This is a genomic window from Vibrio sp. B183, assembly GCF_000740665.1.
Classification (GTDB): domain Bacteria; phylum Pseudomonadota; class Gammaproteobacteria; order Enterobacterales; family Vibrionaceae; genus Vibrio; species Vibrio coralliilyticus.
The window spans coordinates 1-57,671 of record NZ_JPQB01000007.1 but is presented as its reverse complement, the minus strand read 5'-3'; the positions used below and the strand labels follow the sequence as shown (position 1 = coordinate 57,671).

Annotated in this window: 42 protein-coding genes (1 of these 42 running past the window's edge); 18 read left to right on the top strand and 24 right to left on the bottom strand. The window is 45.3% G+C overall.

What is annotated here, in order from left to right; genetic code table 11:
- Both IX95_RS09055 and gyrA read right to left on the bottom strand, forming a co-directional pair.
- On the bottom strand, nt 1–1,431 hold the 5' portion of the coding sequence (locus IX95_RS09055; protein WP_038158957.1) for a methyl-accepting chemotaxis protein. 453 nt of this gene lie to the left of the window's left edge; 1,431 of the gene's 1,884 nt are visible here — the first part of the coding sequence; it begins with the start codon at nt 1,429–1,431; the stop codon falls past the left edge of the window.
- Nucleotides 1,432–1,739: 308 nt separating this feature from the next.
- Nucleotides 1,740–4,382: a DNA topoisomerase (ATP-hydrolyzing) subunit A gene (gene gyrA / locus IX95_RS09050; protein ID WP_019275132.1), complete on the bottom strand. Its 2,643-nt coding sequence runs from the start codon at nt 4,380–4,382 to the stop codon at nt 1,740–1,742.
- A gap of 287 nt (nt 4,383–4,669) precedes the next feature.
- On the opposite strand from gyrA, the gene ubiG reads away from it, so the two are divergent.
- The 4 genes from ubiG (at nt 4,670) to yfaE (ending at nt 9,621) form a co-directional block, all read left to right on the top strand.
- Nucleotides 4,670–5,377, top strand: a complete 708-nt coding sequence (ubiG, locus tag IX95_RS09045; protein WP_038158954.1) for a bifunctional 2-polyprenyl-6-hydroxyphenol methylase/3-demethylubiquinol 3-O-methyltransferase UbiG — start codon at nt 4,670–4,672, stop codon at nt 5,375–5,377.
- Nucleotides 5,378–5,844: 467 nt separating this feature from the next.
- Nucleotides 5,845–8,127 (top strand): class 1a ribonucleoside-diphosphate reductase subunit alpha, encoded by a 2,283-nt coding sequence (gene nrdA, locus IX95_RS09040; protein WP_038158950.1) that lies wholly within the window; start codon nt 5,845–5,847, stop codon nt 8,125–8,127.
- 82 nt (nt 8,128–8,209) lie between these two features.
- Nucleotides 8,210–9,343, top strand: a complete 1,134-nt coding sequence (nrdB, locus tag IX95_RS09035) for a class Ia ribonucleoside-diphosphate reductase subunit beta (RefSeq protein ID WP_006962487.1) — start codon at nt 8,210–8,212, stop codon at nt 9,341–9,343.
- Nucleotides 9,343–9,621, top strand: coding sequence for a class I ribonucleotide reductase maintenance protein YfaE (gene yfaE, locus IX95_RS09030; RefSeq protein ID WP_006962489.1), 279 nt, complete (start codon nt 9,343–9,345; stop codon nt 9,619–9,621). Before nrdB ends, yfaE begins: the two co-directional genes overlap by 1 nt.
- 52 nt (nt 9,622–9,673) lie before the next feature.
- Here yfaE and IX95_RS09025 read toward each other — a convergent pair whose 3' ends face one another.
- A complete protein-coding gene (locus IX95_RS09025) occupies nt 9,674–9,925 on the bottom strand; it encodes a hypothetical protein (RefSeq protein WP_006962492.1) in 252 nt (83 codons plus the stop codon).
- 232 nt (nt 9,926–10,157) lie between these two features.
- Nucleotides 10,158–11,399 (bottom strand): CinA family nicotinamide mononucleotide deamidase-related protein, encoded by a 1,242-nt coding sequence (locus IX95_RS09020; protein WP_006962494.1) that lies wholly within the window; start codon nt 11,397–11,399, stop codon nt 10,158–10,160.
- A gap of 193 nt (nt 11,400–11,592) precedes the next feature.
- Here IX95_RS09020 and IX95_RS09015 point away from each other — a divergent pair, with 193 nt between their 5' ends.
- On the top strand, nt 11,593–12,489 hold the full coding sequence (locus tag IX95_RS09015) for a DUF3943 domain-containing protein (RefSeq protein ID WP_038158947.1): 897 nt from the start codon (nt 11,593–11,595) through the stop codon (nt 12,487–12,489).
- 183 nt (nt 12,490–12,672) lie between these two features.
- Nucleotides 12,673–13,185: a glycine cleavage system protein R gene (locus tag IX95_RS09010; protein ID WP_038158944.1), complete on the top strand. Its 513-nt coding sequence runs from the start codon at nt 12,673–12,675 to the stop codon at nt 13,183–13,185.
- A 38-nt stretch (nt 13,186–13,223) separates the two neighbouring features.
- On the opposite strand, the gene nspC is transcribed toward IX95_RS09010, so the two are convergent.
- The 4 genes from nspC to IX95_RS08990 all read right to left on the bottom strand — a co-directional run bounded on the left by nspC (nt 13,224) and on the right by IX95_RS08990 (nt 24,807).
- Entirely contained in the window at nt 13,224–14,357 is a 1,134-nt protein-coding gene (nspC, locus tag IX95_RS09005) for a carboxynorspermidine decarboxylase (RefSeq protein WP_038158943.1), read from the bottom strand.
- Nucleotides 14,358–14,454: 97 nt separating this feature from the next.
- Complete coding sequence (locus tag IX95_RS09000) at nt 14,455–15,699, bottom strand: carboxynorspermidine synthase (RefSeq protein WP_006962502.1); 1,245 nt, start codon at nt 15,697–15,699, stop codon at nt 14,455–14,457.
- An 18-nt stretch (nt 15,700–15,717) separates the two neighbouring features.
- Nucleotides 15,718–18,615 (bottom strand): pyridoxal phosphate-dependent class III aminotransferase, encoded by a 2,898-nt coding sequence (locus tag IX95_RS08995; protein ID WP_038158941.1) that lies wholly within the window; start codon nt 18,613–18,615, stop codon nt 15,718–15,720.
- A gap of 513 nt (nt 18,616–19,128) precedes the next feature.
- The gene (locus IX95_RS08990; protein WP_081885421.1) at nt 19,129–24,807 is read right to left on the bottom strand and encodes a cadherin domain-containing protein; all 5,679 of its coding nucleotides are present in this window, start codon (nt 24,805–24,807) and stop codon (nt 19,129–19,131) included.
- Between the two features lie 349 nt (nt 24,808–25,156).
- Between IX95_RS08990 and IX95_RS08985 the strand changes: the two genes are divergently transcribed.
- Both IX95_RS08985 and IX95_RS08980 read left to right on the top strand, forming a co-directional pair.
- On the top strand, nt 25,157–26,428 hold the full coding sequence (locus IX95_RS08985) for a TolC family outer membrane protein (RefSeq protein ID WP_420895640.1): 1,272 nt from the start codon (nt 25,157–25,159) through the stop codon (nt 26,426–26,428).
- Between the two features lie 2 nt (nt 26,429–26,430).
- Nucleotides 26,431–27,048 carry an OmpA family protein gene (locus IX95_RS08980; RefSeq protein WP_038158937.1) on the top strand — a complete coding sequence of 206 codons (618 nt, stop codon included), beginning with the start codon at nt 26,431–26,433 and terminating at the stop codon, nt 27,046–27,048.
- Nucleotides 27,049–27,106: 58 nt separating this feature from the next.
- On the opposite strand, the gene nhaA is transcribed toward IX95_RS08980, so the two are convergent.
- The 5 genes from nhaA to IX95_RS08955 all read right to left on the bottom strand — a co-directional run bounded on the left by nhaA (nt 27,107) and on the right by IX95_RS08955 (nt 34,274).
- Nucleotides 27,107–28,288 (bottom strand): Na+/H+ antiporter NhaA, encoded by a 1,182-nt coding sequence (gene nhaA, locus IX95_RS08975; RefSeq protein ID WP_038158934.1) that lies wholly within the window; start codon nt 28,286–28,288, stop codon nt 27,107–27,109.
- Between the two features lie 254 nt (nt 28,289–28,542).
- Nucleotides 28,543–29,667 carry a lipocalin-like domain-containing protein gene (locus IX95_RS08970; protein ID WP_038158932.1) on the bottom strand — a complete coding sequence of 375 codons (1,125 nt, stop codon included), beginning with the start codon at nt 29,665–29,667 and terminating at the stop codon, nt 28,543–28,545.
- 1 nt (nt 29,668) lies between these two features.
- Nucleotides 29,669–32,122: an ABC transporter permease gene (locus tag IX95_RS08965; protein WP_038158929.1), complete on the bottom strand. Its 2,454-nt coding sequence runs from the start codon at nt 32,120–32,122 to the stop codon at nt 29,669–29,671.
- On the bottom strand, nt 32,103–32,774 hold the full coding sequence (locus IX95_RS08960) for an ABC transporter ATP-binding protein (RefSeq protein ID WP_006962515.1): 672 nt from the start codon (nt 32,772–32,774) through the stop codon (nt 32,103–32,105). Before IX95_RS08960 ends, IX95_RS08965 begins: the two co-directional genes overlap by 20 nt.
- 123 nt (nt 32,775–32,897) lie before the next feature.
- Entirely contained in the window at nt 32,898–34,274 is a 1,377-nt protein-coding gene (locus IX95_RS08955; protein ID WP_038158925.1) for an MATE family efflux transporter, read from the bottom strand.
- Nucleotides 34,275–34,377: 103 nt separating this feature from the next.
- Here IX95_RS08955 and IX95_RS08950 point away from each other — a divergent pair, with 103 nt between their 5' ends.
- Complete coding sequence (locus IX95_RS08950) at nt 34,378–35,814, top strand: DUF2867 domain-containing protein (protein ID WP_038158922.1); 1,437 nt, start codon at nt 34,378–34,380, stop codon at nt 35,812–35,814.
- A 35-nt stretch (nt 35,815–35,849) separates the two neighbouring features.
- On the opposite strand, the gene IX95_RS08945 is transcribed toward IX95_RS08950, so the two are convergent.
- The 3 genes from IX95_RS08945 to rsuA all read right to left on the bottom strand — a co-directional run bounded on the left by IX95_RS08945 (nt 35,850) and on the right by rsuA (nt 38,575).
- Nucleotides 35,850–36,509 (bottom strand): DUF2913 family protein, encoded by a 660-nt coding sequence (locus IX95_RS08945; protein WP_038158919.1) that lies wholly within the window; start codon nt 36,507–36,509, stop codon nt 35,850–35,852.
- On the bottom strand, nt 36,509–37,714 hold the full coding sequence (locus IX95_RS08940) for a Bcr/CflA family multidrug efflux MFS transporter (RefSeq protein ID WP_038158916.1): 1,206 nt from the start codon (nt 37,712–37,714) through the stop codon (nt 36,509–36,511). The genes IX95_RS08945 and IX95_RS08940 overlap by 1 nt, the downstream gene beginning before the upstream one ends.
- 159 nt (nt 37,715–37,873) lie before the next feature.
- On the bottom strand, nt 37,874–38,575 hold the full coding sequence (gene rsuA, locus IX95_RS08935) for a 16S rRNA pseudouridine(516) synthase RsuA (RefSeq protein ID WP_038158914.1): 702 nt from the start codon (nt 38,573–38,575) through the stop codon (nt 37,874–37,876).
- Nucleotides 38,576–38,648: 73 nt separating this feature from the next.
- Here rsuA and IX95_RS08930 point away from each other — a divergent pair, with 73 nt between their 5' ends.
- From IX95_RS08930 to IX95_RS08905, 6 genes are all read left to right on the top strand, one after another.
- Nucleotides 38,649–40,388: a DEAD/DEAH box helicase gene (locus IX95_RS08930; RefSeq protein WP_038158912.1), complete on the top strand. Its 1,740-nt coding sequence runs from the start codon at nt 38,649–38,651 to the stop codon at nt 40,386–40,388.
- A 399-nt stretch (nt 40,389–40,787) separates the two neighbouring features.
- On the top strand, nt 40,788–41,141 hold the full coding sequence (locus IX95_RS08925; protein ID WP_436411200.1) for a PepSY domain-containing protein: 354 nt from the start codon (nt 40,788–40,790) through the stop codon (nt 41,139–41,141).
- A gap of 12 nt (nt 41,142–41,153) precedes the next feature.
- Nucleotides 41,154–41,813 (top strand): response regulator transcription factor, encoded by a 660-nt coding sequence (locus IX95_RS08920; RefSeq protein WP_021456799.1) that lies wholly within the window; start codon nt 41,154–41,156, stop codon nt 41,811–41,813.
- A complete protein-coding gene (locus IX95_RS08915; protein WP_038158907.1) occupies nt 41,803–43,146 on the top strand; it encodes an ATP-binding protein in 1,344 nt (447 codons plus the stop codon). The genes IX95_RS08920 and IX95_RS08915 overlap by 11 nt, the downstream gene beginning before the upstream one ends.
- 253 nt (nt 43,147–43,399) lie before the next feature.
- Nucleotides 43,400–44,143, top strand: a complete 744-nt coding sequence (locus tag IX95_RS08910) for a DUF481 domain-containing protein (protein ID WP_031342848.1) — start codon at nt 43,400–43,402, stop codon at nt 44,141–44,143.
- Nucleotides 44,144–44,242: 99 nt separating this feature from the next.
- On the top strand, nt 44,243–45,046 hold the full coding sequence (locus IX95_RS08905; protein WP_038158905.1) for an N-acetylmuramoyl-L-alanine amidase-like domain-containing protein: 804 nt from the start codon (nt 44,243–44,245) through the stop codon (nt 45,044–45,046).
- Nucleotides 45,047–45,097: 51 nt separating this feature from the next.
- On the opposite strand, the gene IX95_RS08900 is transcribed toward IX95_RS08905, so the two are convergent.
- The 8 genes from IX95_RS08900 to IX95_RS08865 form a co-directional block, all read right to left on the bottom strand.
- The gene (locus IX95_RS08900) at nt 45,098–45,550 is read right to left on the bottom strand and encodes a hypothetical protein (RefSeq protein ID WP_006962528.1); all 453 of its coding nucleotides are present in this window, start codon (nt 45,548–45,550) and stop codon (nt 45,098–45,100) included.
- On the bottom strand, nt 45,543–46,232 hold the full coding sequence (locus IX95_RS08895; protein ID WP_038158903.1) for a winged helix-turn-helix domain-containing protein: 690 nt from the start codon (nt 46,230–46,232) through the stop codon (nt 45,543–45,545). The genes IX95_RS08900 and IX95_RS08895 overlap by 8 nt, the downstream gene beginning before the upstream one ends.
- 3 nt (nt 46,233–46,235) lie before the next feature.
- Nucleotides 46,236–49,304 carry an efflux RND transporter permease subunit gene (locus IX95_RS08890; RefSeq protein WP_038158902.1) on the bottom strand — a complete coding sequence of 1,023 codons (3,069 nt, stop codon included), beginning with the start codon at nt 49,302–49,304 and terminating at the stop codon, nt 46,236–46,238.
- The gene (locus tag IX95_RS08885; RefSeq protein WP_038158900.1) at nt 49,291–50,493 is read right to left on the bottom strand and encodes an efflux RND transporter periplasmic adaptor subunit; all 1,203 of its coding nucleotides are present in this window, start codon (nt 50,491–50,493) and stop codon (nt 49,291–49,293) included. The genes IX95_RS08890 and IX95_RS08885 overlap by 14 nt, the downstream gene beginning before the upstream one ends.
- 192 nt (nt 50,494–50,685) lie before the next feature.
- Nucleotides 50,686–51,135, bottom strand: coding sequence for a hypothetical protein (locus tag IX95_RS08880; protein WP_006962532.1), 450 nt, complete (start codon nt 51,133–51,135; stop codon nt 50,686–50,688).
- Nucleotides 51,128–51,787 carry a winged helix-turn-helix domain-containing protein gene (locus tag IX95_RS08875; RefSeq protein WP_038158898.1) on the bottom strand — a complete coding sequence of 220 codons (660 nt, stop codon included), beginning with the start codon at nt 51,785–51,787 and terminating at the stop codon, nt 51,128–51,130. Before IX95_RS08875 ends, IX95_RS08880 begins: the two co-directional genes overlap by 8 nt.
- Nucleotides 51,788–51,896: 109 nt before the next feature.
- Nucleotides 51,897–53,171: an LssY C-terminal domain-containing protein gene (locus tag IX95_RS08870; protein ID WP_038158895.1), complete on the bottom strand. Its 1,275-nt coding sequence runs from the start codon at nt 53,169–53,171 to the stop codon at nt 51,897–51,899.
- Between the two features lie 18 nt (nt 53,172–53,189).
- Nucleotides 53,190–53,918, bottom strand: coding sequence for a glycosyltransferase family 2 protein (locus tag IX95_RS08865; protein WP_038158892.1), 729 nt, complete (start codon nt 53,916–53,918; stop codon nt 53,190–53,192).
- Between the two features lie 343 nt (nt 53,919–54,261).
- Between IX95_RS08865 and rplY the strand changes: the two genes are divergently transcribed.
- From rplY to IX95_RS08850, 3 genes are all read left to right on the top strand, one after another.
- Nucleotides 54,262–54,540 (top strand): 50S ribosomal protein L25, encoded by a 279-nt coding sequence (gene rplY / locus IX95_RS08860; RefSeq protein WP_006962536.1) that lies wholly within the window; start codon nt 54,262–54,264, stop codon nt 54,538–54,540.
- A gap of 411 nt (nt 54,541–54,951) precedes the next feature.
- Nucleotides 54,952–55,437 carry a DUF3015 family protein gene (locus IX95_RS08855; protein WP_021456807.1) on the top strand — a complete coding sequence of 162 codons (486 nt, stop codon included), beginning with the start codon at nt 54,952–54,954 and terminating at the stop codon, nt 55,435–55,437.
- Nucleotides 55,438–55,454: 17 nt separating this feature from the next.
- Nucleotides 55,455–57,293 (top strand): Lnb N-terminal periplasmic domain-containing protein, encoded by a 1,839-nt coding sequence (locus IX95_RS08850; RefSeq protein WP_051912512.1) that lies wholly within the window; start codon nt 55,455–55,457, stop codon nt 57,291–57,293.
- Nucleotides 57,294–57,671: the final 378 nt, after the last annotated feature.

The following is a 57,671-nucleotide window of genomic DNA, read 5'->3' as shown; positions in this document are numbered from 1 at the left end:
ATTCAGTGCCAACAGGTTCGTTTGCTCAGCGATATCCTGAATTGTGGATAGAATCGTGCTGATGCTATTACCGTGCGTTTCAAGTTCTTGGATAACATCTGTAGCGACTTGTACTTCTTGGGCCAGATTCTGAATCGAAGACTGAGTCTGAACAACTTGCTTACCACCGTGAACACACGCTGTCACCGCTTCCGTTGAGTTTTGTGCAGTGTTATCTGCATTGCCCGCAATTTCCTGGGTTGCTGCCGCCATTTCATTAATTGCAGTCGCTACCATATTAATCTCATCTTGCTGGAGACGAATACGCGCACTGCGTTCTTCAGCGTGTTCAGCAGTCTGCTTAGCTTGCTCAGAAAGTGACGCCGATACATGACTTAGCTTGGAAACCATCGCATGCATGTTGCCAACAAAGGTGTTGAAGTTCGTTGCCAATTGGCCCACTTCATCATCACTGCGAGGTTCAAGGCGCTGCGTGAGATCTCCTTCACCAGATGCGATTTCTTCAAGAGCGTGAGATACGCGTCCAAGATCGCGGAACAAGAAGCTCACTAGCCAAGAAACAACCGCGATAACAATGATTGTAATGATCGTTGCCGTCAGCAGCAGGTTTTCAAGCAATGCGGTGTGCGCCGCTTCTTCTGTTTGACGATCCATCTCAATGGCGAAAATCCACTGCGTACCAGGAACCTTTTTGAAGAAGTAGAATTTCTCCTGACCTTTGCGCTCAATGATCTCCATTGCACCTGAATTCGCAGCGTTTTCAATCGCGCTCATTGTCAGCTTTTTAGATAGCGTAGTCACAGGTTTGAGAGAAAGATCTTTGTTCGGATGTGCTAGGAATGTGCCATCTTGCGTATCAATCAGCATTGCGTAGGCATTTTCACCCGCATCTAGGTTGATAACATCATCGATAAGCTGGTCAATCAATACATCGGCACCTACTACGCCTACCAATTTGCCATTTCGACGAACAGGTTCTGCAATAGTAACCAACAGTGCGTTAGTGATCGCATCTTTATAGGCTGTGGTAATGATCTGACGACCGGCTGCGTTCGCATCTTTATACCAAGGACGAACGCGTGGATCGTAATCCGCGCGGTTGCGCTCAGGGTGGGAACGGTACATACCACCTTCTGGCGTGCCTAGGAAAATATCATCAAAGCCACCCGCTTTACGGGCCTGCTGAAGATAAGGAACAACGTCTTGCTCTTGGCTGTAATCGTTAAACGCTTTAGCAATATCCTCACGGATGGTAATCCAATCTGAAATGCCTTCCGAGGCAGCGGCAGCTAGACTTTCTGCTCTGGCATTTACGCCATTGCGAGTTTGCTGGAAAAGTTGGTCGGCAGAAAGCCAGGTCAATGCACTCGCCATTAGCACAACGGCTAATAAGCTGGCACCAATGAGTTTTTGTTTCAGTGACAGTTTCATGATAGTTAATATTGGTTGTGGAACAGACAGAAGCTGCGAATTTTATAGGCAATTTCGCATTCATGCACGCAATATTATTGAAATATTATTTACCTGTAACTATTTGTAATAACGTTATTTTTTTGGCGCCATACCTTTGTCAGAGATAATTTTATCAATTAGATATTGATGAAATTTATCACTCTCAACTTAAGCGACTGATTACCATTAATTTGTTTCTAACATGGTGATATGGGAAAGCAAGATCTCTGAATTTCAGATACAAAAAAGCCGGGTTAAAACCCGGCTTTTAAACATTAAGTCAACGATTAGTCTTGCTCGTCTGCGTTAGTATCGACATCAGCGTCTGGTGTAGATTCTGGAGCGGCTTCAGATACTTCACCTTCCTGACCTTCTACTTCTTCACCTTCAGGCAAATCAGCTTCTTCCACTTCATCAATACGCTGCAAACCTACAACGTTTTCGTCTTCAGCAGTACGGATAAGAGTAACACCTTGCGTGTTACGACCAACTTGACTAACTTCCGCTACGCGTGTGCGGACTAGAGTACCAGCGTCGGTGATCATCATCATCTCGTCGCCTTCTTCTACCTGTACCGCGCCAACGACACTACCGTTACGCTCAGAAACCTTGATAGACACAACGCCCTGAGTTGCACGACCTTTCGTTGGATACTCGGCCAGCTCTGTACGCTTACCGTAACCATTTTGCGTCACTGTAAGAATGTCACCTTCGTTAGAAGGAACAATCAGTGAAACAACCTGATCATCGTCAGCCAGTTTCATACCGCGTACACCTGCCGCAGTACGGCCCATCGCACGAACTTTATCTTCGCTAAATCGAACAACTTTACCTGCTTTAGAGAACAGCATGATGTCGCTGTCACCATCGGTGATATCAACACCAATCAGTGAGTCATCTTCACGCAGGTTAACCGCAATCAGACCATTAGAACGTACGTTCGCAAACTGATCGAGAGAAGTCTTCTTAACCGTTCCATCACCCGTTGCCATAAAGATAAACTTCTCAGGGCTGAATTCAGAAACAGGTAGAATTGCTGTGATACGCTCATTTTCTTCTAACGGAAGAATATTCACGATTGGTTTGCCACGTGCAGTGCGGCTAGCTTGCGGTAATTGGTATACCTTCAAGCGATATGTTTTACCACGGGTAGAGAAACATAAGATGTTGTCATGAGTATTAGCAACAAGCAGACGCTCGATGTAATCCTCTTCTTTCATCTTGGTTGCACTCTTACCTTTACCACCACGTCGCTGAGCTTCGTAGTCGCTTAGTAGCTGGTACTTAACGTAACCTTCGTGAGAAAGCGTCACAACGACGTCTTCGCGAGCAATAAGCTCTTCCATGTCGATATCATGGATTGCAGCAGTGATTTCTGTGCGACGTGCATCGCCGAAACCATCACGAACGGCTTCAAGCTCTTCACGGATAACTTCCATCAAGCGCTCAGTACTTGCAAGGATGTGCATTAATTCTGCGATTTCTTCTAGAAGCTGTTTGTACTCGTCAAGAATTTTCTCGTGCTCTAGGCCAGTCAGTTTCTGTAGACGAAGATCTAGAATCGCTTGTGCTTGCTGCTCAGTCAGGAAGTACTGACCATCACGGATACCAAACTGAGGCTCTAGCCACTCTGGGCGAGCCGCATCTGTACCCGCGCGTTCAAGCATTGCTGCAACATTGCCTAAGTCCCAACCACGAGCTACTAGCCCTTCTTTGGCTTCAGCTGGTGTTGGAGCGCGACGGATCAGTTCAATGATTTCATCGATATTTGCTAGTGCAAGTGCCAAACCTTCAAGGATATGAGCACGTTCACGAGCTTTGCGTAATTCGAAGATAGTACGACGAGTCACCACTTCACGGCGGTGGTCAACGAAGCACTTCAGCATATCTTTCAGGTTAAATAGTTGTGGCTGACCATTGTTCAGCGCAACCATGTTGATACCGAAAGTCGTCTGTAGCTGAGTATTAGCGTACAAGTTGTTCAGAACAACTTCACCAACCGCATCACGCTTACATTCGATGACAATACGCATACCATCTTTATCAGACTCGTCACGTAGTGCACTGATGCCTTCAACTTTCTTATCTTTAACCAGCTCAGCAATTTTTTCGATTAGGCGAGCTTTGTTAACCTGGTACGGAATCTCTGTGACAACAATGGTTTCTTTGCCATTCTTGTCTGCTTCGATCTCCGCTTTAGAACGCATGTAGATCTTACCGCGACCTGTTTTGTACGCGTCTACAATGCCTTTACGACCACTAATAAGCGCTGCCGTAGGGAAATCAGGACCAGGAATATAATCCATTAGCTCATCAATAGTGATCTCTTCATTATTGATGTAAGCCAGACAGCCATCGATTACCTCAGTCAAGTTGTGCGGAGGAATGTTGGTTGCCATACCTACCGCGATACCAGAAGCACCGTTCACCAGTAAGTTAGGAATTTTTGTCGGAAGAACTGCCGGGATTTGCTCCGTACCATCATAGTTAGGTACGTAATCGACAGTTTCTTTGTCTAGGTCAGCCAGAAGTTCATGGGCGATTTTCGCCATGCGGACTTCGGTATAACGCATTGCCGCCGCTGAGTCACCATCAATGGAACCAAAGTTACCTTGGCCATCAACAAGCATGTAACGTAGTGAGAACGGCTGAGCCATACGTACGATAGTGTCGTACACAGCGCTATCACCGTGAGGGTGATATTTACCGATTACGTCGCCAACTACACGGGCAGATTTTTTGTATGGTTTATTCCAGTCATTACCTAGTACATTCATCGCGAACAAAACGCGGCGGTGTACAGGCTTTAGGCCATCACGCACATCTGGAAGAGCACGACCAACGATAACGGACATCGCATAGTCAAGGTACGAACCTCGAAGCTCATCTTCAATGTTTACGGGCGTGATCTCTTTAGCTAGATCGCTCATAGAGCCAATATCCCTCTATTTATAGATCGTATGTACAATACGTTTAAGGTGCAAAAATATAACACACAAATTAACAGTTCGGCATTACTTTCCCTCTCCTTTTATCAGGTTGTGAGCTTGGTTGTGAATCAAATGCTGAGAAATTGCACACTCTGAATTTATCTCGCTGATTAATGGCTATATTTTCACCACCTCTTGAGAAAAGTGATCCCTTCTATGGAGAGTTGAGAGTTAAGGGTTATAATGCTGACCTGTTTCAAGGAAGTCGTTAAGTAAATAGAGTAGTTATGACCCAGTCACAAAATGTTGATCCAAACGAAATCAAAAAATTTGAAGAGATGGCCTCTCGCTGGTGGGATTTAGAGGGTGAGTTCAAGCCTCTGCATCAAATCAACCCACTACGACTGAATTACGTATTGGATAACGCGAATGGCTTGTTTGGAAAAACCGTTCTAGATGTTGGCTGTGGCGGTGGAATTCTTGCTGAAAGCATGGCGAAAGAAGGCGCAACAGTGACTGGCCTTGATATGGGTAAGGAGCCACTAGAGGTAGCTCGATTGCACGCACTGGAGACAGGTACTGAGTTGTCCTATATACAAAGTACAATTGAAGACCATGCTCGCGATAATGCAGGCAAGTATGATGTCGTCACCTGTATGGAAATGCTTGAGCACGTTCCCGACCCTCAATCTGTCATTAGTGCTTGCGCTGCATTGGTCAAGCCCGGTGGTCACGTGTTTTTCTCAACACTAAACCGAAACTTTAAGTCTTACCTATTCGCTATTGTTGGGGCTGAAAAGCTACTACGTATTGTTCCAGAAGGCACACACGATCATGAAAAGTTCATTCGGCCAGCAGAGCTAATTAAGATGATTGATCATACCGACCTGACAGAAATGGGGATAACTGGCCTACTTTATAATCCATTAACGGATAGCTATAAGCTCGGCAATAAAGTTGATGTTAATTATATTGTTCATACGCAAAAGTTTTAATAACAACACGTATCATTCATAAGTCGAACATATAGAAAGCGGTGGCATATTGCCCCGCTTTTTTTGTTATTTTTTCGCCCATTTTTGGGGCTCTGATTCCAAAATATACAGCCATAAAATCACGCTCAGAATTCCTGAAAGATCAAGGAATTTTTTTTTGTTTGTGGTTACTTATAAACCGATCTCAAAACGGTAATTTTATACAATCAATTAGACTCTAATCCCATCGGTTAGTGTCCACTTACTGAAATTTTCATTTTTGTTAGTTATCCACAAGTCATCCCAGATCTGCAACTTGAAAAGGGGCATGGATAGCACTATCTTGTAACTCGCACAGCAATGCACCCCTATATGTTGTGTTTGTACTACAATATATAGATAGACTTTGATCACAAAGCCGGAACATTTTTTACAAGAATTACACGAAAACACGGCTTTTATCAGTTTTGTTAGGGAAATTAAGCAGAATGAACCAACAACTAACCGTTACCAAACGTGACGGCCGCAAAGAAAGTATTGATCTGGAAAAGATCCACAGAGTAATTACCTGGGCTGCTGAAGGTCTAGACAATGTTTCTGTATCTCAGGTAGAACTGCGCGCTCACATTCAGTTCTATGATGGAATCACTACTACTGATATCCATGAAACAATCATCAAATCAGCGGCCGATTTGATCTCAGAAGAAACGCCAGATTATCAATACCTAGCCGCTCGACTAGCCGTATTCCACCTGCGTAAAAAAGCTTATGGTCAGTACGAGCCGCCGACGCTACATGACCATGTGTCCCGCCTTATCGACATGGGCAAATACGATCAGCACATTTTGGAAGACTATACAAAAGCTGAGCTGGATGAACTAGATGCGTACCTAGATCACAAACGTGACCTCGATTTCTCCTACGCAGCAGTTAAACAGCTAGAAGGTAAGTACTTCGTTCAAAACCGTGTATCTGGTGAAATCTACGAAAGTGCTCAGTTCCTGTATATCCTTGTAGCGGCATGTCTGTTTGCTAAGTATCCAAAAGAAACGCGTCTTGATTACATCAAGCGCTTCTACGATGCGACGTCAACATTCAAGATTTCCCTGCCAACGCCAATTATGTCTGGTGTGCGTACTCCGACTCGTCAGTTCAGTTCATGTGTTCTGATCGAGTGTGGCGATAGCTTAGACTCTATCAACGCAACGGCAAGCTCTATCGTACGTTATGTTTCGCAACGTGCAGGCATTGGTATCAACGCTGGTCGTATTCGTGCGCTGGGCTCAGAAATCCGTAACGGTGAAGCGTTCCACACTGGCTGTATACCATTCTACAAATACTTCCAAACTGCCGTTAAATGTTGTTCGCAAGGTGGCGTGCGTGGTGGTGCTGCAACCGTATTCTACCCTCTATGGCACGGTGAATCTCAGGCACTAATGGTGCTTAAGAACAACCGCGGTGTCGAAGAAAACCGTGTTCGTCATATGGACTATGGTGTTCAGCTAAACCGCCTGATGTATCAGCGTTTGGTTGAAGGCGGAAACATTACGCTGTTCTCACCATCAGACGTGCCAGGCCTATACGATGCGTTCTTTGAGAATCAAGATGAGTTTGAACGTCTGTACGTTAAATACGAAAACGATCCATCAATCAAGAAAGAATCCGTTAAAGCTATCGAGATGTTCTCTATCTTGATGCAGGAACGCGCTTCTACAGGCCGTATCTATATTCAGAACGTTGACCACTGTAATACTCACAGCCCATTCGACTCTGAAGTCGCACCTGTTCGCCAGTCTAACCTATGTTTGGAGATCGCTCTTCCAACGAAACCTCTGACAAACGTTGAAGACGACTCAGGTGAGATTGCACTGTGTACGCTTTCAGCATTCAACTTGGGTGCTATTAAGTCTCTTGATGACTTTGAAGAGCTCTCTGATCTGGTTGTTCGTGCGCTTGATGCCCTACTAGATTATCAAGACTACCCTCTACCAGCGGCATACAAGTCAACGATGAACCGTCGTACTCTAGGTGTTGGTGTTATTAACTACGCTTACTACCTAGCTAAGAATGGCGTGAAATACTCTGACGGCAGCGCTAATGGCCTGACGCATCGTACTTTTGAAGCGATTCAATACTACTTGCTAAAAGCGTCTGTAGCGCTAGCGAAAGAGCAAGGTAAGTGTCCTTTATTTGGTGAAACCAACTATGCGAAAGGTTTGCTACCAATCGACACCTACAAGAAAGATCTGGACTTAGTTTGTGATGAACCCCTTCATTACGACTGGGACGGTCTTCGAGAAGAGATCTTGACGCACGGCCTGCGTAACTCAACGCTAACGGCGCTAATGCCTTCAGAAACGTCTTCTCAAATTTCAAATGCGACAAATGGTATCGAGCCTCCACGCGGCTACGTATCTGTAAAAGCATCGAAAGACGGTATCCTGAAGCAGGTTGTTCCTGAGTTCACTGAATACAAAGATAACTATGAGCTTCTTTGGAATATTGGTTCTAATGACGGTTATCTACATTTGGTTGGTATCATGCAGAAGTTTGTCGATCAGGCAATTTCAGCCAACACTAACTATGACCCAAGCCGTTTCGAGAGTGGCAAAGTGCCAATGAAGAAACTGCTACAAGATCTGCTAACAGCGTACAAGTATGGTGTGAAGACACTTTACTACCATAACACTCGCGATGGTGCGAGCGATGACCAGAAAGACGCTGTACAACCACAAGACGACGATTGTGCAGGCGGCGGTTGTAAGATCTAATCACTAATCCGACAATCGGATTAGCAAGGCTTAACAGATTATCTGCCCCTCGCTTGAGGGGCTTAAAAGGAATTGAGGCATCATGGCTTACAGTACTTTTAACCGAAACAAAAATGACCAACTAAAAGAGCCAATGTTCTTAGGTCAGTCAGTAAACGTTGCTCGTTACGACCAACAGAAGTTCGAGATCTTCGAAAAACTGATAGAGAAGCAATTATCTTTCTTCTGGCGTCCAGAAGAAGTCGACGTATCAAGCGATCGAATCGATTACAACAAGTTACCAGAACATGAAAAGCACATTTTCATTTCTAACCTGAAGTACCAAACACTACTGGATTCCATTCAGGGTCGTAGCCCGAACGTTGCCCTACTTCCTCTAGTATCACTACCAGAAGTAGAAACGTGGATTGAAACGTGGTCGTTCTCTGAAACGATTCACTCACGTTCGTACACCCATATCATCCGCAACATCGTGAATGATCCAGGCCTAGTGTTTGATGACATCGTTGAAAATGAGCATATTCTGAAGCGTGCTGAAGACATTTCACACTACTACGACGATCTGATCCAAATGACGAATGACTACCATCGTTACGGCGAAGGTACGCATACTATCAATGGTGAAGACGTTAAAATCAGCCTTCACGAATTGAAGAAGAAACTGTACGTATGTTTGATGTCTGTAAATGCACTAGAGGCAATCCGTTTCTACGTCAGCTTTGCTTGTTCATTTGCATTTGCAGAACGTGAACTGATGGAAGGTAATGCGAAGATCATCAAGCTTATCGCGCGTGATGAAGCCCTTCACCTGACGGGTACACAGCACATGATCAACCTTCTACGCAACGGCCAGGATGACTTCTCATTCATGCAAATTGCTGAAGAGTGTAAGCAAGAGTGTTTTGACCTGTTTAAAGATGCGGCTGAGCAAGAAAAAGAATGGGCGGAATACCTGTTTAAAGATGGTTCAATGATTGGCCTGAACAAAGATATCCTTTGCCAGTATGTTGAGTACATCACTAACATCCGTATGCAGGCAGTAGGACTGGATGCCGCTTACCCAGAGGCAACATCTAACCCGATTCCATGGATTAACGCTTGGTTATCTTCAGATAACGTACAGGTAGCACCACAGGAAGCAGAGATCTCCTCTTACCTTGTTGGTCAGATTGACAGCGATGTACAAGCGGACGACTTCAAGGACTTCGAACTGTAATGCCCAACATAAAAATCAACGGTATTACTGCGATTCAGTCTAATCCTTCAAACACCATCCTAGAGACGATGGAACAAGCGGGGATTGAACCTGAATATAACTGCCGAGATGGCCACTGTGGTGCATGCCGCTGTAAGCTCGTCAAAGGTGAAGTAGAATATGTTGGTTTTGCGATGGCGTACACTCAGAGTGATGAAATTTTGCCTTGCATCTGTAAAGCAAAGTCAGACATTGAAATTGAAGATGTCAACTATTCCCTGAAGGAAAAACGCGCATAAATATGCAAATTATAAAAAGCCCGGCTAGCATTGCCGGGTTTTCTTTTATTATTTAGGCACGAATCTGAATACCGGATAAGAACTCATCGGCGGTCAACATAGACACTGCTTTGTCGGCAATCTCTCGCCCATCATCGTCAAATAGGGACAAGCGATAGCCTAATGAATTTTCTTGATTTTTTTCTTCCGGAGCATGAAGCCACATAGAGATAACGTCCTGTTTATCATCACTAAGTGCTTCTCCCAAAACAACTTTCTGACTCGCCACCTGATACCAAACCATTATTTTTGAATGATGGAACATGCTAACCTCCCTGAGCAAAACCTGCGACGAACTATCATTTTAAGCACAATTGCAACAAATGCACGTTGCAATTAGGAGACAAAGTTGGCATCTATTTAAAATCATCCATTTAAGCTATAGATGATTTTCTTCTAAGAAATAATTATGAAAGCATGCGAGTAATAAGAAACATATTCATTCACTTATTACTGCATGCCACTCGGTAGGAGTTTGACAGATATTCGGCTCTGTTCTAGCCAGAAATAACGTTTTGAGGGACATACATTTCTTTGTCCCGAGTTAGTGAGCTGTAGTTAGGAAACATGGTTTTGCCTGACAAATAACGCCTTAACATGTCCGCAGCCACCGTGGTAATAATCGTGGTTTGATCTGCTCTAGAGAAATGACGATTAAAGGTCAACGTCTGCCCCCACTCACCTTCTCTTGCAGAAATCGCTACTGAGAATGTGCGTTCTTTAACTTTTCCCGTTGCAATCGCTACATCGGTCGCACATTTATCTTTCGTGGCTCCAGCTAAAGCAAATGCAGCCGCTAAGTCATCGTTATCGCTATTACCGACATCGACTTTATTGCCCAAAACCCAGCCATGTCCGCAGTAGTCTGCCGCTTCTTCGTTGGAGTGAAGCCATAATGATAAGTTACCGTGTGTAGACTGTTCTGCGGTTGAAATTGACCATTTCTTCTCGAGAATCAAATGACCAACATTGTCTTGCATAGACTCATCAACACTCACTACGTTACTTTCAATCAAGTTGTAGACTAGCTGGAGTAACTTAACGCGATTGTCCAAGTCATCCTTAGGGCCAAACAGCTTGACCTCAATGTAAGGCATGTAGGAGCGGTAACCTAAAAAGTAGCCTTCTGGAAGTTGTACTTTGTCCAGCTTATCTGAAAGCGCAGATTCAGAAGTGCCAAAGGTATGTAGCTTACTGCATTCATAACCAACAACATCACTGTGATTTTGTTTGAGGTGCGGAATAATTTGCGCTTCAACCATTAACTTAAATTCACTCGGTACGCCAGGCGTAAAGTAAAAATCACACTCATTGAAATTCACTAAAAATCCGCAGGCCGTACCCACTGGGTTGTCTAGCATGAGTGAGCCTTTCGGAAGCATCGCTTGCTTGCGGTTGCTTTCCGGCATAGGAAGCCCTCTTGCGGCGAAAAACTGCTCCAGCCTTTCTAACCACTCAGGGTAAAGCTCCAACTCAGTCTCTGACGCCTGAGCTGCCGCTTCGGCACTCAGGTCATCGGATGTTGGGCCAAGTCCACCATTCACAATCACTACATCGCAGTTGAAGCTCAGCATCATCAGCTCTTCCACCAACGCTGACTGACTATCACCAACGGTTGAACGTTTCGACAGGGAAAAACCGTGCTGAAAAAACTTTTCAGACAACCACGCCGCATTGGTATCAACGATATCGCCGTGAAGCACTTCTTCACCGGTACTTAACATCGCTATTTTCAACATAATTATTTTCCTTTTCAGGAAACCTCTGGTCCTGAGTCACAAACATGAACAATCAAACTGATCATTTTCATTGTTTGAGTGTTTTTTAGAAACTAAGTTTCTTAATTAGGACAATTTCCGGTTTCCATTCCTCTTGCTTTGGTGGATAATTGTGAGCCTGATCATTATTAGAAATAGACTGTGGAGTTTATCCGTGTACAAAAAACACATCACCGCTTTGATGTTGTCGGCTTCTGCTTGCGCCAATGCCAATACCTACGATTCTCCGAAACACATTGAGTTTTCATACACCGCAGATAACACAGAAAACTACAGTCTTTTCAGCAACTCTTATTCTTATAAGCCTAGCAATAGTTATGCCTTAGGTTTAACTGAAAGCGAATTAAAACTGGAAGAGCCTGAGTTGCCTAAATACCTCACCGTACAAAGTGAGAAAGATTGGGACTACCTTAAAGGCCAAACTTACACGATTTTGGGTCTTAGTGTTGCGACCGTAGGCCTGATGACTCTCCTTCCAGAATCTATTACAAAATGGGATGAAGAAGACCGCGATTTGAGTGGCTTAGGCACTAAGTGGAAGGATAACGTAACCTCAGGGCCGGTTTGGGACCGAGATGACCATTTCCTAAACTATGTGATGCACCCTTACTTTGGTGGTGTTTACTATACAGCAGCCCGTCACGCTGGCTTCAATGAATTCGAATCTTTCCTGTATTCTGCAACTCTGTCGACCTTCTTCTGGGAGTATGGTGTTGAGGCTTTTGCTGAAGTTCCTTCTTGGCAGGATCTGTTCATTACGCCTTTCTTCGGGGCTGTTGTGGGTGAGATGATGTTTGAGGCTGAACAAGAAATCGTTGCGACTGGTGGTGAAGTCTGGGGCTCTCAAACCATGGGTGATGTAACCTTATTCTTCCTTAACCCTGTTGGTCACATCCACGGGTGGGTAAGCGATGCTTGGGGCGGTAGCGCAGATTTCCAATACAACAGTAAACCTTGGTTTGGTAACCAAGACGCAGCGAAGTTTGCAATGGATGCTGGCGCTAGCTATGACAGCGTATTTTATGGTGTCGAGATGAAAATCAGTTTTTAATCTGACACTTGAGCAAAGAAAGCGGCAGCGAATTGCCGCTTTTTTTGTGTCTGCCATACCATAATGGTCAAGACAATCCGCTATCAGGTCAAAAACTTGACCTGAATCAAACCTAACTTCCGCCCTACTCCTACACTAAATTTAGCCCTATAAAAAGAATTGCTTGCATTTAGGAGGCCCGTTATGAATAGCACTTTTATCGTCAATTTCGTCGGTAAAGCAACACCTGCCACAATCAAGCAGCTGGCGGCTATCACTCATGAAAATGGAGGGAAGTGGCTGATCAGTAAAGTGAACTTTATCGAAGATCAAGTCGCGGCAGTCATCAAAGTCGAATTGCCAGAGGAAAAAGCGGAGTACGTTAAAGAAGCGTTTCGCAGCCATGACGACCTGCTGGTCCAGTTTGTCGATTCAGATAGCCACACACACAATGCCGATGCCATATATCAGGTCCGATTAGACTCCAATGACCGAGCTGGCATTGTTAATGAAATTACGCATGTTTTGGACAATCAAGGCATCAATATTCTGGATATGGACTGCCAACGAGTGTTCATCGCAGGTGGTGGAGGCGTGAGTTCCAGCTTGTTCACGGCGAATATCGCATTGAAATTACCGACCGAAGTTCAGATAGACGATGTAGCCAAAGAACTCGAAGCTCTCAGTGAAGATACACGAGTGATGGTTGAAGCGTAAAAAAAGAGCAGCTTATTCGGCTGCTCTTTTTTATTGGGCTACTCGACGCTCCACTGTGAGAGCGAGCGTTTGAAATCTGAATAGTCGAACTCATTTAACTTCTGAATTTCACCGCCTGAGCGTTCACAGTACACGGAAGGCATTCTTAAACCGTTAAACCAGTTAAGCTTCACCATTGTATAGCCCGCACTATCTAAGATATGTAGACGCTGACCTATTTCCAAAGGTTTATCAAAGCTAGCTTCACAGAACTGATCACCCGCCAAACATGAACAAGAGCCAATCACATACTCATGTGCACCTTTATACGAAGCTTCTAGAATAGAAGCGGGTTCATTGTAAATTAGCGTATCCAAGCGATGAGCTTCCGTTGCAGAGTCTACAATCGCTGTCTTTTTAACATTCTCAACGATATCCACCACGGTCACAACCAAGTCTGTTGTCTTGGTAATGATAGCTTCACCCGGCTCAAGGTACATCTGAACACCGTGCTTCTCAGAAAACGCTTTAAGCGCTAAGCCAAGTTTTTCGATGTCGTATCCCGGCCATGTGAAAAACACACCTCCGCCCATACTGACCCAGTCAAGCTTATCCAAGTAGTGGCCAAACTGCTCAGAAATAGAGTCCAGCAGATCGATAAACGCGTCGACGTCTTTGTTCTCACAATTCATGTGGAACATCACACCATCAATATCTTCAAAGACTTCTGGATCAATATGGTCCGCTTGCACACCAAGGCGAGAAAACTGACGTGCTGGATTTGCTAAATCTTGCCCTGCATAACTCACACCTGGGTTAAGGCGTAAACCAAGCGAAGCCTTTCCTTCTACTATGTGACGATACGCAGCCAATTGATTTTGTGAGTTAAAAATCATTTTGTCGCAAATATCAGCCACATCACGTACATCATCCTCACTGTATCCGACACTGTACGCGTGAGTTTCACCACCAAAAGTTTCATGCCCCAGTTTAACCTCGAATGGGCCAGAACTCGTTGTACCATCTAAGTAAGGCTTGATGATGTCGAAAACACCCCATGTAGAAAAACACTTCAACGCCAATACCAACTTCACACCCGAGATTTCCTTGAGTTGCTTGGCTTTTTCTAGATTTTCGACCAACTTATCTTCATTGATCATAAAGTATGGTGTTTTCAGTTCGTTTTTTTGCATTTTATATTCTGACCTAATTACTACCGTAAAAATCGAACAAAGCCGACACTAGTGCATCGGCTTAATCTTATAAATCCAAATTAAGAACAATAAGTGCTTACTTTAGTTTGTGGATAACAGGTTGACCCGGCTCTAGTTCCTGAACATGCCAATCAAGACCAATGCTTGGCATAGTCTCAAGGAATGGGTCTGGATTTAGCTGTTCCATATTGAACACACCTTTATCCGCCCACTCACCGCGGAAGAACTGAAGTGCAGCGGTGATCGCTGGTACACCTGTGGTGTAAGAAATTGCTTGATGCTCAACATCTTCGTACGCGACTTCATGATCAGCGTTATTGTAGATAAATACGCTACGCTGCTTGCCATCTTTCGTACCCTGAACCCAAGTACCGATACAAGTTTTACCAGTATAACCCGGAGCAAGAGAAGTTGGGTCTGGCAACAGTGCTTTAAGTACATGTAGAGGCTGTACAACCGTACCATCGTGAAGCGTCAGCGGATCTGGGCTTAGTAAGCCGATGTCACGCATGCAGTTGAAGTAGTTTAGGTATTTGTCACCAAAGCCCATCCAGAACTCGATACGTTTAGCTGGAATGAACTCTTGCATAGAACGAACTTCATCGTGCGCCATAGAGTACACTTTGTGCTTGCCCACTAGCGGGAATTCAAACTCAAGCATGCGCGAATGACACGGAACCTGTTTCCACTCTTCATTTTCCCAGTAGAAAGAATCACCTTGGATTTCTAACATGTTGGTTTCTGGGTCGAAGTTGGTTGCGAACTTCTTACCGTGATCGCCAGCATTCACGTCCATTACATCAATGGTGTCGATTTCATCAAACAGATGCTTCACTGCGTAAGCCGCAAATACCGAAACCACGCCCGGATCGAAACCAGCACCCAAAATACCTGTGATGCCCGCTTCAGCAAACTTCTCACGGTAGCCCCACTGCCAATCGTAAGCTTGAGGAACTTGTTGGCCTTCAGAACATAGATCAACAGCAACAGAGGTATCTAGGTAGTTCACTTTTGCTTGGTAACATGCTTCCATGATCGTCATGTTAACCCAAGGAGGGCCTGCGTTAATGACAAGGTCAGGCTGAACTTCTTTAATAAGAGCAACTAATGCATCAACGTCATCCGCATCAACAGCACGCGCTTCCAGTTTCTTCGATGGGTCTTTCAGGTTGTTTTTCTTCTGAATAGATTCGATGATTTTTTCACACTTGCTCACGGTACGCGATGCAATGGTGATGTCACCCAGTACTTCGTTGTTTTGCGCAGCTTTATGTGCAACTACCCAGCCAACGCCGCCTGCACCAATCTGTAGAATTGCCATAGTTTTCCGTTACCTTAATTACGCCAGCTCAGAAGCTAGCTTATTGATTTTAATTAGTAAAGATTCAAAATCAGCCATCGTCAGGCACGGATTAAGAATCGTAAATTTCAATGCGGTTTTACCATCAACAATGGTTTCACCTAATACCGCAACGCCACGAGTCAACGCTTCTAGTCTTACGACTTTGTTCAGCTCGTCCAGATCCGCTACTTGAGCATTTGCTACGCGGAATAACACGGTCGACAATGATGGCTCAGCCAACAATTCTAAGTTGTCGTCGCTACGAACGAGATCCGCCACTTGCTGAGTTTGTTCGAGAAGATGGTCATACATTGCACCCAATGTATCTGGACCGACATTCTGCATCGTCATAAAGACTTTCAATGCGTCGAATCGCTTCGTCGTCGCAATCGACTTATCTACCAAGTTAGGCAACTCATCATGCTCACGGTTGAGGTAATCCGCATGATGCAGCAGATACTTGAAGTTGTGTTTTTGTTTAAGTAACAAAGCCCCACAACTGATCGTTTGGTAGAACAATTTATGGAAGTCGACACTGACTGAATCTGCGCGCTCAATACCCGCTAGACGTTCTTTGTGGCGGCTTAAAATCAGTGCACCACCGTAAGCACCATCAACATGCATCCACATCTGGTGTTTTTGCGCTGCATCGGCAATCACATTCAAATCATCAATTGCACCATGGTCAGTGGTTCCTGCCGTCCCAACGATGGCAAATGGAATCAACCCTTGAGATTTCGCCTCACTAATCACTTCATCAAGCTGAGCAACATCCATCGTGCCGTTGTTATGAGCATCAACAGTTAGCACCGCTTTCTCGCCTAACCCCATCCAAGATGCAGATTTCTGAACCGTAAAATGAGATTTCTTCGAGCAGATGATACGAAGTTTGTCGGCGTAATCCGGCAATCCAAATTTCTGGATAGAGTGTCCTGACAGCTTGTCTGCAACCCAATCACGAGCCAGCATTAAACCCATTTGATTACTTTGGGTACCACCACTGGTAAATATGCCATCAGCCTGTTTGCCAAGCTCGTATTTCTCACATAGCCAATCCACCACTTTCTGCTCAACATAAGTCGCAGAAGAGGCTTGATCCCAGGAGTCCATTGACTGGTTTAGAGAGGCAATCATCGCTTCTGCTGCCACTGCAGACATTAATGGCGGGGTGTGAAGATGAGCGATACAGTCAGGATGCTGAGTGAAAATAGCATTCTTTGCGACTAGTTCAGCGGTATCAGTGATCACATCCGCTAGGCTGGCATTTTTGTTGTTTAGATCAACCGCATTAATCACCTGTTCTAACTGCTTTGGTTCAAGCCCTGAATAAGGCGCATCGACTTGTTCAAAGACTTGTTTCATTGCCGCAGTTGTGTGATTCATGACTTTACTGAACTCATCACTGCCAGACTCACCGGTATGAATGAAATGCTGTTTCCATTGTTGATTGGCGTCTTGTGGCTCAACATGGCTCCCACCAGCAACCAGAATCGCTTCTTCCAGCACTCGAAGTGCAAAATCGATCTGCTCAAACGTGATGATCAATGGTGGCAGGAATCGAATCACCGAACCATCACGCCCGCCTTTTTCAACCATCAGTCCGCGTTCAAGGGCTGCTCTCTGAATCGCCAAGGTCAATTCCCCATCAGCGACTGGCTCACCAAACTTATTGCGCTCTGTACCGGGTTTGCGGATTTCCACACCAAGCATTAGGCCTTTGCCACGAACTTCAGCAATACAGTTGACGCGTTTTTGAATCGACTCAAGCCCTAAACGCAAATACTGACCAGCAACATTCGCGTGCTCAACAAGATTATCTCGCTCGATGATTTCCAATGCTTTAGCGCCAGACACCATAGCCAGCTGATTGCCTCGGAAAGTGCCCGTGTGCTCACCTGGCAGCCAAGTATCATGTTTCTTATTGATGACCAGGAGCGACATTGGCATACCGCCACCAATCGCTTTCGATAAGCAAAGAATGTCTGGCACAATGCCCGCTTCTTCAAACGCAAAGTTGTAGCCTGATTTGCCCACACCACACTGAATCTCATCAAAGATCAGTAAGATACCGTGCTCATCGCAGATACGACGTAATTCTTTCAACCAAAACGCAGGAGCAGGTACAACACCGCCCTCGCCCTGAACAGGCTCAACAACTATAGCGGCTGGTTTCATGATTCCAGCTTCATCGTCATTGAGTAAACGTTCAATATAGCGAATACCCGCTCTGGCGCCTTCGTCACCGCCCAAACCAAACGGGCAGCGCAGATTGTATGGGAAGGGCATAAAGTGCACGTCTGACATTAAGCCAGTGCGACGTGCCTTCGTCCCTAGATTACCCATCATGCCCATAGTGCCGTTTGTCATGCCATGATAAGCACCACGGAAAGCAAACATGGTATTGCGACCTGTTGTTTGCTTTGCGAGTTTGATTGCGGCTTCTACAGCATCCGCACCTGAAGGACCACAGAACTGGAGTACACAGTCATCACTCAACTCCTGAGGAAGAAAATTCTTCACCGAGCGAATGAAATTTGTTTTTGCTTCTGTTGCGATATCCAGTGTCTGGTAAGGGAGACCAGAGTCGAGTTGGTCTTTAAGTGCCTGGTTGATTTCCGGATGGTTATAACCCAAAGCCAACGTACCAGCACCAGCAAGACAATCTAAAAATATTTGACCGCGAGTGTCTTCAACCAGTGCGCCATAAGCTTGTTTGATCGCAATAGGAAGGCGACGAGGGTAAGAACGTACCGCAGATTCATGCTCGGCCTGATCTTGTAATACCAGATCAGGCGTCAGGTCATAAACGCCTTCTACGGCAGGAATCTGGGTGGAAAATGGTGTTGCGATAACAGTGTCGTTCACTGGATTATCGGCTTCAAAGGCTGTGCTCATGATTTAATCCCTTTGAAATGTAATTCTCCTGCCATACGTGAAACGTAAATAGCAGGTACAGTTATCCCTTTCGTGTTAGCAACCCAAATAGCGCATACACGAAATCGCTCCATCATTTCGATGGACTACATGTTCAATAGGTAAATCAAGGTTCAGTAATGCTGCTGTTTTGCAAAACAGGGCATTTAGGAAGAACTAAGCTGATTAATGGTTGTTTGTTATGTGAATTCAATGTTGGGTTTCCCATAAACATGTCGCTACAGCGACAACAGTATCCCGTCTATCGACAAAAGGACTTGCCGATACCTACCCTACGGAGTGTTCACTCAGCCTGAATGCTCACTACGCGTATCCCCCAGAATGTCTTTTTGCGACTCACCTCCGAGATTGCGCGCGAAGTTATCACAAAATGAAAACGGTTCGCAACATTTTTTAATTTTTGGCTTTCCGATTATTTATCAACGTATCAAAAAGGCTGACTTAAAGTCAGCCTTTTTGTCATTTAACGCCTAATTATGCTGCATCCGTTTTTAGTATTTGGGTTAGCATATTGAACTCATCGGTAATCGCGTCGTTGACAATCAAACCCGCATCCTCAAATGAAGAAGTCACACCTTCCATTACAATGGTTTGTTCCTTTCCTTCATCTGTAACTGTCAATACAACATCATCTTCATCGACGGTTACTTCTATCTTATCAATCAAGTCCGCGACTTCGACATTATCGTCGTCATCCAAAATATCAGTAAGGTCGATTAAATCGCTGCCTAATTCAAAGTTATCGACAACATCCGTCCCACTATCCAGTGTTGAATCGAGCCAAGTAAAGACGTTGTCATCGCTGTCACCAAGCATCATTTGATTGCCCAGTTGAGAGGTCAGTTCACCTCCCTGCTCAGCAGACAAGACTTCATATTCAGGTGAATCTGATACATCAATTGTCACCGTGGCTTCATTACTCACAGCGAGATCTGAGTCAACAGCCACATAGTCGAACGTAACGTCTTCGGTTATATCCTGAGTACCGGAAATATATCTTAGCTCCCAGTTACCACCCGTTGATGACAGCTCCATTTGTACTATAGGGTTATCTGGCGACGAATAACTAAAATCGTAAAGGATCTGGCTATTACCTACATCACCTTCATCTTTCTGATACTGCTCGACATGCGTGGTTCCATCTTCAAATGTATAGGTGACCTCAACATAAACATTGCTATTGGTGTTGAACGAGCCGCCCATACCATCTAAACCAAATGTAACAACATCTAGCGGGTTATCACTAAGATCAACAATCAGAGTTTCCTGCTTGTTCATACCGTTACCATCAGTATCTCCGATCCCCCACCCTACATGAGGTTTACCTCCGGTATATTGTTTTAGAGGTTTGTCATTGTTGTCAGTGATGCTGATTCCAATCGTATTACCGTTCTCCAGTGTAATAAGACGCTCTGTGTCGCTGACATATTCACCCCAATTGTAAAAACCATCATCATCTAAAACAATGTCTTCAGAATCACCACTGTAACCAATTTCAAACGGGTCACCTACGCCTGGTACATAAGTGATGTTATCCGGGTTAAACAATTTATCGATATCAACTGCATCTCCTATTGAATGGAGGTCAGCTTCGGTGAGCACTCGTGTTTCACCAAATTCATCTGTATATAGTAAGGTTCCGTACTGTGGGAGTGATGTGATCATCACATTGAGCTGAACATCATTAAAGTCGTCATCCTCATCAGAGATGTGGTCTAACGCCTCATCATCTGAATCAAACACAATAGGGACAATAATTGCGTCACCGGCATCAACATCAAAATCTTCCGCCACTGGAATTTCATTCACATTGAGTTCTGAAAGAACCACGTCAATATCCGTGGCTTTCTGTGTGCCAAATCCATCAACTTCCGTCGCCGTTATGACGAGGTTATGAACGTTCGCCAATGCTTCGAAATTATTAGTAAATGCCAAGACGCCAGCGGATGTGAGCGAGATTGCTCCTGAACTTGGGTTGATGACAAAGAGAGGTTCATTTGAATCGTTAAACACATTGGTTTTGATGCTGTAGGTAACCGCTTCACCATCAGCATCCGTTGCAGAAACTGTACCTATAACGTATTCATCATTATTGTTTTCAAAATACGAGAAGGAGTATTGATCACCATCATTTGGATCAAATACAGGAGCGTTGTCATCTAAATTTATTTCTTCCAGTGTGACATTGACATCTGTAGCCTTCACCTCGCCTAGACCCGCAACTTCAGTAGCGGTTACGACAAGGTTATGGACATTAGTCGCCAACTCATAATCGTTGGTAAAAGCGATAACCCCCGCGACAGTCAAGCTGATCTCACCAGTCCCCGAATCAATCTCAAATAGAGCTTCATCTGCATCGTTGAACACGTTGGTTTTAATGCTGTAGGTTATCGCCTCTCCATCAGCATCGGTTGCACTGACTGTACCGATAACATAGGCATCAGTAGAGTTTTCGTCATAGCTAAAATAGTATTCGTCTTGCTCATTGGTGTTTTGGAATACTGGTTCATTATCATCAAGATTGAGCTCGGTTAACTGAACAGGAACATCGGTGGTTTTGACTTCACCTAATCCTTCATCTTCCGTCGCAGTCACCACGATGTTGTGCACATTCGCGGCCAGCTCATAGTCATTCGTGAACGCAGCGACACCCGCAGCAGTGAGGCTGATTTCACCACTGTTCGCATCAATTTCAAACAAGGGTTCATCGGTATCATTTAGCACATTTGTGGTGATGCTATAGGTGACATTCTCACCATCGGCATCGATGGCGACCACAGTACCTAGGACATCACCATCTGCTGAGTTTTCGTTATAGCTGAACGCATAACTCTCTGTTGGCTCTTCTCCGTCATAAAAGACCGGCGCATTATCATCAAGATTGAGCTCGGTTAACTGAACAGGAACATCGGTGGTTTTGACTTCGCCTAACCCTTCATCTTCCGTCGCAGTGACCACTATATTGTGCACATTCGCGGCCAGCTCATAGTCATTCGTGAATGCAGCAACACCCGCTGCCGTTAGACTGATCTCGCCACTGTTCGCATCGACTTCAAACAAGGGTTCATCAGCATCATTTAGTACATTTGTAGTGATGCTATAAGTGACATTCTCACCATCAGCATCGATGGCAAGCACTGTGCCGAGCACGTCACCGTCTGCTGAGTTTTCGTTATAACTGAACGCGTAGCTCTCTGTTGGCTCTTCTCCGTCATAGAAGACAGGCGCATTATCATCAAGATTAAGCTCGGTTAACTGGACTGGAACATCGGTGGTTTTAACTTCACCTAATCCCTCATCTTCCGTCGCAGTCACCACGATATTATGCACATTCGCGGCAAGCTCATAGTCGTTGGTAAAGGCAGCAACACCCGCTGCAGTGAGGCTGATTTCACCACTGTTCGCATCGATTTCAAACAAGGGTTCATCGGCATCATTTAGTACATTTATGGTGATGCTATAGGTGACATTCTCACCATCGGCATCGATGGCGACCACAGTACCTAGGACATCACCATCTGCTGAGTTTTCGTTATAGCTGAACGCATAACTCTCTGTTGGCTCTTCTCCGTCATAGAAGACAGGCGCATTGTCATCTAGGTTAAGCTCGGTTAACTGAACAGGAACATCGGTTGTTTTGACTTCACCTAACCCTTCATCTTCCGTCGCAGTGACCACTATATTGTGCACATTCGCGGCCAGCTCATAGTCATTCGTGAATGCAGCAACACCCGCTGCCGTTAGACTGATCTCGCCACTGTTCGCATCGACTTCAAACAAGGGTTCATCAGCATCATTTAGTACATTTGTAGTGATGCTATAAATGACATTCTCACCATCAGCATCGATGGCAACCACAGTACCAAGCACATCACCGTCAGTTGAATTCTCGTTATAGCTAAACGCATAACTCTCTGTTGCCTCTTCTCCGTCATAAAAGACCGGCGCATTGTCATCAAGATTGAGCTCGGTTAACTGAACAGGAACATCGGTGGTTTTAACTTCACCTAATCCTTCATCTTCCGTCGCAGTCACCACGATATTATGCACATTCGCGGCCAGCTCATAGTCGTTGGTAAAGGCAGCAACACCCGCTGCAGTGAGGCTGATTTCACCACTGTTTGCATCGATTTCAAACAAGGGTTCATCGGCATCATTTAGTACATTTGTGGTGATGCTATAGGTGACATTCTCACCATCGGCGTCAATGGCAACCACCGTGCCAAGCACGTCAGCGTCTGCTGAGTTTTCGTTATAGCTGAACGCATAGCTCTCTGTTGGCTCTTCTCCGTCATAGAAGACCGGCGCATTGTCATCCAGATTTAATTCAGAAAGATTAACCGTGACATCTGTAGCTTTTACTTCACCAAAGCCTTCATCTTCGGTTGCAGTAACCGTAATACTATGTTCGTTTTCCGCCAGCTCATAGTCATTGGTAAAGGCCGCAACCCCTGCGGCCGTCAAGCTAATCTCACCTGAAATAGAATCGATCTCGAATAAAGGCTCGTCAGCATCATTAAAGACATTGGCAGATATACTGAATGTAATGTTCTCTCCATCAGCATCACTTGCGCTCACTGTTCCGAGGACATCTGCATCTACAGAGTTTTCATTGTACTCAAAGTTGTATTCACCTGACTCATCAGTGTCGGCGAAAACAGGAGCATTATCATCAAGATCCAGTTCTTCTAGGTTAACGGTCACATCCGTAGACTTGATGGTACCAAGTCCATCATCTTCCGTTGCAGTGACAATGATTTCATGGATGTTAGCTTCAAGTTCAAAATCGTTGGTAAACGCTGCTACACCTGCAGCGGTTAAGCTGATTTCACCTGTGGCTGAATCGATCTCGAACAGAGGTTCATCTGATTCATTAAGAACATTCGTTTTAATACTGTACGTTACGTTTTCCCCGTCCCCATCATTTGCAGAGACTGTACCGATCACATCCTCATCCAATGAATTTTCATTGTACTGAAATGAGTATTCACCGCCTTCATCAGTACCTTCAAAGATAGGCTCGTTATCATCTTCATTGAGCTCATTGAAGAACACGTCAACATCAACTGACTGAGGCTCTCCAATACCATCTCCTTCGGTCACTGTAACCACTATTTGATGGGCGTTTTCCAGCAATTCGAAATCATTAACGTAAGAGGCGGCCCCTGCATCTGTAAGGCTTATTTCACCTGTATCAGGATCAATCTGGAATAAGTCTTCACCTTCACCATTCTGGATATTTGTTGAGATACTAAAAATAAGAACGTCATTATCGGGGTCAACAGCCGCTACTTGTCCAAGAACGGCGCCTGATAACGAGTTTTCTGGAATGTCAAACGAGTAGACACCATCTTCAAAAGCGAATGTCGACACGTCACCATCGCTTTGAGTTTGGATATCATTGGTAGCCACAAATTGAGGCAGGTCGTTGGTACCATTGATAGTGACGGTCACGCTACCGACAGTGCCATCTGCAGATTCTATTGGGAATACGTCAACGAGAGAGTCGCCTATATTCAATTCATCAAACGCACTATTGGCAACATAGGTCCAGTTACCATCGGCATCAATAGAGAAAGTTCCGTTTTCTCCTGCAACATCTTCTTGAACGATAAATGTAGGCACGTCTGTTTCAGTTGCTTCAATTGACCCGTTAACCACCCACGCTGCATCTGTTTCAAAAACAGTAACCGAGTCATCACCAACAAATATGGCCTGCGCTACTACGTCTAATAGCGTTAGGCTCTGAGTTTCAGATAAGCCTTGAGACTCCAAGCCAGAGGTATCAAACTCTGTCTCCGCTAGGGTTTCTGCACCCGTTCTTTCAATATCACCGGACCCTGTTGGGCTTGAACCGTTTTGCCCACCAGCTGCAGTAGCAAAATCTTCGTTTTGAGTAGGGTCGACGCCTTGTTCAATTTGTTCGAAAATGGACGCAATTTCATTATCCAAATTAATATCGAACGTTTCACCATCATCAGTAACAAGTTGTGCATCAATGTCCGTTGCCGCTGTGGCCCCCTGACCCACGACAACAATTACTTCTCCTGGCCCAGGCACTTCGCCCGGTATAAGCTCTCTTAACTGGCCATTAATATCAATAACAACGGTCGTGTTCGCCATCAAAAATGGCGCTAGTGTTTTGGCATTCATAAGCAGATCCCCGCCCTCAAATACGCGCAAAACCCCCACCCCAATTTTAGAGTTTTTTAAAGCGCGCATTTCTACATGCTATAAACCTTAGTTGTCGCATTATTGATAAACCAGTTAATAGCAAAAAAGTCCATACGAAAGTTTATAAGATCCAGATAAAGTTCGATTTTTTATTTTCGAAAAGATTCTCAAATTGCAAGCGATTCTACTAAGCTTCCATTAGTGTGTTCGTGCCCGAAGCCCTACACCTGAGTAACATCAAATTACATTCTCCTTTTTACTAACAAGGAAATTAAAGGAGGCTCCCTTGAACTTGAAAAGAATTATTCTGGCAAGCTGTATTATCGCAATGAGCTTTAGCAGCTACAGTCAGACACTCGAGCAAGCGGTGGCAATTACACTAGCGACTAACCCTGAACTGAAAAGCTCCTTCAATGAGTACAAGAGTGCCTTAAAACAAGCGGATGCTTCCGGAGGCGCATACCTTCCGAGCATCGATCTTGACGCAGGCATTGGTTACGAAGAGATCAACCCAGCAGAATCTACAGGTCGTGCAGATACCGACCTAACACGTAAAGAGGCAACAATAAGCCTGACTCAATTGATCTGGGATGGTAACGCTACGCTCAATGACATGGACCGAACCGCCGCTGAAGCCGAATCTATTAGACTTCAACTCTGGGCAGACGCCTCAGATCTAGCGTTGCAGGTTACTCAGGTTTATCTTGATGCAGTAAAAGCAACGGAAGTCCTCGCTCTTTCTGAAAGTAACCTCGCCGTACACAAAGATATTTACCGAGATATTAAACGTCGCGCAGACTCTGGGATCGGTTCAACAGCAGACGTATCCCAAGTCGAAGCTCGTATCGCTAAAGCGCATGGCAACTTACTCGCAGCTCAGAACAACCTTGTTGATACTCACACACAATTCAGAAGGCTGGTCGGGCAAAGCCCGCTTGGCTTAATCTACCCACGTGCGGATGAGTCAAGATTGCCTCTTTCTCTGGAAGAAGCCTTGGATACTGCTTTTGATCGACACCCTGTTATACAGGTTTCTAAAGTCGATGTAGATTCAGCTCGTTATCAATACAAGCAATCAAAAGGCAGCTACTTCCCAACAATTTCAATCGAAGCAAGTCAGACTTGGCGAGATGACGCAGGAGGTGACGTAGGCAGCAGTGACGAAGCATTAGCTATGCTCAGACTCAGCTACAACCTATACAATGGTGGTTCAGATAGTGACTTATCCGAACGTGCCGCGTATCAATTAAACAAAGCAAAAGACTTGCGCAGTAACGCTTATCGACAGGTAGAAGAAAGCTTAAGGCTTTCTTGGAGTGCACTTGACCTTACTCTGCAACAGAAAAATTTCTTGGCTGACCACGTTGATTCAGCCTCTGAAACAGTCATCGCCTACGAAAAACAATATCGAATTGGCCAACGTACGTTGCTCGATTTGCTGAACACTGAGAATGAGCTCTTCGAAGCTAGGAAAGATTACCTTGACGCCCACTACGCCGAGCAGTACGCAAAGTATCGTGTGATGAACGCTACAGGTAACCTGCTGGACGCCCTGTTAGTTGACGTTCCAGTGGAATGGGCACAACGAGTGGAGTATTGATTATGTTGAAGAAAACCTTACTCTCGCTCTCCGTTTTAAGCATGGCAATGTCAACCACATTGACGGCGAACGAGGATGAATACGAATATATAGAAACGCCGACTGCCAACCAGGTATCGGACCTAACTGACGACGATAGAGATGGTGTAGTCAATGCTAGGGATATATGTCCTGGCACACCAGTCAATGCTCAAGTAGACAATGACGGATGCGGTACATCGATAAGAGAAGAAGAAGAGCTCCAACTAAGGATTCTTTTTGCCAACGACTCTTACGAGATTAACCCTATCTTTTCTGATCAAATCCAGACCATGGCAGAGTTTTTGGCCAAATATAAATCAGCCTCAATTCAGATTCAGGGCTACGCCAGCAAAATTGGCACACCTGAGTATAACCTAGAGCTATCCAAGAACCGGGCTCACGCTGTACAGGATGAGCTCTTATACTTCGGAACTGAGCCAGAACGAGTAACCATTGTAGGCTATGGTGAAACTCGATTGGAAACTGATGGAGATGATGAAACTTCTCATGCATTAAACCGGAGAGTTACGGCGACCGTTGTTGGATTAACAGAAAAAGTTGTCGATGAATGGACCATCTTTACAATCATTGAAAAATAGTTCATCCAAACAAAAAAACGCTCCTATCTGAGGAGCGTTTTTTATTTAATGTTCTTAATTATTGGTTTGCTTCAGTCGCTGGCTTATCTGCCAGCACTGTCTTTTTTGGTAAAGAAATGTGCAGTAACACGTATCCTATAATCGCAGCTGTCGTCGACCCCATCAGGATACCCAGTCTCGCATAGGTATCAAACTCAGCGTTAACCGGACCAAAGGCCAGCGAAGAGATGAAAATCGACATGGTGAAGCCGATACCACACAACACTGAGACTGCGAAAATATGTCTGAAGGTAATGCCTTCTGGCAATTTGGCTACGCCAGACTTAACCGCAACCCAGCTGAAGCTGAAGATACCCAGAGGCTTACCAACTAACAACCCTAATGCAATACCCAGTGGTAGCATCGAAGTCAGCCCTTCCATCGAGATCCCCTCAAGAGAGATACCGGCGTTGGCAAACGCAAACACTGGAAGAATACCAAAAGCAACGTATGGGTGCAGTGCATGTTCCATGTGCTTCAGCGGAGAACCCTCACCTTTGTTTCCTTTAAGAGGAATTGCAAAACCTATCACCACACCAGCTAGTGTTGCGTGCACTCCCGATTTCAAAACCGCGAACCAGAGTATCGAACCGACTATCATATAGGGGAGCAATTTGGTGACCTTCTTCGAGTTGAGTATGAACAAGGCTGCGGTCATGGCAAACCCGACGGCTAATGCTGAAGTAGAAAGGTCTCCTGTGTAGAACAGGGCGATAATAACAACAACACCTAAGTCATCAATGATTGCCAGCGCAAGTAGGAATACTTTCAGGCTGACAGGGACACGCTTACCTAGCAACGCCATGATACCAAGTGCAAATGCGATGTCTGTCGCAGCAGGAATCGCCCAGCCTTGAATTGCCTCAGCGTTGCTGTAGTTGAATGCGACATAAACCAATGCCGGCGCTAGCATACCACCAACAGCAGCAATAGCAGGGAAAATAGCAGTTTCGCGGGATTTAAGCGCACCTTCTAGAAGTTCACGTTTTACTTCTAAACCGATGAGAAGGAAGAATACAGCCATTAGGCCGTCATTAATCCAGTGAGATACAGACATGCCAAACACATAAGAATGCAATATTGCCTGATAAGATTCGTTCAGTGGCGTGTTGGCAATGGTCATTGCGATTGCAGCAGCGATTACTAGAAGAATCCCCCCTGCTGACTCCATTTTGAAGAAATCGCGAATAATATCACTCATGATATCGTCCTTATATTTATTATGTTAATAAACGATTAACAAAGAATAGAGTTGAGTTTATATATATCGAATCTTAAGGAAAAATCGCTTGTTTGGATGTTTAACTTCGGAATTTTCGATATAAAAATTCTAATGCAACGTTTATTCCTTACGTAAGTATAGGTAAATTCAGAGAATTACCAACACAAACAAAAACGCAGTTTCTCATTAAATGAGAAACTGCGTTTTTAGTCACTTAGCGCCGCTTTTTTAATTTAGTAACCTGTCAACTGCATGAAACCTTTCGCTTGATGGCTACCCGAAGTTTGAACAGGCCCTTCCCAATACGGAACAACAAATGGCAACCAAAGCTCCTGGTTAAGCACTTGAGTTGTAAGGTTAATATCGTACTCAGGGATTTTGATATCCCATTGCAACGGGATATGTTTGCCATTATTGAACAACGTAGATTCATGGGGTTCAATCGACATATCCTCAGCTGACAGTTTCACTGCCTTACCATCTTTACGGGACAAGGTACCAAACAGATATGGCAACTGTTGGGCATGCCGATAGCGACTGATGGAGAGTGTGGTCTCATTATCTAGATGGAGTACAAACCAGTCCCAGCCCTTTTGGCCCTCTGCCATCAATCCACTGCCCCACTCTTTACTCATCCAAGCTTCCCCCTCGACAGGAATCAACTTGCGCGAACCCAGTTGAAGCATCCCTTTCACTTTCAGAAACGGATTGGTGAGGTTATAGGAAGCAATTGGCAGTAAATCGTGTTTTTCGACGTACCCTTTGTCGCCCGGTAATACATAAGGGCCGTGAGCAATAGTTTGAAGCTGGACATTAAAGCTATCGCTTACAGCACTTAGTTGCCCTGGGAATGGCGTTTTGCCAAGCGAACGCCAAAACCAGTTATCAATCCAAATACGAAACGGTCGATTCGTCATACCTGCCTGGCCGATTCCACCTCTCGCGAGCCGCTGTTCTTTCCAGACCTTATCTTTATTAGAGACTACCACGTGAGAGATATAGAGTTGAGGGCTTTGCCATCCAATTCCGTCTCTATCATCCATTGAGACTCGAAAGTAGCTCCATTGGATACCATATTCTTCACCATTTTGATCTTTCACATTCGCGAAGAAATGCCACCACTCATGCTGATATTCATTATGGAATCGAAAATCTACTGGAATCTTAACCGGGTTATTGGGCAGGACGGGTTCAAACACCTGAGTCGGCTCTGACTGCATCACGTGATTCACCGAGCTGTTTTTCGCCGTCTGAGGCATAACGTAGTATCTGAGATAAGCAGCCCAAACGAGCACGCCTACTACTATGAGCAATAGCAAAGCTCTCACAAGGGTTTTCGCTTGAATGGACTTCCTCATTTTACAATGCGTCCCTTAGTGATTTCATTGGTGTGTTTCGAATCATCCTCAATACTGGCAAAGCACCAGCCAGCATCAGCGAGCCCATCGCCATCAAACTGGTGTGAAGATATTCTTCAGGGATTAACTGAAGCTCAAGTGTCCATCCGAAAGACTGCTTAATGACGATATCTACCACTAAATTAGCCAGAGCCAAGCCAAGCGGTAACGCAATTAGAATCGATATTGCCCCGAAGACAAACAGTTGTAGACCACCCATAACAACCAATTCTTTACCAGACATCCCTAGGCAACGCAGCAACGAGACATGACGTTGACGTGATACCTCACCAGCGACCGTGGCAAAGAAAATACCAAATACTGCGATGATCAAGGTGATATTGCCGAGTGTATCGGCTATTGAGAAGGTCCGGTCAAACACCCTCATCGCCTGCTTATGAATATGGCTATTGTCGAAAATCCTTTCCGAATTCAAACGGAACACCGACTCCATTCGCCTTTTAAGACCAACAGAATTAACGCCATCTTTCAATACAGCGCCTAAAGCAACGGTACCTCCGCCAGCGAAGGCATACAGCCAATTACGGTGTGAAAGCAGAACTTGATTATAGGGGTTACCATAATCGTAGTAGACACCGACCACCTGCCAGCCTTTACCAAGCTTGCCAGATAAATCGATAGAGTCGCCCGGGCGAATACCTAGTTTCAGTGCCATCGATTCACTGATCATCACACCTTTAGAGTGATGTAAGTGATACCAGTAGTTAGGAATGCCCAGCTTCACGGTTAAGGAGTCCAACTCCCCTTCTGAGGCACCTGTACTGACAACCTGAAGAACTCCTTTATTAGAATTGACCTCTTTCTCCCAGCGCCACCAAACAGAATCAACTTCCGGCTGTTTAGACAACCAACCGCTCATACGAGCCGCAGCACTGTTATTCGGATAAATGTACAAGTCAGCGGCTAAACGTTGGCTCAGCCATTTGTCGGTTGTATCACGGAAGCTACCAACCATGGTTTCAACACCAATGTTGGCTGCCATTGCCAACATAAACGCCATGGTCGCTACACCTCGGTAACTCATGCTGGCTGCCGCGTCAGCGAAGAACCAGCGTGTTTTCACCCATTTAAGCGAATAAGAAAGGCTATCAAATACTTTCCAGATTAGGAACGGAGTAAACAACGCCACACTCAGTAGCATCAAAGCAACAATCGCAAAGCCAGATTCCTGTGTTTGCGGCGCCTGATAAATGGCGATTGCTGTCACACACAACGCGCAAGCTAGCAAGGCTTGGATCGTAAACTCAGTGCCCGCAAAACGAACTAAAGATAAGCGTGCTGTTAATCGAATCGGCTGTGAACGCAGTAAACGCACCAAAGGCCAGGCACAAGCAACAAAAGCACCAATGATCGTCATGTATAGGCTGTATATACTGGATTTCCAGCTCCACGAGATCAACAAGCCAACATTCGCGTCATAAAGGTCGCCCAAACTGGCCGAAACAGCAGGAATAAGCTGATTAGCAAGCAAAATGCCGAGCACGTTACCACACAACCAGCTGATCGTGATCAACACCAAAAGCTCTAAACAGAGTGCCTTAGCCAGTTGCCAACCAGAAACGCCGGTTTGACGCATCGCACCGACTAACGGCTGCCTTTGAGTCAACGAAAGTGACATCGCTTGGTAGAAGATAAATAGACCAACGAGAAACGCCAGCATCCCCATAGCGCTTAAGTTCATGTGGAAGGCTTGCGTCAGTGATTCAAGCTCAGCACGTGAATTACGCATAATGCTCATGCCGTTGGGTAAGTACTCTTTGAGACGTGCTAGTTTTTCCGGAGGCATTTCACCACAGGCAATGACTGAAATTCCGGAACTACGCTCTAACATTCTAAGCAATGAAATATCGGCGATAATCCGAGTACCGTTCAATCGGTCTTGGGTATCAACAACAATCGGCCCTAATTTACTGCCATCACTGAGCGGGATAAAGTCATTGTCCTGCCATTTCATATGTGCGGCGAGATCGGAACTGACCAAAATCGGATATGGGCTGTTCATCAATTGCAGAGAAGAGAAATCTTTCAGAATCGTCGCGGGCCTGAATTGCAACATAGCCACGGGATCAACACCAACTAGCATCAGATCCGTCCCATTGGCCATGTTTACTCGTAGGCTTTCAAATGGTGCGCACTGGTTGAACCCATCGCGACGAAGTTGGACATAGAAGCCCTGAGGAATCTTATTGGTGATGTGTTTAGGGCGAATACGGTAAGGAAGAGGATTAGAAAAGAGTTTTTCACCGTGTTCGTAGCTTTGCCTCGCATGATCGTTAATAGAGGTCACACCCACTAAAAGTGACACACCTAACGTAAGACCGAGCCAGACAAGAAGGATTTGAAAAGGGTAGCGTCTGTAATGGCCGAGTAGTGCTTTAACTACGGGCCATAACATGAAGCTGCCCTCCTTGAAGACGCACTCGACCTTCCATGTGTTCCGCTACCCGCTCGCTGTGTGTCACCAGTAACAATGTACACTCTAGCTGGCGAGTCAACGTAGTAAGAAGGCGCATCACTGCTTCGGCATTTCGCTCATCAAGGCTGCCGGTTGGTTCATCGGCAAGGAGAATTTTGGGTTCCATATAAAGCGCACGGGCAATAGCGGCTCGTTGCTGCTGGCCACCCGAGACTTCTTCAGGGTAACGACCCAACAGTGGCATTAAATCTAATGCAGAAAGGATTTGACGCCATAGACCTTTGTCTTCGGGGAGCCCCTTAAGCTGGCGACAAAAACGAATATTATCAGCGACGTTGAGTGTTGGAAGTAAGTTAAATTGCTGAAAGATAAGGCCAATGTTGTTACGACGATATGCAGTACGTTTGGTTTCGGCAATTTCATGCATAGAGAAATTCGGAAACCAAATTTCGCCAGAATCGACAGTATCCAACCCCGCAATCAAATTCAGTAACGTACTCTTTCCTGAACCACTTTCACCCATCAGAGCGACTTGCTCGCCTTGTTCTAATGACAACTCAGCACCTTGCAAGACAGGGTGAAATTCACCACCATCTACATAGCCTTTACATAGGTCTGTTAGCTGAAGCATTAAAAGTCTCGCAATCGTTCAAAATTGGACTGTGAATCTACACTAAAACCACGCTGGGAGGAAGTATTTTGGATACTAGATCACAAGATATGCATCTAAACACAACTCCTGGACGATTCATGTCTAATTTTCGATCAAATTTTTCATCCAACGCTGTGTTTTCATCCTATAAAGCGAACCGCCCCATTTAATGACTTCCTCGGTCAAAAATAGTAGGAAAACCCACTCAGGCTCCCATCCTAGGCCAATGGCTGCGAACGCGGCGAGCGGTATACCAATCAGCCACTGAGCAATCAAGTCTTGATAGAGGCAGAACTTCACATCACCGCCAGCTCTTAGTACACCAACGATCACCATCATAGGAATTGAGCGTAAAATAATGCCAAAGCACAGAATAACCATGAACTTCTCAGCCAAAGCACGAGTCTCATCAGTCAATGCACTAAAAGCATCAAGAACAAGTCCCTGACATAAGTACAAAATCAGAGCGACAACAATGCCTACAATCAAGCTCAGTATGGTCATGCCAATCGCCTGATAATAGACTGCCTCATAATTCTTGGCGCCAATCTGGTTACCCACTAGCACAGCAGCGGCATTGGACATTCCGATCAAGAGTGCCAAAGCGATCGATTCAACCGGCGACATGACCGACAGCGCAGCCAATCCCTGAACTCCGGACTGCCCCATGATCGCGTGATAGGCAAACAACCCACCAGCCCAAGCGAGAAAGTTAAACGTGGTGGGTAAAGAAAGTTTCAAAAAACGTACAACCCTTTCCCATTGGATTACCGCTTTAAGATCTTTAGCTCCGAAAGCCAGCAAGTGCTTTTTTGCGTAGATATAGCCAAATAGTGTTGCAACTTCAATCGCTCCACTTAGCACTGTGGCGATTGCGGCACCTTTGATCCCCATCGCGGGAAAACCCAGCTTACCGAAGATAAGTACCCAGTTAAGAAAAATATTGGACACAATACCAATACCACTAAAAAAGGTACTGATACCGGGTTTATGCATCGAGCGGAGACCAACAGACATGCTGGCAACGCACGCGACAGCAAACATTGTCACTGCTGTAATCACCAAGTACTGACTACCTAACTGATTTACTTCCTGAGATTCAGTGGTCAGAGCCATGATTTCACTTGGGAACAAAACAAAAATCGCTACGGTAAACACAGCAAAAATCATTGATACCAGCCAAGTCAGGGCAGTACTTTCTTTGACGCCCTGACGGTCAGCTGCACCCCAATATTGGGCTGTAAGCAGCGCTCCGCCTGTCGTTACACCTACCAGCATAATCGTTGTAACAAAGGTTGCTCTGGCCGCAACTCCGACTGCAGCAATTTCCGCTTCACCTAATTGGCCAAGCATCAACACGTCCACTAAACCACGGCTAGAGAACATGATACTTTGCAAGGTAATAGGTAAAGCGATAGCGATCATTCGTCGCAAAAACTCACCGCGCGTATGGAATAGAACCTGTGAGATCGTGCTCAATTACTCACCTCAATCGACAACACTATGATAGGAAGGGAAAAAATATACCGTTTATTATATGATCAGCCTTGCGCATAAACCATATTATTAATAAGGGGTCGAGATGAAAAAAGTGCTAGTACTGGGCGCATCCGGCTATGTGGGCTCGCAGTTGCTGCTTCAACTATGTAACAAAGGCTACCATGTGACGGCAGCGGCTCGACAAATTGAATATTTGAAAGCCCGAGTCACTCCCCACCCTAACCTTGAATTGATTTATCTTGATCTCGCTGACCAAGAGGCAACACTGCGTATTGTGCCTGAATACGAGGTTGTCTATTTCTTGGTTCACGGGATGGCGCACGGCCATGACTTTCTTGAGTATGAGATATCCCTTGCCGAAAATTTCAAATCAGCACTAAAAAAGAGCAGTCATACTAAACACGTCATCTATCTCAGCGCAATTCAACCTCAGACTGGCAATTCAGAACACCTTAAAGCGCGCCGAATGACGGGTGACATTATTCGCAAAGCGGGAATACCCGTCACTGAGCTACGAGCGGGGGTCATCATAGGCCCCGGTTCAGCGGCTTTCGAGATCATGAGAGACTTTGTCTACAACATGCCTCTACTCGTCACTCCGAAATGGGTAGACTCGAAAGCCAACCCTATCGCGCTGGAAAACCTCAACCACTATTTGTTGTCGCTTATTGAGGAATCCCCTACCAGTCATGCGCTATACGAAGTGGGAGGACCGGATACTCTCAGTTATCGTGAGCAATTCGAAACCATCAGCACTGTAATTCGAAAGCCCATCAAGCTCTGGTCAACATCATTACTGACGCCTCAACTCGCATCGCGCTGGCTGGGTATTGTTACTTCTGTTCCTGCCAGTATTGGGGCTGCTCTGCTATCTGGCTTAGAGCACGATTTTATTGCCAACTCCAACGACATTCGCCAACGCTACCCTCAAGCACTTGTCAGCTACGAACAAATGGTCAGAAAAAGCATCGACGAAGAAGGTCATTTTGTTCGTAGCGAAGTTTGGGGGTTCGACCCTGCTGCTCTAAAGCGCTGGCAAGCTGGCTATGGCTATTACCCAAAACAAACAGGTGCAAGTATAGAAACGGATTTAAGTTCAGAACAACTGTGGGAAATAGTCAAACAAATTGGTAGCAGGAAAGAGGGTTACTTTTTTGCCAACCCAATGTGGCGCACAAGGGAATGGCTCGATCTATTTTTTGGCGGAGGGCGACCTGTGCGGCGCTCTCCTCACGGGCCAGAGTTGCAAGTGGGCGATTATATTGACTCTTGGAAAGTGATTCGCTGCGAAAAAGAGCAATTTCTGTCATTACTGTTTGGGATGAAAGGCCCCGGCCTGGGCCGCTTGGAATTTTCATTGGAAGACTTAGGCAGCAAACGCAAACTGACTATCCAAGCCTGGTGGCACCCACAAGGGTTAAGAGGCTTACTGTACTGGTTCGCGATGATGCCTGCACATCTATTTATCTTTAAAGGTATGGTGAAAGCCATTGTCCGAAAAGCAAAAGAGCTTCCATAATGGAAGCTCTTTTCAAATAAAATAAACACTGCAAGCTAAACTTGATAACCGATTGGAATCTCAGCTAATTGATTTCCTTGGTTGCCTGGATAAACCAGATATTCCCCATGGTACTTAACGTTTGATTTGTAGTCAGTAATCTTGTGTAGCATGAATCCTGCGGCTGATGCTTTTTCAACAAACTGCGCGTGGTTACCACGAACAAACCAACTCATTGGCTTAATAAGAGTGTCCCCGTCAAAACAGTCGTCACACTGGTTAGTGCACAACGCGAAAGAGTTTGGGCCTTCAGTAAAAATCTGAACTTTACCGCAGTTAAGAAGCGGCTCTGACGTTGACACTTCCCAACCACTTTCTTCCATCTGGTCGAGAAATGCATTAATTTCACTGTCTTTAATCACTCGCTCCGCTTCTCCTTGAGGGAAAAACTCAGCGTAGAACTTAGAAATACGCTGGAATGTGAACATCAACCCGGCTTCGTTACCTTTCGAGCGCCCCGCTTTTTGCCAACGAGTGAGATCATCAACCACACAACGATGAAAACGCTGTGACTTGAGAGCACGGGTTACCCAACGCACCAGATAATGATTGTTTGCCACAGGTGCATCCACGGCTTTACCTGATTTATGGTCTGCGGCCAATTCTTCTAGAGCGGTATTGACCAAGTTTTGTATTTCAACAGTGTACTGAGACATTACGCCTTTCTTCCAAATATCCAGTAAAATGCGGCGGACAGAATTGAACACGCCGTCATAACAGTAATCATTGGCCAAGTCGCCCCATCAGGCAACATAGCAACGACAACGCCAATCACAGAACCCGTGCCAAAACGCAGCGTTCCTGCCAATGAAGAAGCCGTACCCGCCATAGCTGGGTATCCACTGAGTAATAAACCCATGGTGTTACTACCAATTGTCGACAAGGTACCAATGAAAAGGACCACGAAAGGTACAGTGCCCCACAGCCCTAGGTCAAGCATCCAACCAACAAATAACCCCAATCCAGCGACAAGTTGAACCAACAGAGCAAATCTGAGCATGGCATGGGAGCCGACCTTCTTCACCAGACGGCCATTAATCATGGTCATAATGATCATCGCGACGATGTTTAACGCAAACAAATAACCAAAGTGATTCGGCTGTACACCATAAATATCAATGTAGACGAACGAACCTGCGGTCAGAAAGGCAAACATACCGGCAAAAGAAAATGCGCCAGATAAAATCAAACCCATAGCGACTGAATTCTTACACAGGCGGAAATAGTTACGTATCGTCGTACCAAAGCGAAGGCGCTGTTTGTTCTCTTCGCTCAACGTTTCTGGAATTTTCCAGAAAACCAAAGCGATCACCACCGCAGCAAACGCGGCCAGAATCCAGAAAATCGCACGCCAGCCAAACCAAACGGCGATATAGCCCCCAATCATAGGAGCTATCAAAGGAGCAATCGTAATAACTAAGGTCACAAACGACATGGCACGAGAAAAATCCTCGCGATCAAACATATCGCGAACCACAGCCTGAATGATGACAGCCGCTGCTGCGCCCGCAAAACCTTGAGCTGTGCGTACCCAAGTCAACGCTTCAATGCCGGTCGTGGTTGCGCTAACGACGGAAGCCAGACCAAAAAACAAAACGCCTAAGATCAGAACGGGCCTACGGCCATAACTGTCAGCGAGTGGACCATGGATCAACTGGCCAATGGCAAAACCTGCGGTATACGCGGTTAAGGTAATTTGCACTGCCCCGTCTGCAACGCCTAGGTCACGGGCGATGGTCGGCATCGCTGGCAAATACATGTCGATGGCTAGTGGCGTCAATGCGCCGATGGCACCCAGAACAAGAAAAAGAAGAAAAGTGATTTGGGGTGCTTTGGTTTGCTCTAATGCAGTATCAGACATAAATCTCCTACTCGGTTGCGTTAGATATGCAGCTTCCGTGCTGCAACCAAACAGAAAAGAGAGACTCGCATCCACGAGTCTGTAGCCGATCTATATTGAGCGATATCTCTATAAAAGACTAGTTCCTAATTGGAACTAAACTATTTCCAATTTAGATGATTAGTTCCAGACTGATTCAATTTCTTCTTGCGTCAGATAGCGATATTCGCCTGGTTCCAGCTCGTCATCCAGAACGATATTACCGATACGTTCACGGTGTAGGTGCTCCACCTTGTTACCCAGTGCGGCAAACATGCGTTTCACCTGATGGTATTTACCTTCGGTGATGGTCAGCAATACTTCTTTTTCTTCTTCATCAACGATTTCCAGTTTCGCTGGTAACGTCGCCGCCTTTTCATTACGAAGCTCGATGCCCTGTTCAAACTGTGCCACGTAATCAGCCCCAATCGGGTCAACCAGCCAAACGCGGTAAGTCTTTTCGCATTTGTGCTTTGGCGAAGTAATACGGTGTGACCACTGACCATCATCGGTGATCAACACTAAACCCGTTGTATCGACATCTAAGCGCCCTGCGAAATGAAGATCTTCCATCTTCACTTCGTCGAGTAGCATGAAGGCTGTTTGATTAAATCCATCTTCATGCGAACAGACAAAACCATCGGGTTTGAACAACATGATGTAACGAGGACCCGGTTTCTGAATCTCACGTCCTTGCCATTCGACAATACAGTCGTCCGTCACTTTCACCGCACCACTTTTCTGCACGATATCGTTGACGGTGACATCACCACTTTTAATGATTTTTGTTGCTTCTTTACGTGTCGCACCCAGTGCATCACACAAGTATTTATCTAAACGCATGAATACCTCATCTCAATCAGGTGAGGTATTATAGAGCCACTAGACTAAATAGTTGAGCTATTTCACACAATTTATGTATACACTCCGACCTTACCAAGCCGACTCGGTGAAAGCCGTTATTCACTATTTCCGTAAACACTCCAGCCCAGCCGTCCTTGTGCTACCAACTGGAGCAGGAAAAAGTCTGGTTATTGCTGAACTCGCCAGACTGGCTAAAGGTCAGGTATTGGTCATGGCGCACGTCAAAGAGCTGGTGGAACAAAACCACGCTAAGTACGAGGGGTACGATCTCAAAGGGTCAATCTATTCTGCCGGTTTAGGCCGTAAAGAGACTGACCAACAAGTGGTGTTTGCATCAGTTCAATCTGTGGTCAGAAACCTTGATGACTTCAAGAACCAATTCTCGCTACTGGTGATTGACGAGTGCCACCGCGTGCCGGATAACAAAAACACCAGCTACCAAAAAGTGATTTCTCACCTGCGTGAGCTGAATCCGGGCATCAAAGTGCTCGGTTTAACTGCCACTCCTTATCGGCTTGGTATGGGTTGGATTTACCAATATCACACGCGCGGCCTGGTCAGAACAGAGGAACCAAGGTTCTTTCGAGATTGCATTTTCGAGCTGCCTATTCGTTACTTACTTGATGAAAAGTTCCTGACCCCTGCTCGCATGATGGACGCCCCCGTACTGAGCTACGACTTCTCACAGCTCAAACCCGCAACCACAGGCCGCTATAAAGAAGCGGAGCTGGACATGGTGATCGACAAAGCCAAACGGGCGACACCTCAGATTGTCGAGCAAATCATTCATCTTGCTAAGGACAAACAAGGCATCATGGTCTTCGCGGCAACGGTTCGACATGCTCAAGAAATCTATGGTCTTCTTCCTGAGGGCCAAACTGCACTTGTGATTGGCGACACCCCAACACCTGAACGCGACACCATCATCCAAGATTTTAAAGACCGTAAAATTAAATACTTGGTTAATGTCTCTGTGTTAACCACAGGATTTGATGCCCCTCATGTCGACCTGATAGCAATTCTGCGACCAACAGAATCAATCAGTTTGTATCAGCAGATTGTTGGACGAGGGCTGCGTCTTTCTCCGGGCAAAGAAGAGTGTCTGGTACTGGATTATGCAGGCAACAGCTACGATCTCTATCAGCCGGAAGTGGGTGATGCCAAACCTGACTCCGACAGCGAAATCATCACCATCCCCTGCCCGGCTTGTGGCTTCAACAACAACTTCTGGGGAAAGCTGGATAACAATGGCTTTCTGATTGAGCATTTCGGTCGAAAATGTCAGGGCTTTTTCGAAGACGAAGAGACTGGCGAGCGAGAGCACTGTAATTATCGTTTCCGCGCCAAATACTGCGGGGAATGCGGCGCAGACAATGATATAGCTGCGCGAATTTGTCACGAATGCGATGCCACCTTAGTGGACCCTGACAAGAAGCTTAAAGAAGCGTTAAACTTAAAAGACGCTTTGGTATTCGAGTGCTTGTCGATGGATTTGAGTGTTCACAAAGATGACAAAGGCAAAAGCAGCCTCAAGGTCTCTTATGTGGGGGAAAACCAAGCTCAAGTGCACGAATTCTGGTCTTTAACGACCAAGAAGCAGAAGCAGACATTCAAAGAGATGTTTGTTCGGCCTCATCTCGCTGACAAACATCGTCCGTTTGACGATGCCTCTCCGACCAAGGTGGTCAATAATCAGCATCGTTTTAGGCCACCTCAGTTCGTGATCGCGCGTAAAGCTGGGCGATTCTGGAAAATGCGTGACAAAATCTTTGAGGATGAGCTAACCAACTAGGGTCTGTTGACCTTTTGCGGTTAAATTTTGTTCGAGATAAAAGCGTTTTAGTCGCGGCGAGAGGTTTGTCGCCTAGTGACCTAAGCAAAACACCTCTCAACAAAGAGTAAAACGCTTTTAGCCGAACCCTCTGGGCAGCGTTTGTGGTTCCTTTCTACTGCGTTATCGGCTTATCAGGTAGGGCAACTACATTTCAAATCCTCTGCCTTGTATAAAGAACCCACAAACTGCTGCAAAAATCAGCTCAAAAGGTCAACAGACCCTAAGCACTCTATCAGCTCATACTTAATATTCACTTTGTATTCAGAAAAGATTCATTATACTGAGTCATAGAATTTCCGAGAAGGTAACGCTATGTTTCATAAGCAGTTAATTTGCTCCCTTGCTGTCACGTTTTGTATGGTGCTTGCTTACCCTACCTACGCTGACAGACACGATGATAAAGATGGCCATGCTCTGGTACAGGATGTCCATAAAGCAGGGACAGAAATTGAATTTGAAGAAGATCAGGACGAGGTCTACGACGCTGTTCGTAAAGGCTATATTCGCCCATTCTCCGATCTTTACGCTGCGGTGGAACAAGACCTTCACGGACGCATTATCAAAGTCGAACTTGAAGAAGAAGATGATATTTGGATTTACGAACTAAAGTTAAATTATAACAACAACATCATCAAAGTTGAGTACAACGCCAAAACGCTGGAAATGATGCTCATCAAAGGTCGCAATTTCAAACAAGCCCTTAAGAATTAGAAGAAGAACGTCATGAAAATACTTGTAGTGGAAGATGAACCTCGCCTTGGGGAACAAATCATAGAAGCCCTTGAACAGAATGGTTGGGTACCAGAACTGTCAGCAGATGGCATTGATGCACTCTATCGTGCTACGTCCGAGGAGTGGGATGCGATTGTACTCGACCTTGGCCTGCCAAAGCTTGATGGTTTGACCGTCCTAAAAGGTATCCGAGATGAAAACATCAACACGCCCGTCATTATTCTGAGCGCGCGTGATACCCTAACTCAACGCGTTGAAGGCCTTAATGCAGGTGCAGACGACTACCAGACCAAACCGTTCGAAATGGTTGAACTGATCGCTCGAATTCGCGCCCAGCTTCGCCGCGCATCAGGTAACGCATCTCCTGTGATGCAAGTGGGAAGTCTGAGCTTAGACACCCGCTCTTCTAAAGTCATGTGGCAAGGCCAAGCAATTGACCTAACCGCACTAGAATATAAAGTCGTTGCTTACTTCATGCATAACCCAGAAAAGGTAATCTCGCGAACCGAGTTGGTAGAACACATCTACAAACAAGACTTTGACCGCGACTCCAACACCATCGAAGTGTTTATCGGGCGTATACGCAAGAAAATCGCACCTAAAGTGATCAAAACCGTCCGAGGACTGGGATACCAGCTTAATGCCGAATAAAAAAGCGCATTTACTTAAAAAGCTCAGCCTCAAAAGCCGCCTCGTTCTGGCGGCGGTTGTTTGGTTGACCGCGATGATCGTCGCCGCCGGTGTCATGGTCCCTTCTCAGGTGTATGTCTACATGGAAGATGATGCCAAGGCACAATTGGCAACTTACATGGACGAGATTGCCGCGACAATTGAAGCGGACGAGAAAGGCAATGTGGCCATCGGCACTCCCCTTTCGGACCCGCGCTTCAACCGCCCCTACAGTGGCCTATACTGGTCCGCCAAAACGGATAAAGATTTACTACGTTCTCGCTCTCTCTGGGACAAAGCACTGACCGAAAAAGGCGATCATGATTTACTGGGGGCTCGAGATGAGAAGCTCATCTATATCGAATCGACACTCTATTACCCTGATTACGATGGCCCTATCGAAGTCACTATTGGTATTGACGAGCAACCGATAGAAGACACTGTCCGCAGCTTAATGGGCCAACTTTGGGTCATACTTGCACTACTTTACCTTGGCGTCCTAACACTCATTGTTATTCAGGTACAGTGGTCTCTGAGCCCATTGACCAAGATGCACAAAGAGCTCTCTCAACTTCGTTCAGGTAAGAAGACCCAGCTCGAAGAAGATTATCCACGCGAAGTCGCGCCTGTCGTGTCGGATTTGAATGCTCTTGTGTTCCACTATCAGGAGCTGTTAGAACGTGCTCGTCACCATGCGGGTAATTTGTCTCATGCACTAAAGACCCCTCTTTCAGTGTTAAAGAATGAAGTTGCCAACCAAGACCAACAAACCAAGCAGCAACTGCAACCTTCGCTCGATCAAATTCAAAGCCAGATAGATTATCACTTAGGCCGTGCCCGAATGGCTGGCTCTAAAAACATTCTTTCTGTGAAATCCTGCCCGTCTGAGCGCGTTGATGCAATCTCAATGGCTTTCGATAAAGTCTATGCGGAGCGCGGTATCACACTGATCAATGAGCTTGACTCTGACTTGGTCACTGCGGTCGAAGAAACTGATCTTGACGAAATGGTCGGCAATATTCTAGAAAACGCTTATAAATGGTCTGACAGCATCATCCGCGTTCATGCAACTCAAAATAGTGAAGACGCCGAAACCATCGACATCATCATTGAAGACGACGGCCAAGGCATCCCCGAAGAGAAGCTCAAACAAGTTATTAAACGTGGTGTACGTTTAGATGAGACAACTCCGGGCACAGGGCTAGGCTTGAATATTGTCAGTGAAATGGCCCACAGTTATCGGGGTAAGTTAACCTTAGATCGCAGTTCGATGGGTGGGCTAAAAGCTATCTTATCGATGAAAACGACTCACTAAAAAACTCTCAACAAAACGCTACTAAACAAAGCAGGCATTTTTGCCTGCTTTTCTATTTCAGATAAAACGTTTCATTAAACTTCATTCAATCTTCTTGACCAAGTAACAATACCGTCCAGAACACCAGCGAACTTCCTTTGACAACATTTGAGAAGGCTAAAACTGAGTCAATCATGATTTATGATGATTCAGTTAACATTTGCGGGCATGCAAACATAATGAGCAAACATTGTACAAAGTCCGCTTTATTCAAATGAAAACAAAATCAATGATTGCTCTGGCTGTTGCTCTGGCTACGAGTGCAGCACACGCAGAGGAAGAAGAGACACTTCCTCAAGACCCTTTTTCGGCTCAGACAAAACTGGGCTTTATCTACACCGAAAACACTAGTTCATCGCTGTCTTACAATACCGCGTTGATTTTAGGCTATAGCAAAGACCAATGGGAACACAAAGGTGGTTTTGAAAGCTACTATACGGACGCCGACAACGCCGACGATGGTGCCAACCGCTACACTATTAATGCAGGGTCAACCTATGACTATACTGAAACCAGCTTCTTAAGAGCTGCTACCCGTTTTGAGAACGACCTATACGGCACATATCGCAAACAATGGGTCTTAATGAGTGGCCTCGGTTTCTATTTACATAATACCGATACAGCCAAACTGTCTGTATCACTCGGTCCGGGTTACCGAATTTCTGAACGTCAACCAACCGATAGTGAATTCCCCTCCTTACGCAACTACGAAGTCATCGCAACCTCAACATTGGATGGATCTGTATCGTTTTCAGAAACATTTTCTGTCGGTGCAGTTATGGACGTAGCACACGGTGAAGAGAATACTCACTACAACACCAAAGCATACGTAAAGAACATCCTGATGGGCAGTTTGGCGCTGGTTTTCGATGTGGAATACATCTACAACACCACCGTTGCTGACGATCAATCTAATGATGAAATCTACTCGACGATGAGTCTTAGTTACGATTTTTAAGGTTATTTCATTTATTAATTAGCTTTGCGGTCAGGTAGGTTTGAGTTAAGAAACAACGTCAAAACTCATAAAAGCAAGAGGCTACACAAGGATGATTGTATGAAAAAAGCCCTCGTAGTGTTGTCAATTACTGCCACCACCATTGCCGGTGGCAGCCTTTTCTCCAGTTACTTGCGAATGGAGAAGGACAAACGCGTAGATGAACAAGAGATTCTGACAACGATTCAGAACGACAACCAACTCAGCACACCTGATCGCATCGTTCAAACCTCCGGTATGTTTATCGGAGTCGACTATGAAGCAAATACACTTACTTCCATCAATTCAGATAAAGAAGTGCTGGTTAAAAACTTTAACCACGTCGATTGCTTTACTCTGCTCGACTACGTTACTTCCCTCGCCTTTTCCGACTCCTTCGGCCAGTTCGATAAGAATCTTAAGCTAGCGCGTTACTTATACGGTAACGTAGACTTTCTCATGCGCCGTCATTTTTTTTCTGATTGGTTGGAAAACAGCCCATTTAATGTTCAAGACATTACGCTTGATCTTGATAGTCGAGCGGTCACGACCGTTAAGCACATTAATCAAAAAACACCTGAAGGTGAACGTTGGATCCCTTCTGTTCCGATTAAAGACAAGAACATCAGTTTTATCCCACGAGAATTTGTCGATGATTCTTTAATTAAAGAACTGAAAAGCGGTGATTTAATCGGTATATACAGCCATAAACGCGGATTAGACGTTTCTCATACAGGTATCTTTGTCGAAAATGGTGACAAACCCATTTTCCGCCATGCCTCCTCTATCGAAGGTAAAGTCGTCGACACGCCAATGCTGGAATATCTGAAAAGCAAACCCGGTATCATCGTTTATCGGTTCTCCACCAGTACTTCTTCAAGTTAAAAAAACGGCAACTTAACAAGTTGCCGTTTTTTGTCTGCGATTAACGCCGATTTAGTAAGTCATATGCAATATGACTTTATGCCCCACAAGTGCCGCATTGTTTTCACCCAACTTGGCCACTTTCATGTGACCGTCAAAGGAACCAGGTCTTACGAACAGTTGCTCGATAATACCCTTACGTAACGGTTCTATATCTAGCGGTTGATGTTCTTCCATCGCAAAAAACACACCATCACTATCAAGCTCGTATCGGCCTGAACCGGTATATCCAACACGACTTTTAGGCAATACCGCGTAAACGTCGTAGCTGCTGTTCTCTTTAAGAGTCAGTTCAATTCTCATTGGTAGCGTGGTAGCAAAATCATCATCCGGATCAGTGGATGACACATGTGCTACCGTGTGGCTGATCATATGACGGTTAAGCTGGTTGTCATCAATGTACGAAACCGCAGCCCCGACAGCAACGCCCGCAATAAGCGGAACAATGGCTAATAACTTATTCACAACTGATGACTCCACTATTTGAACTGAAACTCAAAGAGCGACCTTGGCCGTCCACTAATAACGTTAGTTCGCCAAAATCGTATAAAGTCGAGTTCTGGTAATGCACCTTAGCTCCGTTGTTTTCCGGCGTAAACCAGCAAGAGGCAAACTCTTGCTGCTCAAAAGATGCATAAGCCAATGGTGAGCTCGAATTTTCGATGATTGAGTAGCTGGCGACTGCGCCGAAAACAAACAATCCAGTTGCAATAAGCTGGGAGCGGTATTTCGCCAAACGACTGCGTAGCGTTTCTTTGGGTTCCTGAGGGGCAGGTATTTCCACCACCTCAGGAATAACTGCTTCAACTTGCTCAACTTCGTTTGCTGGCTGATAGGCATCGACCCGACCCACAAATTCATAGCCAGTACCACGAACCGTGCGGATGATTTCACCAGCGCGATCTTCCAGCGCTCGGCGACAGTTGGAGATACAGTGCAATAAACTACTGCTCTCTACTACGATGCCACGCTTTAGCCACACTTCATGCATTAATTCATGCTTTGTCAGTGTTTCACCGGTGCGCTCGATCATATAGTTCAGTAGCGCTATCTCATTGATTCCGATCGGATGACGAACATTACTTCCCTGACTGTGAATATAACCTTGCTCAACATCGAGAATATGGCTTTCATTAATCAGTAACATGCTTTACCCCTCAACGAGCTGCTTACGCAATACGCTTTTTTCGCGAAGCTTTGCTACCGCGACATAAGCCATTGGTACAAAGAACAGCGAGAAGAAAGTACCAATCGTCAAACCGCCGACCAGAACCAGACCAATGTTTACTCGACCTAATGAACCCGGCCCTTCTGCCAGAGCAAGAGGAAGCGAACCAATGATCATCGTCAGAGACGTCATCAGGATAGGACGTAGACGAGAGCGCGCACTCATCAATGCAGCTTCCATCACTTCCACACCTTCCTTACGCTTAAGGTTGGCAAATTCAACCATCAGGATGCCGTGCTTGGTCACCAAACCAACCAGAGTCAGCAAACCAATCTTAGAGTACAGGTTCAGGCTTTGACCAAAGACACTTAACGTCAGTATCGCACCTACCAGACACAGAGGAACGGTGATCAGAATAACCAATGGGTCTACAAAGCTCTCAAACTGAGCAGCAAGGATCAGGAAGATAAAGATCAGCGCCAGACCAAACAGCATCTGCATACCCGCTGATGACTCGTTAAGCTCTTTAATCGCGCCATCGTATTCGTAGCTTTGCCCCGCTTTCAGTAACTCTGGAAGCTTCTCATCAAGGAATGCTTGAACATCATCCGCACTGTAACCTGGTACCAAGTCTGCAGTAATCTCTGCAGCGTCTTTACCGCCATAGGTTTTAATATTTGATTCTGCCGTCACAGGCTTAATCGATACGAACTGAGACAGTGGCAACCTTTGACCAGATTCAGAGCTAACGTATAACTTATCTAGAACTTTAAAGTCACCTAACGCTTGGCGGTTTACCTGTACCTGAATTGGGTAGGTAAATCCGTCATCTGCTTGCAGATCGGCAGCCTTCACAGAGCCTAAGAAAGTAGAAATTGCATTGGTTACGTTGCCGTAATCAACGCCCGACAATACAATCGCATTGCGGTCAATCGACATATCAAATCGTAGCTGGTCACGGTGCGTTGAGTTATCAACGTTCGACAGGCCAGGGTAATCCTCAAGTAACTCAACGACTTTCGCTGCAGTATCAGACAGCTCGTCTAGGTCACGGTTAACGGTAGTCACTTGAAGAATCAGATTATCTGCCACATCAAGGTTGTCAGCAGAACGTACAGAGAAAGACGTCGTATAAGCCGAAATAGTTTCCTTCGCTTTAGCAATCATCTCATTGATGATTTCATCAGCGCTCTTATTACGTTCTTCCCATGGTTTCAGCAACACGTGGTTAGTCGGTGCAGTTTCAATGTAAGCAAGATTAGCTTCAATCTCTTTGTTACCTTCAAACACTGCGTTGATTTGGTCAGCGTTATCCAAGTCGTATAGACGACCAGCACCAGCAGGGCCATGAGAGGTCACTTCAATGAAACCAGTATCTTCTGTAGGCAGTAGAACTTTTGGCATAAACCATACAGCAACAACAGACAAAATAGTCAGTACTGCAGTACCCGCTAAAACCTGACGTGGACGCTTGAACCAAGCATTCAGGTACACCATATACTTGTCAGTCATGGCGTTCAGTTTGGTTTCCACCCACTGGAACCACTTTGGTGACGTTGTCACTGATTTCAGCATGTAGGCACTCATCATCGGAGACAGAGTTAATGCTACGAATCCTGAGATGATGACTGATGCTGCTAGCGTAAAGGCAAACTGTTGGAACAGATCCGCCGTCAAACCTGACATCAAACCAATCGGCAAGTACACCACAGCCAGCGTTAAGGTCATTGCGATGACAGGGAAAACAATCTCTTTACAGCTCTTAAGTGCTGCTTCAAATGGTGAAAGACCTTCTTCAATATGTCGGTAGCAGTTTTCCACCACAACGATAGCATCATCAACCACCAGACCAATCGCAAGAATAATAGCCAAAATAGTCAACACGTTGATGCTAAAGCCTAGCATTGCCATTACACCAAACACGCCGATCACACAGACAGGAATGGTTATCAAAGGAATCGCTGCAACGCGCAGTGAACCTAAGAACAAAACTACAATTGCCGATACCAGAACAATCGCTTCAACCAACGTCATAAACCCTTGGTCAATTGCTTCTTCGATAAAGTCAGCCTGATTGTAGACCATCTTCATCTCAACATTGTCCGGTACTTCCATGGTTTCCATGGCCGCTTTTACGCGGTTCGCAACCGTAACCGGGTTCTCAGATTTAAGTGGTAACACCTGAAGAGACATCGCCATATCGCCATCAACATGAAGCATGCTTGGCTCAAGGCTCTCCTCACCCATTTGAACGTCAGCCACATCATTAACACGAACGATGTTGCCATTGTCGACACGGATCACGAGGTCACGCACATCTTCAATAGACGTTACCTGATTGACAGGGTTGATTGAGAAGTCACGAACTTCACCTTTAATCGTACCTGCAGTAAACGTCGCATTGTAAGTGCTCAGCGTACCTACTACGTCAGAAGCACTGACATTCAGAGCCGCCATACGCTCAGGTTGCAACCAAACACGAATTGCACGGTTGGAACCACCATATGGCCCCCACACACCACCAACACCCAGTACGTTTTTGAACTGAGGAGCAATCTGCTGACTGATGAAGTCAAACAGCTCTTGCTTCTCCATCTCACCACGGTTAACGAATGTGATAATGTTACTTGGCATTGCCGTGTCAGAAGAGTCATCCGTTACTGTCGGTTTGTCTGTCATCGCTGGCGGGAAGTCAGAGATACCATCCACCTTGCTGCGCAGATTGTTCATCAGGCTTGCATACTCAACCTCACTGACCCCATCTTCAAATTGGATCTTGAGAGAACAGCTGCCTTCCTGACAATCCGTTGTCATCGTTTTGATCTTATCGAGACCTGTGACCGCAGTGATGAGTTCTTCTGCCACATTTTGTGACATAAACTCAGCACTCGCCCCGGTAATTGAAGCGCTTACTGTAGCCGATGCAGTCTGGCGCTCTGGAAAATATTGAATCGCAAGTTTTTGGTAGGAGACTATCCCCAGTAGAACAATCGCAATGCTCAGCACTGAGGCGAGCACTGGATGTTTAATACATATTTCAGGCAGCTTCATTCGTTACCTCCGCTGGCTTTTCGTTTGCCGGCTCAGCTACCTTTTTTTCTTCTTTTTCTACTTCGGTCGGAAGTTCAGCGGCAGGTTTCTCTGCCTCCGCTTCTTTGACTGGCTGAGCAGGTAAAGTGCGTGACGGCAAAGTCACTGGTGATTTAGTGTTTTGAACAGATACAGGAGCCTCGTGATTAAGGTTTTGTCGGCCTGTTACAACAACGGTTTCGCCTAGCTTGAGACCAGATTCAATCGTCACGTAACCATTATTGGTGTTTTCACCAAGCTCGACTGGACGCTTGATCGCTTTGTTGTCTTCAACGACCCAAACGAAACGCTGGTCTCCGTCAGCGCCAATAGACGTCTGAGAAACCACTAGATGTGAGTTTGCCTCACCAATCGTTTGAGAAACCTTGGCGAACATACCCGGAACTAGAGCATTTTCTGGGTTATCAAAATGCGCGTGAATTTCTACACGGCCAGAACTTTCATCAACAAGTGGAGCGATATAGTTTACCTTGCCAGTGAACGTCTGGTCTTGGTATGCATCGACGGTTAGAGAGACTGCCTGGCCTAGCTTCGCTTTGCCGACTTCTGACTGGCTGATTGAGTAATGTACTTCAACCGGATCAAGTTTAATCAGGCTAACCAAGGCCGTTGCTGCTTCAACACGACTACCAACAGAATGGGTAAAGTTAGTCAGTTGACCATCAAATGGTGCAACCAATTGGTAGTTCTGCATGTCGGTTTTCTTTTGACGGAAGTCAGCACGCGCAAGGTTCGCTTGTTGTTTAAGCTCTTCTACATCCTGAGCCGACATGGAATCTGGTTGTTTCTTTAGCAATGCCAACACACGGTCTAGCTTAGACTCAGCTAATGCCAGTGAGCTCTCTGCTTTATCGAGTTCAGCTTTAGCTTGGTCATCATCAAGTTGAGCAATTAGCTCGCCTTTCTTAACCACATCACCATCGCTGAATTTTAGCGATTTAAGTTTTTCACCAGCACTGAACGTCAGCGCGGCAGAATCTGTTGCTTTAATTTTGCCAACTTCGTTAAGTGAAGCTGCACTTGATTGCTCGGCAACCACTTCGACGGTTACCGGAGTCGCAGGAACTTGATCTTCTGCTATCACGTTAACGGCATAAACGGAGCTAGCAGTGCATAAAATAGACAGCGGCAGAGCCTTAGAATTTTTCATGATTTGTCTCTAATTGATGAAACTTGCCGCTTGTTATACCTAAGATTTTCCTTGCTAAGTTAGGGCTTTGTCAGGTGGATGATATTTAATCATGAACCATTATTAAAAAACCTCAAAACCATGTTTTTAAAAGAAAAAACGTACAAAAAAAAGCCAGCATCTAAATGCTGGCTTTTGCACTATTTTTGAACATTATTGTTCAGCAGTGACAAACAGGTAGGAGTATCTTGGTGCAACCAGAATCGTTTGCTCCTTACCGATACGAATGACTTTCAACTCTTCCATTGAATGCATTCCTCGTTGACTGAACATAGTCTCCATAATGTTCAACTTTTTACCCTCTGGCACAACTTGCTCAGCGGAGATTGGCATCAGTGACAAACCATATGAGTCAAAGTCATAATGCCCTGTGGTATTAAACCCAACCAGATTCCCAGTCAAGAAATACAGTTCGTATTGGCCAGAACGTTTCAGGTTCAGTGACGCACGCATTTTAACCAGCTCACTACCTTCTCGCTTGGGTATAACTATTTGCGTATGACTTTCAAAGTTCTGATTCATGGTCGGTGAGTTGACGTAAGCTGCCACTCCACCAATCGCTAAACCCGCTAACACGCTGGTGATCGTCATCGTCTTATTCACAAATCACCTCCACTTCTTCAGGTAGGTAACTGACTGACGTTCCATCCTGATCAACCAAGATCACCTGATTACCGGTCTGGAAAGCACGGACATTAGCCAATGTAATAGGTTCGTCTGTCTGAACCGTACACCCTAAGTAACGGGTTTCAGTATAGTCAGCTTCAATCCAAGGCGTACGTAGAGTAGAAACAAGCAGATATCCCGCCAAAGCGCTCAGGCTAAACATAACCAGATAGCGCGCATTGCGCTTTTTCAATACCGTTGAAGATACATCGGAGAGAACTTCGCTTTCCGCCGAAGAAGATAAAACAGAGTTGTCAGCTAAAGCCTCTGGTTCGTAATCCCTGACTTCACCGTTAAATTGATAACCAACACCACGAATCGTACTGATGATTTCGCTGTTTTTATCTTGAAGTGCTTTTCGGCAGCTTGATACACAGTGCAGCAAGCTACTCTCTTCAACAATAACGCCTTTTTTATGCCAGACCTGTTCCAAAAGTTCTGATTTAGAGAGGGGCTTATGGGGGTGCTCAATCATGTATTGAAGTAGTGCAACTTCGTTACCACCAAGCATAGTTTTCTGACCGGAATCAGCGTCTTCCACTGAACCAGCAAGCAAGTTGAGAATATGATTATTATTAATTATCAGCATCGTAATAGACTGAATATAGGTACTTTCTATACCTTAACCATATCTTAAAACTTATAAAAAAGAAAAACTCAACCGATTAAGACTGAGTTTTCGTTAGGCTTTTTGTTATCTAGCTTCCAGTCTGAGGGATTATTGTTTCTTGAATGACCAATATCTGACCGTCAGTAAAATAGTCATGTTGGTCATCGATTGCAGTAGGTGCAGATAGCGGCTGAAAGGCGATTGCTTGCTGCGGCAATATCGACTTTACCTGTTGGGCAAGTTTATCCCGCTCTTTATCCACATTTGGATCAATGCTGTGCAGTACAGTGAAAATGCCCGAATAGGCAGTGAATTTTAATCCGTTGTCATAGCTTATTGCACCGAGCCAAATCATCTGATGACTTTGTGGGTCCACTCCCCCTTTCCACCAGCGAATGTGGCTTCGTTGAACCAAATCTCCGGGAAGCTGGAATGCCAAATTTTGAGGGGTTTGGTTCCAAAATAAATCAGACACTGGCGGAGTCTGGTTATTAATCAAATCTAAATATACGGATGGGTCAATGTCATGACGTGAAAATGTGTGATTCTCAATCCAGCCAAGCTGCAACATCAACTCACGTGGTGAGTCGCCAAAATAGAGCACGTTGATAGCCTGTGCATCGAATACCGATGATTTCCCTGGGTACGCTTTGAACTTCAGCGCAGTGGGTGCAATTTTTGGAGCCGGCCCTGTCTGCTCAACAAAGTCATCGGACATATGGAAAAAGTGCGTGTAGTTGGCGTACAGCATCGCACCCAGCAGAAACAACGAGAATTTAGGCAACATCAAACGCCACTTTAAGCGTTTACCAATAAACAGAAAAACCAGACTGGCAGCAACGGCAATGAGGCTGGCTTGGTACTCAACAATGACGGCTTTGACTTCAGCGATCATTGGAAATTTATCGATGCCATAAGCGAGCAGATAACCCCACATCACAAACTGGCCAACGCCCAGTACCAGCCCAATAGAAGAAAAAACGCTAAATCGCGCCCAGGTAATCTTATTGGTGCCCGCAATAAACGGGACGACCCATGCTACAGGCCCAAGTAAACGAGCAAACGCCAATACCGTGTTACCTCGCTTTGCCATCAGATGGCGACATCGGGCTATCGGGCGTCTGGTCTTAGGCTGCCACTTAATCAATTTTTTCTGAGCAGGCACGCCTACTTTTCGCCCAATGAAATAGCTCGCCTGATCGCCAAGAAAACCACCAAGCAGTACCGCGAAGACGCCAGTAATAACCCCCTGATGCAACTGATAACCCGCTGCGATAAGGAAAGGCTCTCCCGGTACAAATAGATTGGGGCCTATCAGCGCATCCAGTAAGGCCCCAACAAACAGACTAGCTCCTTCAAACATAACCAAAGTCCCTGAGTATTACTGTTCTTTGTAGTGGCCGAACTTGTATTCCATCTCGTTATTGCGCATTTCACCAAAGAAGAAACGGCGCACGTTGGCTTTAAAGTAAGTCATACCCATTTTGAAAATACTATCTTGATCTAAACGGCGAGGATCAAAGCCGAACGTCAGATTCAAGAAGCGGAACCGCCATGTTTTGCTGGCGCGCTTCACATAGTCACAGTCTTCACACAATACGATTTGCTCATCAAAGCCATTCAGTTGTTCATGTACGCGTTTGGTCGAAAAAATACACGCCCCAACCGCGGTGGGGAAAATAAACTGCGTCGTAAACAGACCTAAGTTAAACAAACCATAACCCAGCTTGTGTACCACAGGCAGATCTTTGGCGCCCATATACACACCTGCTACCTCAAGCTGCTTTTCTTCCAGCTGGCTGACGGCGTTAGCTAAGAAGTTTGGCGCTAGTCGTACATCCGCATCGAGAAACAACAAACGCTCATGCTTTGCCATAGACGCGCCCGTATTACGCCCTAGGCTCACACCACGAGTATCCATCTTATGCACGGTCAATGCAGGTAAAGAAGCCTCATATGCGCTCGCCACTTCTCTAGTCGCGTCTTCGCTGTCTGAATCAACGAGAATCACTTCGAAGTCACGATGCGTCTGCTTGCTCAAATCTTCCATCAAACGCCCAATGCGCTTTTCTTCATTCAAGGTAATAACAACAATACTTACTGGTCCCATATCGAACTCCTCAATCAATCTATCATTCACGATATGAACAATACCGTGGTGAGACTTAATCACGCGTGAGAAGAATGTTCAGATTCGGTTCATATTGACCGCTTGTTTAGGTGTAAAAATGTAAGTATCTTGTGCCTGCCTCAAACAACGGTAAGCGACTGAAAATATTTACTCAAAAGATAGCCAGTTAAACGGGTTTTCTATTGCGGGAAAATCGAGAGAGTGATAGTATCCGCGCTCGCTTGAAGAGTTACTACCAATTACTCGAAAGCGTTTACCACATTCACGCGAGGTCGCATCGCAGAATGTGACGTTATTTTTTTCATATTTGAGAGTAAATACTATGAAATTTGAAGCAGTAGTACGTACTGAACTAGGTAAAGGTGCGAGCCGCCGCCTACGTCACGCTGGTCAATTCCCTGCTATCGTTTACGGTGGTGAGGCTGCGCCAGTATCTATCGTTCTCAACCACGACGACGTTGTTAACCAAATGGACAAGCCTGAGTTCTACGAAGGTATCGTTCTAGTGATCGACGGTGCTGAAGTTAAAGTTAAGCCACAAGACGTTCAACGTCACGCTTACAAGCCAAAAGTTGAGCACATGGACTTCATCCGCATCTAATTCCCTACCAAGGAATTAAATCGGATTAAATCCAACCTTTTGCATAAAGAATATCGGCCTTACCAACCGAGACTTCTAAAAATTCGAAACCCCGATGCTACCAACATCGGGGTTTCACCGTTTTTGAGCTGTAGAAAAACCTCTACCCTCCTGCAAATCATGTACCCACTAAACTCTAATTGGCCTACTTACATTTAAACTGTCTACCTCAACATGTCGTTTGTCTGCAGGTTCACAGACACGCTGCTAGGTATGTGCCTTTTTGTAGATAAACTCTCAAACAGAGGTGTAAAGCACTCCCAAAGGAAACTTCTTTTCACTTTTTTGTTTTTTTGCATCTAGAGTATAAAAACAAGCGGATTAATTTTTAATTTGCTCGACTCTTGCCAGCTTAAATAAAGGGAGTTTATTTTGAAATACAGAATCCTAGCTTTGCTGTTAAGCATTTTTGCTTACCTACCACACGCTAATGCTTCACTAGATGGCATCTATAAAGGATGTGGTTTAGGGCACTGGGTTGCCAACGGCTATGCTAACGGCTGGCTTGCCGTTACTACCAACGTTACGTGGGACTTAGGTACTACCGCATCTATCTCTTATTATTCAACCCCAGGTTCATGCTCGGGCCCATTTTATGCTGCTGCACAGTTTATCGACAGAACCTACCCGGAACTTGAACAAGAAACGGTTCAAGGTGAAGGTGAGCATATGCTTGCGATGCTGAATATCCTTGAATGCGGACAAAAAGAGCAAAAGATAGTCCGTCAGGGAATCCGAAGTGATTTTGCAAAAGTGCTGGCAAATGATAACTATGCTGAAATGCCTCACCATGAGAAGGCTGACAGCTATTACCGAATTGTGGCAAAACATGCTTCACAGCAGTGCGCGGCATCTTAGCCCATATTAGCAAACAGATGATACGCGTTGGCGTGTCGTCTTGTTTGGGCATATTGCTCTCTATAACACTACTGTCCTCCTGGCCAGCATCGGGGTCAGCTTCACTTAGTGAAAAACAGATAAATCAGTGGTCCAAACTGCTGCACTTTAAAGATGGCAGCAGTACCATCTCCAGCCCAGACTTTTTCCTTTCCGAAAACGGCAGCGTTGATGCAGAAGCCGAATTGATCGCTACTCTCAGCGCTTTTATGACACCTTCAGCAATGGCACACTGCCGCTACCCTGCCCGTTACATCTGGGTTAAGGACAACTTCGGTGCTGATTTAGCCCTGTCTTTACAAGATTGCGAAGACTATCAACAATGGATTCAGCACAGCAAAACCGAGTCGGTCAGTCTTGTTTATGTAACGGGATACCTAGGAAACCCCGCCTCCTTTTTTGGTCACCTGATGATGAAATTTAACCGCCAGGGCGACAATCAAACGGATATCGAACTACTCGATACAGGTATCAACTTTGGCGCGAATGCGCACCCTGACGACAACCCTGTGAAGTATGTACTGTATGGTATTTTTGGTGGCTACAGTGCCACTTACACCACTGCAACTTACTATCTTCATACTGGTAATTATGCTGAGAATGAGCAACGGGAGCTGTGGGAATATGAACTAAGCCTGACCAAACAAGAAGTGGCGCTAATACAGGCGCACCTGTTTGAGCTGCAGGATGTAGATTTCAACTATTACTTCCTTAGCGACAACTGCTCTACTGCGTTTAAGGACATTTTGAGTATTGTGCTGGATCAGCCCCTAGATACCGGGATTCAGCCGTGGGACATGCCCATTGATATATTCCACGCTCTTCCGGATGCTAAGCATCATGGGCAACCTTTAGTGAAAAAGGTCAATCAACGTCAGTCTAAGTACAGCCGTATTCAAAATAAGTACCTCGCCTTAAGTAATTCAGAAAGGCAGCGAGCACTCATCATTGCCAAAGACATTTCAAAGCTGGAATCTTTTATGCAGTCGAGTGATTTTTCTGAGTATGAAAAAGCCAAGGTTCTAGATGTATTAACCGAGTACACAGAATTGTTGTTAGTCACAAAAAATGAAGCTAATAACAACTACAAAGAACAGAAGCGAGAGTTGTTGCTGGCGAGGCTACAGTTGGATAGCTTTAGTGTGGACTGGCCGGAGAGCAAGGCCAAGCCACCCCATTTAGCTCAGCTACCCATCAATCTTGGTATGGGTGCAGGTTATAGTGACAGCTACAAAGGATATGTCAGTCTGCGGGGTTATGGTGCTTATTATGATTTTCTGTCTATTGATGTTGCTCGACTAAAAGATTCTGCTCTTACGGTTTTGGACACTGAGCTGCACATAACCGATGACAAGGTCCGTCTTAAAAAGCTGGATTTGCTTAATGTAGCTTCACTCAACACCAATGATGTGGATTTGTTTGAAAACGATCGCTTAGCATGGCAATTGGCTCTCTCAATTGAACATAGCGAATGCCACGATGAAGAGTGTTATCGCCCATACTTCAAAGGTTACTTAGGTCTAGCTGAACGCCGGTTTAGCAGCCTTTCAGCTTACTCTATGATTGGTGGACAAGTCGATTTCACCTACTTTGATGACTCTGAATTTCAACTTCCGACAGGGGTGCTTTATAGCTGGTCTGATAGCTGGAAAACACACCTGAGAGTGGTTCCTTCAATTGGTTGGGATGGTAATGGCTGGGACTTTATTTTTTACGGGGACGCACGCTACAGCCTCAGCAATAAAGCAGACATTCGTATAAACATCGAGAAAAGTTACGACAAGCTAGTAGGGGTTCATTACAACCGATACTTTTAAGTTACTCTATCCATGCTACTCAAAGCGTTCAACGTCACGCTTACAAGCCAAAAGTTGGAAACATGGGTTTCACTCGCATCTAATTCCCTACCAAGGAATTAAATCGGATTACATCCAGCCTTTTGCAAAAAGAATATTTGCCTTACCAACCGAGACTCCTAAAAATTCGAAACCCCGATGGCTACTAACCGCAAATTAGCCTGTTTACATTTTAACAGTACAACGTCTATTACTTGGCCGAAGATAACTGCATTTGGTGCTAGCTTGTGGCCTGCATCCGAACGTACTTTTCTAACTCGTTTATGCACCTAAATGTGTTTTTGGCCTTATAGATAGCCATAAGGAAATCTAATCTAAGCAAGCCTCGCATTAGGCGAG

Excerpts from the sequence above, each read along its gene's own strand:
- IX95_RS08930 (WP_038158912.1), top strand. The coding sequence starts at position 38,649 with ATGTATACACTCCGACCTTACCAAGCCGACTCGGTGAAAGCCGTTATT.
- IX95_RS08865 (WP_038158892.1), bottom strand. The coding sequence starts at position 53,918 with ATGGGACCAGTAAGTATTGTTGTTATTACCTTGAATGAAGAAAAGCGC.
- nhaA (WP_038158934.1), bottom strand. The coding sequence starts at position 28,288 with ATGAGTGATATTATTCGCGATTTCTTCAAAATGGAGTCAGCAGGGGGG.
- rplY (WP_006962536.1), top strand. The coding sequence starts at position 54,262 with ATGAAATTTGAAGCAGTAGTACGTACTGAACTAGGTAAAGGTGCGAGC.
- nrdA (WP_038158950.1), top strand. The coding sequence starts at position 5,845 with ATGAACCAACAACTAACCGTTACCAAACGTGACGGCCGCAAAGAAAGT.
- rsuA (WP_038158914.1), bottom strand. The coding sequence starts at position 38,575 with ATGCGTTTAGATAAATACTTGTGTGATGCACTGGGTGCGACACGTAAA.
- IX95_RS08920 (WP_021456799.1), top strand. The coding sequence starts at position 41,154 with ATGAAAATACTTGTAGTGGAAGATGAACCTCGCCTTGGGGAACAAATC.
- IX95_RS08990 (WP_081885421.1), bottom strand. The coding sequence starts at position 24,807 with ATGAATGCCAAAACACTAGCGCCATTTTTGATGGCGAACACGACCGTT.
- IX95_RS09000 (WP_006962502.1), bottom strand. The coding sequence starts at position 15,699 with ATGGCAATTCTACAGATTGGTGCAGGCGGCGTTGGCTGGGTAGTTGCA.
- IX95_RS09010 (WP_038158944.1), top strand. The coding sequence starts at position 12,673 with ATGAATAGCACTTTTATCGTCAATTTCGTCGGTAAAGCAACACCTGCC.
- IX95_RS08925 (WP_436411200.1), top strand. The coding sequence starts at position 40,788 with ATGGTGCTTGCTTACCCTACCTACGCTGACAGACACGATGATAAAGAT.
- ubiG (WP_038158954.1), top strand. The coding sequence starts at position 4,670 with ATGACCCAGTCACAAAATGTTGATCCAAACGAAATCAAAAAATTTGAA.
- IX95_RS08890 (WP_038158902.1), bottom strand. The coding sequence starts at position 49,304 with ATGAAGCTGCCTGAAATATGTATTAAACATCCAGTGCTCGCCTCAGTG.
- IX95_RS08910 (WP_031342848.1), top strand. The coding sequence starts at position 43,400 with ATGAAAACAAAATCAATGATTGCTCTGGCTGTTGCTCTGGCTACGAGT.
- IX95_RS08850 (WP_051912512.1), top strand. The coding sequence starts at position 55,455 with ATGATACGCGTTGGCGTGTCGTCTTGTTTGGGCATATTGCTCTCTATA.
- IX95_RS08905 (WP_038158905.1), top strand. The coding sequence starts at position 44,243 with ATGAAAAAAGCCCTCGTAGTGTTGTCAATTACTGCCACCACCATTGCC.
- IX95_RS09025 (WP_006962492.1), bottom strand. The coding sequence starts at position 9,925 with ATGTTCCATCATTCAAAAATAATGGTTTGGTATCAGGTGGCGAGTCAG.
- IX95_RS08965 (WP_038158929.1), bottom strand. The coding sequence starts at position 32,122 with ATGTTATGGCCCGTAGTTAAAGCACTACTCGGCCATTACAGACGCTAC.
- IX95_RS08995 (WP_038158941.1), bottom strand. The coding sequence starts at position 18,615 with ATGAGCACAGCCTTTGAAGCCGATAATCCAGTGAACGACACTGTTATC.
- IX95_RS08875 (WP_038158898.1), bottom strand. The coding sequence starts at position 51,787 with ATGCTGATAATTAATAATAATCATATTCTCAACTTGCTTGCTGGTTCA.
- IX95_RS08960 (WP_006962515.1), bottom strand. The coding sequence starts at position 32,774 with ATGCTTCAGCTAACAGACCTATGTAAAGGCTATGTAGATGGTGGTGAA.
- IX95_RS08985 (WP_420895640.1), top strand. The coding sequence starts at position 25,157 with ATGAGCTTTAGCAGCTACAGTCAGACACTCGAGCAAGCGGTGGCAATT.
- IX95_RS09020 (WP_006962494.1), bottom strand. The coding sequence starts at position 11,399 with ATGTTGAAAATAGCGATGTTAAGTACCGGTGAAGAAGTGCTTCACGGC.
- IX95_RS08940 (WP_038158916.1), bottom strand. The coding sequence starts at position 37,714 with ATGTCTGATACTGCATTAGAGCAAACCAAAGCACCCCAAATCACTTTT.
- IX95_RS08945 (WP_038158919.1), bottom strand. The coding sequence starts at position 36,509 with ATGTCTCAGTACACTGTTGAAATACAAAACTTGGTCAATACCGCTCTA.
- gyrA (WP_019275132.1), bottom strand. The coding sequence starts at position 4,382 with ATGAGCGATCTAGCTAAAGAGATCACGCCCGTAAACATTGAAGATGAG.
- IX95_RS08950 (WP_038158922.1), top strand. The coding sequence starts at position 34,378 with ATGAAAAAAGTGCTAGTACTGGGCGCATCCGGCTATGTGGGCTCGCAG.
- nspC (WP_038158943.1), bottom strand. The coding sequence starts at position 14,357 with ATGCAAAAAAACGAACTGAAAACACCATACTTTATGATCAATGAAGAT.
- nrdB (WP_006962487.1), top strand. The coding sequence starts at position 8,210 with ATGGCTTACAGTACTTTTAACCGAAACAAAAATGACCAACTAAAAGAG.
- yfaE (WP_006962489.1), top strand. The coding sequence starts at position 9,343 with ATGCCCAACATAAAAATCAACGGTATTACTGCGATTCAGTCTAATCCT.
- IX95_RS08870 (WP_038158895.1), bottom strand. The coding sequence starts at position 53,171 with ATGTTTGAAGGAGCTAGTCTGTTTGTTGGGGCCTTACTGGATGCGCTG.
- IX95_RS08895 (WP_038158903.1), bottom strand. The coding sequence starts at position 46,232 with ATGTTACTGATTAATGAAAGCCATATTCTCGATGTTGAGCAAGGTTAT.
- IX95_RS08970 (WP_038158932.1), bottom strand. The coding sequence starts at position 29,667 with ATGAGGAAGTCCATTCAAGCGAAAACCCTTGTGAGAGCTTTGCTATTG.
- IX95_RS08915 (WP_038158907.1), top strand. The coding sequence starts at position 41,803 with ATGCCGAATAAAAAAGCGCATTTACTTAAAAAGCTCAGCCTCAAAAGC.
- IX95_RS08980 (WP_038158937.1), top strand. The coding sequence starts at position 26,431 with ATGTTGAAGAAAACCTTACTCTCGCTCTCCGTTTTAAGCATGGCAATG.
- IX95_RS08885 (WP_038158900.1), bottom strand. The coding sequence starts at position 50,493 with ATGAAAAATTCTAAGGCTCTGCCGCTGTCTATTTTATGCACTGCTAGC.